Genomic DNA, 57,671 nt, shown 5'->3' with positions numbered 1-57,671 from the left:
CGACGGACGGGGAAACGGGCCTGCTGGGCCCGGCCCGGCGCATCGACTGACTTTGCGCGGGGGCCCTGGCCGGGGCGGGGCGGGCCGGGCCGGAGCCCGGAGGCGGCCGGGCGCGCGGGTTTCCGGGTAGCGGGGCCCGGGGTGCGCGGTGGCGGGGCCCGGAGTTGCGGGGGTGCACGGTGGCGGGGTTCGGGGGTGTGGTGGGTGCAACCCCATGGAACTCCGGGGATGCGCGGTGCCTGCTGGCCCCGGCCCGGAGGTGCCGGGTGCACGGTGGCGGGGCCCGGGGGTGTGGTGAGGGACCAGCCTCACGGAACCCCGAGGACACGCGACACCTGCCGGCCCGGCCCGGCCCGGAGGTGCCAGGTGCCCCTCGGCGGGGCCCGGGGGTGTGGTGGGTTCAGCCTCACGGACCCCGAGGACACGCGGTATCTGCCGGCCCGGAGGTGCCGGGTGCCCGCCGGCGGGGCCCGGGAGTGTGGTGGGTTCAGCCCCATGGACCCCGAAGACGCGCGGTACCTACCGGCCCGGCCCGGAGGTGCCGGGTGCCCGCCGGCCCAGCCCAGGGTGTGGTGAGGTTCAGCCTCACGGAACCCCGAGGACGCACGGCACCTGCCGGCCCGGCCCGGAGTTGCCGGGTACCTGTCCGTGGAACCCTGGACGCGGGGAGATTCAGCCTCACGGGGGACTCCGGGGCCCCGGGTGGACACTCAGGGGTACCTGTTCGGGGGATCTCGGCTCGGGGTTGCTGGTGGGACAGGGCTGCATGTGCGTCGCGGGGCGGACCGGGTGGCCGGGGACACCGGTGGCCCGTTGAGCAACCCGACATCGGGCAGAGCGTGCTTGACCGTGGAACCGGCCTACCGACGGGACGGCAACGGCCGTGCCGCTGAACGGCAGTTCGGGCGATCGGTTGGCTGGTATCCCATGGGACCGGACGAACGCGCGGGCCGGTCAAGGCAGATCGGGAACGTACGAGCCCCGGGCGGCGGCACTGCGGAAACCGCCCGGCGGAGCGGTGCGCCGGATATTGGCAGACGGGCTCAGTACTTCCGTCAAAGGGCGTGGCCCTGGAATCAGCGGAGCACGCGGGGCGCGGCGTTGACCAATAGCCCAGCCCCCGACCTGGCAGGGCCGGACAGGCCTGGACAAGAGCTGGCGAGTTCCAGTGCCGGCAGGACTGGCTGCGACGGCATCAGGAGGGGCGGACCAGGACCCAGTGGCCCGATGGCCCGATGGCCCGAACGGGACAACTCCCCGGCCCGCCAACACGTCCGGCCCTTGACGACCCGGTCCGGGCGGAACCGACCAGGCCCGGCCCGCCGGGACCACGGACATGCAAGTCCTGACCCCAGTAGAACCGGAACGACGGCGCCGGGAGGGTCAGCCTCAGGCCCGGCACCCCGGGAACCGTCAGCCCGTCCAGCACATGAGAACCCGGTCCAGGGCCGAACCGACCATGCTCGGCCCGACGCGCCAAGAGCACGCAAGTCCTGATCCCAGCAGAACCGGACCGACGCCTCGGGAGAGGCAAGCGAGGCCCCCGTACCCCGAGCCGCACAACTCCGGTACCCGCGCATGAGGAGCCGGTCCGAAGGACAACCAACGGGCCCGGCGGGGTCACGAACCTGCAAGTCCTGATCCCAGCAGACCGGAACGACGCGCCGGGAGAGGGCCAGGCTCAGGCCCGGCAGCCCGAACCGGACACCCCAGGGGCCCGCCCGCCCGTCCGGCACGTGAGGACCGGGTCCGGGCGCGACCGCCCGACGCTCCTGGAGCATGCACATCCTGACCCCAGCAGGACAGGAGCAGACAGCGTGGGGAAGGCACGCTTGGACCCGGCAGCCCAAAGCGGACCCAGGCACCGCCGGCCCATTCGGCGCTTGAGGACAGGGTCCGGGCGGAGCCCGGGGAACGGTGGAAGGGTGGGTAGGGGATTTCGCCCCGCAGGGCCCACCACCCGCACCACACGAGCGGCACACGCAGGCGACCCGTCACCCCGCCCACCGCACGCCGAGCCGAACAGACCCCGGGAACGGCGGACCACGAACGACGAAGCCCCGAACCGGAGGCGGGCCACGACCGGTACCGGAAGAGGCAGAACAACAAGGGGCAGCGCCGGAGCAGGCAGCGCCACAACGCCGGGCACCAGAAGGGCCACGCCGCCACGACCAGCGCCCACAAGCCCGCACCGGGCGCACCGGGTTGGGGCCCCGCAGGGCGGGAACGGGGGGATGGAGATCGGCATCGCACGCGCCGTCGACGGCCAGCCCGCGCCCCGGGCGGGGCCGGGAGGCGCGGTGGTTCGGGGCGGCGGGATTGGCCGGGGCCCGACGGTATGGGCAGGATGTAGGCGGCCCCGGCCCGTGGTCGACCCCGGGTACGGGCGGACGGGGGCGGATACCGGCTGCGGGGCACGATTAGGCTGGGCGCCGGCGTGGCCCGGTGGGACGCCGGACCAGTGTTCGACAGATCAGGAGGACCAGTGAGCGGCGATCGGAACGAGAGGCGCGGCGGGACGTGGGACGTCCCGACGGACGATCAGTCCGACGCGGAGCCCGAGCTGACGGGCGAGTTCACCATCGACTACACCCCGCCGGCCTGGTACACGCAGGGCGCGGCTCCGGCGGCCGCCGCGGTCCCGGGCCTGCCCGAGGGCAGCGGCTTCGAACCCCACCGGCCTCCGTCGGACCTGGAGACCCCGCCGACGATGCGCATCGCGCCGCCCGCCCCGCGCGCGGCGTCGAACCCGACACCGGCACCGGCCCCGCCGTACGCGGGCACCCCCGACACCCCCACGGCGCTCCCCGCGGACTCTGCGGCCGCGCCCTACGCGCCAGCCACTCCGTACGCCCCGGCCCCGGCCCCGGCCGCTCCGCCCGCGCCGTACCCGTCGGCCCCCGACGCCGCCGTCCCGCCCCACACTCCGGACCAGGGGACCGGACTCCCGCCGAACCCGGCGGCCCCGCCGGTCACGGACAACCCCAACCCGGGCCGGGACGCCGCCATGCCGCCGTATGCAGCCAGCCCGGTCCCGGCGTACGCGCCCACACCCGACGCCGCCGTCCCGCCCCAGGGGGCCGGACTCCCGCCCAACCCGGCGGCCCCACCGGTCACGGACAGCCCCGCCCCGACCCCCACCCCGAGCCCGGACGCCGCCCTGCCGCCGTATGCGGCCAACCCGGTCCCGGCGTACGCGCCCACACCCGACGCCGCCGCCGCGCCCCACACCCCGGCCCCGGATGCCGCCCTGCCGCCGTACCCGCCGGTCTCGCACAGCGCTGCCTCACCCCACACGCCGCCCTCGGGCACCGGACTGCCGTCGGCCCCCGCGGCGGCGGACAGCCCCGCGCCGGCCCACGCGCCGGCCCCGGAGCCGTACCCGGGTGCTCCGGTCCCGTCGTACGCGTCCACGCCGGACGCCGCCGTCCCGCCCCACGCCCCGGCCCCGGCCCCGGACTCCGCCGACCCCGCGCCCGGCCGCGCCGACGGCGTCGCGCCGCAGTCCGGCGAACCCGCCGCCCCGGACGCAGCCCTGCCGCCCTACCCGGGCGCGCCGGCCACGTCGTATCCGTCCGCCCCGGACGACCCCGCGTCGGGGCCGCAGGTCCCGGATCGTCCGGGTCCGGGTTCCGCGGGTGCCGCCGCCCCGGGCGAGGCCCACCCGCCGGCGCCGAGCGCCGGGCCGTCCGCCGGTCAGGGGGCCTTGAGCGACCCGTACGCCGCCGCGCCCGCCGCGCCCGCCGCCATGCGTACGCCCACTCCCCCCGCGGGGACGGTCATCCCGGCGCCGCGCGAGGCGAACCCGTTCGAGGGATCCGCCGGCGCCGACTCCGCGTCCGGCGCCGAACCTCCGCGCTGGCAGGCGGAGTTGACCGCACCGGCTGCTCCCCAGGCCGGGTACGACATCCAGCCGCCCGCCCAGCCCCGCCCCCAGGCGCCCGACGCCGGGTACGGCTTCCCGCCCGCGCAACCGGCACCGCAGGCACCGCAGGCACCGCAGGCACCGCAGCCGTACGCCGATCCTCGCGGCGGCCAGTGGCAGCAAGGTCCGCCCGGGCCCCAGGGGCCCCAGGGGCCCCAGGGGCCCGACCCCCGTTATGGCGCCCCGCAGCCCTCCGGCGGTGCCCCCCTCGGCTACACCGCCGCCGTCGAGCTGTCCTCGGACCGCCTGCTCCGCGGCCGGCAGAAGGCGCGGAGCGGCAACAACACCCCCTCCGGCGGCGGCCTGTTCCGCTTCGGCGGGAAGGCGGCCGAAGCGGAGCGGCGGCGCAAGCTGGAGCTGATCCGCACGCCGGTCATGTCCTGCTACCGGATCGCCGTCATCAGCCTCAAGGGCGGCGTCGGCAAGACGACGACCACCACCGCGCTCGGCGCCACCCTCGCCACCGAGCGCCAGGACAAGATCCTGGCCATCGACGCGAACCCCGACGCCGGAACCCTCGGCCGCCGTGTCCGCCGCGAGACCGGGGCCACGATCCGGGACCTGGTCCAGGCGATCCCGTACCTGAACTCCTACATGGACATCCGGCGGTTCACCTCCCAGGCCCCCTCCGGGCTGGAGATCATCGCCAACGACGTGGACCCGGCCGTCTCGACCGCCTTCAACGACGAGGACTACCGGCGGGTGATCGAGACGCTCGGGCGCCAGTACCCGATCATCCTCACCGACTCCGGTACCGGCCTCCTCTACTCGGCGATGCGCGGGGTCCTGGACCTGGCCGATCAGCTGATCATCATCTCGACCCCGTCCGTGGACGGCGCGAGCAGCGCCAGCACCACCCTCGACTGGCTCTCCGCGCACGGGTACGCCGACCTCGTCTCGCGCTCCCTCACCGTGATCTCCGGGGTCCGCGAGACCGCCAAGATGATCAAGGTCGAGGACATCGTGCGGCACTTCGAGACGCGCTGCCGCGGTGTCGTCGTGGTCCCGTTCGACGACCACCTCGCGGCCGGTGCCGAGGTGGACCTCGACATGCTCCGGCCCAAGACCCGCGAGGCCTACTTCAACCTCTCCGCCCTGGTCGCCGAGGACTTCATCCGCGTCCAGCAGCAGGCGCCCCAGAACCACTGGGGCCAGCCACAGCCGCAGCCTCAACCGCATCAGCAGGCGTACCAGCATCCTCAGCCGCACCAGCCCCACCAGCCCCACCCACAGCCGCAGCAACAGCCGCAGCCGCAGTCCCCGTACGGCCAGCAGCCCTACCCCACCCCCGGCCAGCCCTGGCCCCAGCAGCCGGGGCAGCCCCAGCCGCACCAGCCGCCCCACCCCACCGGGCCCCCGCGCGACCCGCGCCTGGGCTGACCCGGCGGGGCCACATCCCGCACGCACGAGGGCCCGTACCACTCCCGGAACCCCGGGGGCGGTACGGGCCCTCGCCCGTCCGTGCTGCGACCGACCGTCAGCGCTCCGCGTCGTACGCGTCCGTCAGGACCCGCGCACGCTTCACGTCGTCCGCGATGGCCTCCAGCAGCCCGTCCAGCGACTCGAACTTCGCCATCCCGCGGACGTAGGCGAGGAAGTCGACGGCCACGTGCATGCCGTACAGGTCCAGCCCGACCCGGTCGATCGCGTACGCCTCCACGGTCCGCTCGGTCGCGTCGAACTGCACGTTCGTGCCGACCGAGATCGCCGCCGGCATCCGCTCGCCGTCCGCCGTCAGCCAGCCCGCGTACACCCCGTCGGCCGGGATCGCGGTGTGCGGCTGCGTCTCCACGTTCGCCGTCGGGTAGCCGAGTTCGCGCCCGCGCTGCGCACCGCGCACCACGACGCCCTCGAGCCGGTGCGGGCGCCCGAGGATCTCGGCCGCGCCGTCCATGTCGCCCTGGGCGACCAGCCTGCGCGCGAGCGTGGAGGAGAACGGCACGCCGCCGCCCGCCTCGCCGCGCTCCACCAGGTCCACGACCTCGACCTCGTAGTCGTAGGTGGCGCCGAGCTGCCGCAGGAACTCGACGTTCCCGGCGGCCTTGTGGCCGAAACGGAAGTTCGGGCCCTCGATGACCGCCAGCGCGTGCAGCTTGTCGACGAGCACCTTCACGATGAAGTCGGCCGGGGACAGCTGCGAGAACTCCGCGGTGAAGGGCAGGATCAGCAGCGCGTCCACGCCCAGCCCGGCCATCAGCTCGGCGCGCCGGTCGTAGGGGGCCAGGATCGGCGGGTGGCTGCCGGGGCGGACGACCTCGCTCGGGTGCGGGCTGAAGGTGACGACCACGGAGGGGACGCCGAGCTCGCGGGCCTTGGCCACGGCGCGTCCGATGATCAGCTGATGACCGCGGTGGACACCGTCGTAGGAGCCGATGGTGACGACGCCGCGTCCCCAGTCCTGGGGGATGTCCTCCAAGCCACGCCAGCGCTGCACTGTGACCGCTCCTCGCCCGAACCCTGTGGGCCCACGTCCTGATTGCCGATTGCAGGTCTAAGACTGCCATGCCGCTGCCCGCTGCCCATCATCGGCGTCGTCCGGCACGGACGCGCTGTGGGCGAGGGTCTCGACGGTCCGGCGCGCGCTCGGCCCCAGCAGCGCCGCCGCCTCCTGCGGCGCCTGCCGCAGCCAGCGGGCCACGAGCGCGCCGAAGGCCGGTTCGGCCCGCGCCAGCTCGACCGTGCGCCGCTCGAAGACCGCGGGCCCGCCCGGTGCCCGCAGCAGTTGCCGGCCGGTGCGCCGCAGCAGGTCCCGGGTGCGGTCCGGCGGCGCCCCGGCGGCGGCGCCCGCCGCCAGCGCGCCGAGGAAGGCGTCGAGCACCGACGGGTCCAGCTCCTCGCGGAGCAGCGCCTCGGCGAGCTCGCCGCGCAGGGTGTACGAGGACTCCGTGCCCGGGGCGGCCAGTACGCCGGCCAGCGCGGCCCGTACCGGGGGCGGGCCGGCGCCCAGCAGGTCCCGTACGAGCGGGCGGAGCACGGGGGCGGCGGCCAGCCCCTGTTCGAGCCGCCGGTCCACGAACTCGGCGGCGTGCGCGGCGTCCTGCGGGTGGCGCGCGAGGTGGTCCCGTACGAGGCCGGCCGCGCGGCGCGCCAGGCCCGGCGTGGTCAGCGCGGCCAGCGCGCGCACGACCTCCCCGTCGGCCCGCTCCCGCAGGGCGGCGAACACCGCGTCCGGGTCGGGCAGCACGGGGAGCGCGGCGACCAGCGCGGCGGCGGGCATCCGGTGGCCGGGAGTGGGATCGCGGAAGCAGGCAAGGGCCTCGGGGAGGTAGCGGGCCCGTACCTGGGGGTCGCGGAGCAGGATCCCGAGGGCGCTGCCGTGCAGGGGGGCGTCCGCGGGGCGGGCGAGGAGGGCCTGCGCGGCGTGGCGCAGCAGTTCGCGGTCGGCGGGGGTGCGCACGTGCGGGGCGGTGAGCGGCCCGTACGCGGCGGCCGCGACCCGGCGGCCGGGCCGCTCGTCGTGGGCCCAGCGGTCCACGGCCCGGCTGAGGGCGGAGGGCTCGTCCTCGGCGAGTACGGCGAGCAGCTCGTCGGCGCGGGGGTGCGCGGCGGTGACGAGCGCCTCGGCGAGGCCGTCGACGGCCAGGCCGCGGTGGGTGTGCAGCAACGCCTGTGCGGCGGTGGCGACGGTGGCCCCGGGCCGCCCGAGCAGCCGCCGCTCGTCGCGGAGCCATCCGCAGAGCAGCGGCTGTACGAGGTCCGGCGCCCGGACCAGCCGCCGGGCGGCGGCCTCGAGGAGGCGGTGGTCACGGGTCACCAGCCGCCGCAGCAGCTCGAACCGGTCCTCCTCGGAGACCCGCACCCGGGTCCAGAACGCCACCCCGAACTCCCCCTCGTCCACGTCCTGCCGCCATCCCCGGCGGGGCTCGGACCCCCTGCCGCTCCGCCCACCCGGGGCGTCCCCACCGCACCGGGCGGCCCCACCGGGTCCGACGCCCCCGTCGGGCGCGGTGCCTGGGCCGGGGCCGGTGCTCTGCTGAGGTCCAGTGCTCCCGCCGGGGCCGGTGGCCCGCTCAGGGCCGGTGGCCCGCTCAGGCCCGGTGGACTGCTCAGCTCCAGTGCCTCCACCGCCACCAGTGCTCCCGCCGGGTCCGGTACTCCGGCCGGGTCCGGCGGCCCGGTCAGGCCCCGTGCTCCGGTCAGGCCCGGTGCCCTGCTCAGGCCCAGTGTCCCCACCGCCACCGGTCCGGCCGCACGGTGCGGCCCCACCGGGTCCGGTGGCCCGGTCAGGCCCGGTGCTCCGCTCGGGCCGGATGGCCCGGTCAGGCCCGGTCCTCTGCTCAGGTCCGGCGTTCCCACCGCCACCGGTGCTCCGGCCAGGTCCGGCGGCCCGGTCAGGTCCGGTACTCGGCTCAGGCCCGGCGGCCCGGTCAGGTCCGGTACTCGGCTCAGGCCCGGCGGCCCGGTCAGGCCGGGTGGTTTCAGCACCACCCGTGCCCCCGCCAGGTGCCGAGGCACCGGCGCGGCCCGCGTTCCCGGCGGCCGCGCCGGGGCGCAGGGGCCGGCCCTGCCCGCCGGGCCCGCCCCTCCCCGTGGCTCCGCCCTGGGCCGGGACCCGCCGGTGTGCGCCGGAACCGGGTCCCGCCCACCCACTGGTGTCCGCCGGGAACGGGTCCCCCAGGGCGCCCGCGTACCCCGCAGCACCGGCCGGAGCCTGCGCCGAGGCCGAGGCCGGAGCCGAGGGCGGAGCCGGAGCCGAGGCCAGAGCCGGGGCCGAGCCCCAGGCCGGGGCCGAAGCCGAGGTCGGGACCGAGGTCGGGGCCGAGCCCGAGGCCGAAGCTGAGCCCGGAGCCGAGGCCGAAGCCGAAGCCGAGCCCCAGGTCGGAGCCGAACCCGAAGCCGAGGTCGGGGCCGGGGCCGAAGCCCAGCCCGGGGCCAAGGCCGAAGCCGGAGCCGAGGCCGATTCCGGGGCCGAGCCCCAGGTCGGAGCGGAACCCGAAGCCGAGGTCGGGGCCGAGGCCGAGCCCGAGGCCGAAGCTGAGCCCGGAGCCGAGGCCGAGGCCGAGCCCCAGGCCGAAGCTGAGCCCGGAGCCGAGGCCGAGGCCGAGCCCCAGGCCGAAGCTGAGCCCGGGGCCGAGCCCGAGGCCGAAGCTGAGCCCGGAGCCGGGGCCGAGGCCGAGCCCCAGGCCGGGGGCGATGCCGAAACCGGGGCCGAACCCGGGGCCGAGCCCGGAGCTGGGGCCGAGCCCGGAGCCGAAGCCGACGCCCAGCCCGAGGCCGAAACCGGGGCCGAGGCAGACGCCCAGCCCGAGGCCGAAGCTGGGGGTGGGGCCGAAACCGGGGCCGGAGCCAAAGCCGAAGCCGGGCCCGGAGCCGAGGCCGGCTCCGGGCCCGGAGCCGGGGCCGGGCCCGGAGCCCGGTGCGTTCCCGGTGGTTCTTGTGGGGGCGGGGTGTGCTGGGGTGGGTGAGTGGCCAGGGTGTGCAGGAGTGGGAGGTGTGGTGTCGCGTCGGGGGACTTGAGCAGGGTCTCGGCGATGAGGCGGGACGCCCACCAGCGCGCCTCGGAGCCGCCCGAGCCGTCGAGCAGGGCCACGAGCCGCTCCAGCGCGGCTGCCCGTTCGGCGGGTGCGAGCAGGCCCAGGGCCTCCAGTACGGGACCGATGCGGTGGCGGGGGACGTCCCGGCCCAGGGTGTCCAGGGCGGCCGGGAGGTCCAGATGCGCGGCCTGCAGCCAGTCGGCGAGCTCCTCGTGGGCGAAGCGGTAGCCCTCTCCGGCAGGGACCAGCAGTCCCTCGGTGAGCACCGCGGAGGCCCAGCCCGGCCGCCAGGGGAACAGTTCCTCGAAGGAGGCCCGGTCCAGCTGCCCCCGGCCCGGGCCCAGACACCGCCGGGCGGCTTCGTGCACCCGCCCGGCCACCCGCGCGGCGAGCCGGCCCGCCCCGGGCCCGTACACCCCGGACCCGTACGGCGCCGCCGGCGCCGCCGGCTCCGCCGCTCCCCCTGGTCTGCGGGGCTGCGCGGGCGGGTGCGCGGCGGACACCCGGACGGCCACGCGCAGGCACAGCAGGTCCAGGTGCGCGGCGAACACCTCGTCACGGGACGGACGGCCCGCGGTGACCCCGGCCGCGCGGATCTCCGCGAGCAGCCGCAGGGTGAGCGGATGCCGGGCATCGGCGGCCGCGAGGGCGTCGGCCGGGATCCCCAGCCGGGCCCGGGCCTGCTCCGCCTGGCCCGGGGTGAGATCGCCGACCGGGACGGCGGGCGGCAGCCGCCGGGCCTGCCGGGCCGGGATCCGGAGCATCCGCGGCGGGTGGAGCGGCCCGGCCCACTCCCAGTGCTCGGGCCGGGCCGCCACGGCCAGCCGGGTCCCGGTCGCCTCCAGCCAGGCGGCGGTGGCGCCGGTCCACGGCCCGGCCCGCCCCGCGAGCCGCGGCGGCATCTCCTCGGGCCCGTCCAGGACGACGAGCAGGGCCCGCCCGGCCGAGGCCACGAGCGAGGCCAGCGCGGAGCCGGCCGCCGGGTCGGTCCCGGAGCCCGGCCCCGGGGCGGCGGCCGGCACCTCCAGGATCCGGGCCGCCTCCGCCAGGGCCCGGTCCACCGCGTCGGCCAGCGAGGCGTCCCCGGCCCGCAGGTCGGCGCCGCGCAGCCAGAGCGTCGGGGCCGGGCGTGGGCCGCGGGCGCGGCGGGCCGCCAGGGCGGCCAGCGCGGTGGTGCGGCCGGTGCCGGGGCGGCCGACCAGGGCGAGGACGGGGCGGTCGCCGGTGGTGAAGGCGTCCAGCTCGGCGGCGATCTCCGGGCGGTCCACCGGCTCCGGGCCCCCGGCGGCGAGGGCCGCGCCCAGGGTGGTGCCGGTGAGCTGGAGGGCTCCGGCGAGGTTCAGGTCGGGGCCGTGGCCCGGCACGGTGGCGGCGTTGCGTTCCAGGAGCGCGGCGAGGGGTCCGCCCGGGTCGGCGGCGGCCGCGGCCGCGAGGGGCACGGCGAAGCCCCCGGAGCGGTGCTCCGCCCGCAGAGCGGTGCACAGGACCGCGAGCACCGCTCCGGTCGTGGCGTCCAGCAGCGGTCCCCCGCAGGCTTCGCCGCCGAGCCGCAGGGCGTCGCGGCCGTCGGTGCCGATGGCCAGTTCCAGCGCGGCCGGGACAGGGGGGAGGCGGTCGGCCGCCGGGTAGGCGGCCTCGGCCGGGCCGAGCACCCGTGCCTGGCGCCAGCTCCGCGCGCAGAGCCTCACGTACGTCCCGGGGGTGATCACCCGCCGCGGTGCGACCGGCAGCGGCCGGACCCCGAGCCCGTCGCTGCGTACGAGCGCCAGCCCCAGCCCCGGCAGGGCCGTCACGTCCGAGGCCCCGGCCGTCCAGGTCCGCTCCCCCGGCGCCGGCCCGTGCAGGACCACCCGGGCCAGTCCGGCCACCGCCTCGTGGCTGGTGAGCACCGTCCCGCGGTCGTCCGCGACGAACCCGCTCCCCCGCGGCCGCCCGGCGAGATCGCAGATCCTGATCAGTTCCGCCGTCACCGCACCACTCCCCGCCGCGCGTGCCCCGTAGGCACGACCGTAGGCAGGTGAAGATCAGCGGGAACAGCACGCGTGGCGAAAGCGCCCCCTTACGCTCCCTCCATTCACTCCGAGCGCCTGCTCGGACGGGTGAATAAGGGGGTCCGGGTGGATAGAGAGCTACCCGAGGGGGGTCGTGGAGCGGTGAGCAGCAGTCCGTGTGCGCTCACCGCTCCACGTCAAAACGAGAACCGGCCGGCCCGAAGGCCGGCCGGTCCACGGCGTCAAGCGCCGAGCGTCGAGCGTCGAGCACCCGGGGAACGGATCAGGCGAAGACTGCGAGCGACTTGGCCTTGCCGTTCTTGCTCTCCACGAGCCCGAGCAGCTGCCCGTCCGGCCCGTAGACCGCGACCGCCTTGCCGGGCTCGTACTCGTCCGGCATGTCGATCCGCACGCCGTTCGCCAGCAGCGACGCCCGCCGGGCGTCGAGCTCCCAGCGCGGGAACGCGGCAGCGGCCGCCTCGCCGATCGGCATGACGGTCAGCTCCTCCTGGAGCTGGTCGAGGGTGCGCGCCCGGTCGATCTTGTACGGGCCCACCCGCGTGCGCCGCAGCGCCGTGAGGTGCCCGCCGACGCCGAGGTCGGCGCCCAGGTCCCGCGCGAGCGCGCGGATGTACGTACCGCTGGAGCAGACCACGGAGACCACGAGGTCGACGACCTTGGTGCCGTCCTCGGCCTCCGCCTCCCGCATGTCGTACACCTGGAACGAGGAGACGGTCACCGGGCGGGCCGGGATCTCGAACTCCTCGCCGTCGCGTGCGCGCTTGTAGGAGCGCACGCCCTTGATCTTGATCGCGCTGACCTTGGACGGGACTTGCATGATCGCGCCGGACAGCTTGGCGATGCCCGCGTCCACGCCCTCCCGGGTGACCCCGGTGGCGTCCGTGGAGGAGGTGATCTCACCCTCGGCGTCGTCCGTCAGGGTGTTCTGGCCCAGCCGGATGGTGCCGAGGTACTCCTTCTCCGTGAGCGCGAGGTGGCCGAGGAGCTTGGTGGCCTTCTCGACGCCCAGGACCAGCACGCCCGTCGCCATCGGGTCGAGCGTGCCGGCGTGGCCCACGCGACGGGTCTTGGCGATCCCGCGCATCTTGGCGACCACGTCGTGCGAAGTGAAACCGGACGGCTTGTCGACGATGACCAGGCCGTCCGGCGTCTTCCCTGCGTTGGTGCTCATTACGCGGATGCGTCCCCGTCTTCGTCGGCGACGTCATCGGCGTCGTCCTCGTCGGGCTTCTTGTACGGGTCGGCGTCGCCGGCGTACTTGGCGCCCGAGGAGACCTCGCGCACCTGGGCGTCGGAGGTCCGCGCCTTCTCCAGGAGGTCCTCGATGCTCTTGGCGGTCTCCGGAAGGGCGTCCGCCACGAACGTCAGGGTCGGCGTGAACTTGGTCTGCGCCGCCCGGCCGACCGCGGAGCGCAGAACGCCCTTGGCGCTCTCCAGACCCGCGGCCGCGCTGACCCGCGCCTCCTCGTCACCGTAGACCGTGTAGAAGACCGTGGCCTCCCGCAGGTCGCCGGTGACCCTGGTGTCCGTGATGGTCACGTGCGTACCGAGGCGGGGGTCCTTGACGCCGCGCTGCAGCTTCTCGGCCACCACCTCCCGGATGAGGTCCGCCAGCTTCTTCGCCCGCGCATTGTCGGCCACTGGTCCGTCTCCTTCTTCGTCTTGCGGTCAGTCTTCATCACCGTGGAGCCGCCGCCGTACCGACAGCAGCTCCACTTCCGGACGTGCCGCGACCAGCCGCTCGCAGCGGTCCAGTACATCCGAGAGGAACCCCGTGTCCCCACTCACCAGAGCGACCCCTAGACGGGCCCTGCGGTGCAGGTCCTGGTCGCCCACTTCGGCCGCGCTCACAGAGAACTTGCGCTGGAGCTCGGCCACGATGGGCCGGACGACGGAGCGTTTCTCCTTCAGCGAGTGAACGTCGCCGAGGAGCAGATCGAAGGACAGAGTCCCCACGTACATGCAGTTCCGGATGTCCCGCCGGTGCGGGTTCGGTGGCCTGCCGGCCGTCGCGCGGCAGGGTCATCAGAACCGTACACGCAACGGCCGGGGCCGATCGACGGATATTCCGCCGACCGGCCCCGGTGTGACAGCACCTACGACACGGTGCGAACCGCCTCGCGCTTACGCGCGGGGCTTCTCGCGCATCTCGTACGTCGCGATGACGTCGTCGATCTTGATGTCGTTGTAGGAACCGAGGTTGATACCACCCTCGAAGCCCTCGCGGATCTCGGTGACGTCGTCCTTGAAGCGGCGCAGACCGGAGATGGTGAGGCTCTCGGCGATGACCTTGCCATCGCGCAGGAGCCGCGCCTTGGTGTTGCGCTTGACCTCGCCGGATCGGATGAGAACACCCGCGATGTTGCCCAGCTTGGACGAGCGGAAGACCTCGCGGACCTCCGCCGTACCGAGCTCGACCTCTTCGTACTCCGGCTTGAGCAGACCCTTGAGGGCCGCCTCGATCTCCTCGATGGCCTGGTAGATCACCGAGTAGTAGCGGACGTCGACACCCTCGCGGTCCGCCATCTGCGCGGCACGGCCGGCCGCACGGACGTTGTAACCGATGACGATGGCGTCGGAGCCCATCGCCAGCGAGATGTCCGACTCGGTGACCGCACCCACACCGCGGTGCAGGACGCGGATGTCGACCTCTTCGCCGACGTCGAGCTGGAGCAGCGAGGACTCGAGGGCCTCCACCGCACCGGACGCGTCGCCCTTGATGATGAGGTTGAGTTCCTGGACCAGACCGGCCTTGAGGACCGAGTCGAGGTCTTCCAGGGACACCCGGCGGACGCGCTTGGCGAAGTTGGCGTTGCGCTCACGCGCAGCACGCTTCTCGGCGATCTGACGGGCGGTGCGGTCCTCGTCGACGACGAGGAAGTTGTCGCCGGCGCCGGGGACGTTGGTGAGACCCAGGACCAGGACGGGGGTCGACGGACCCGCTTCCTCGACGTTGTTGCCCTTGTCGTCGAGCATGGCGCGCACGCGGCCGTAGGCGTCGCCCACGACCATCGTGTCGCCGACGCGGAGGGTACCGCGCTGGACGAGGACGGTGGCAACGGCACCGCGGCCGCGGTCGAGGTGGGACTCGATCGCAATACCCTGAGCGTCCTGCTCCGGGTTGGCGCGCAGGTCGAGCGAGGCGTCGGCGGTGAGGACGACGGCCTCGAGCAGGGAGTCGATGTGCAGACCCTGCTTGGCGGAGATGTCGACGAACATCGTGTCGCCGCCGTACTCCTCGGCGACCAGACCGAACTCGGTGAGCTGACCGCGCACCTTGACCGGGTCGGCACCCTCGACGTCGATCTTGTTGACCGCGACGACGATCGGGACGCCGGCGGCCTTGGCGTGGTTGAGCGCCTCGATCGTCTGCGGCATGACGCCGTCGTTGGCCGCGACCACGAGGATCGCGATGTCGGTCGACTTGGCACCACGGGCACGCATGGCGGTGAACGCCTCGTGACCGGGGGTGTCGATGAAGGTGATCTTGCGCTCTTCGTCGTTGACCGTGGCGCTGACCTGGTACGCACCGATGTGCTGCGTGATGCCGCCGGCCTCGCCCGCAACGACGTTCGTCTTGCGGATGGCGTCGAGCAGTCGGGTCTTACCGTGGTCGACGTGACCCATGACGGTCACGACCGGCGGACGTGGCATGAGGTATTCCTCGCCGCCCTCGTCCTCGCCGAACTCGATGTCGAAGCCCTCGAGGAGCTCGCGGTCCTCTTCCTCCGGGCTGACGATCTGAACGACGTAGTTCATCTCGCCGGCCAGCATTTCGAGGGTCTCGTCGGAGACGGACTGCGTGGCAGTGACCATCTCGCCGAGGTTCATCATCACGGCGACGAGCGACGCCGGGTTGGCGTTGATCTTCTCCGCGAAGTCGGTGAGGGACGCACCGCGGGACAGGCGAACGGTCTCGCCGTGACCGCGCGGCAGCATGACGCCGCCGACCGACGGGGCCTGCATGGCCTCGTACTCCTGGCGACGCTGGCGCTTGGACTTGCGACCACGACGCGCCGGACCACCGGGACGGCCGAAGGCACCCTGCGTGCCACCACGGGCACCGGGACCACCGGGACGCCCGCCGAAGCCGGGACGACCGCCGCCACCGGCACCGGCCGGACCGCCGCCGAAGCCGCCGCCACCGGGACGGGGACCGCCGAAGCCGCCGCCGCCACCCGGACGCGAGCCCGGACCGGCCGGACGGCCGGCGAAGCCGCCGCCCGCGGGACGGCCCGCGCCACCGGCGCCGCCGGGACGGGGACCACCGGCACCGGGACCACGGCCACCGGGGCCGCCACCGGGACGGGGACCGGGACCACCGGCAGCGGGACGCTGCGGCATCATGCCCGGGTTGGGACGGTTACCGCCGGGGGCACCACCGGGACGCGGGGCGCCGCCCTGCGGACGGGGCATGCCGCCGGGGGTGGGGCGACCTGCGCCCTGGCCCTGCGGACGCGGGGCGCCGCCGGGGCCGCCCTGCGGACGGGGAGCACCCTGGCCGCCACCGGCGCCGGGGGCACCGGGACGGGGAGCGCCGGCCGGACGGGGCGCCTGCGGGCGCGCCATGCCGGTGGAGCCACCAGAGGTGAACGGGTTGTTGCCCGGACGGGGACCGGCCGGACGGGCGCCCTGGGGACGCGGTGCCGAAGCACCGGGACCGGCGGGACGCTCGGTGCGCGCCGGAGCGGCACCGGCCGGACGCGGGGCGCCGGGACGGGCGCCGGACTGGCCCTGGGCCGCCGGACGCTCGGGGCGCTGCTGCGCCGGACGCGGACCGGGGGTCGCGCCGGGGCCGGCGGGACGGTCGGTGCGCGCCGGGGCCGCGGCGGCCGGAGCCGCCGGGGGCGCGGAGAACTCGGTCGCCACGGGAGCCGCCGGAGCGGGCTTCGGGGCGGCCGGAGCCTTCGGACCGGGACGCGGGCCGCCGGTGGCGGCCGGGGTCACCGGGGCGGGCGCTGCGGGGGCCGGAGCCTCTGCGACGACCGGCTTGGGGGCCGGTGCGCCGGGCTTCGGCGCAGCGGATCGTGCGGGACCCGGGGTCGGGACCCCGGGCTTGGCGGGCGCCGCGCTGCGGGGCGCGCCAGGCTTCGCGGGGGCCTTGCCGGCGTTGCCGCCGGGGCCCTGCAAAGCATCGGTCAACTTGCGTACGACCGGCGCCTCGATCGTCGAGGACGCCGAACGGACGAACTCACCGAGTTCCTGGAGCTTGGCCATGACGACCTTGCTCTCAACTCCGAACTCCTTGGCGAGTTCGTATACCCGGACCTTAGCCACTTCGCTCCTTTTAGGTCCGGGTTACGCCGGACCGTCTCTACTTCATGCTCGTACTCATCGCGTACTCATCGAGGGGTGCTCATCGCAATCTCGACCTACTTCCAACTCGCGAGGTACCTGACCGCACGGTGATCCGTGCCGTACTACGTGCTTACGGTGTCGCCTCGGCCTCATCGGCCACGGCATTGTGCAGTTCCGCCGTGTCGAACGGTCCTGCGGACTTGAAGGCCCGGGAGAACGCCCTGCGGCGGACAGCCTGGTCGAGGCAGACCACGGCGGGGTGCACGTAGGCACCCCGGCCGGGCAGCGTACCGCGAGGATCGGAGACACATTTGTCACCGACCGCCACGATGCGCAGCAGATCGCTCTTGGCCGCTCGCTCCCGACACCCCACACAGGTGCGTTCGGGGCATGCGCGGGCTTGCGTCCGGCCAGACACGCTTAAGTCTACCTCCCCGCACCGACCTCACCCCTTCGGGCGAAAAATCGAACGGATGTTGTCGTGATCACTAGTGCCGGATCACGCCGCCGAAACCTCGGTGGCGGACAGCCGTGCACGTGGAGCAGGGCTCGCGTGGCCCCTGCCGTTCCTGTGTACCGCCCGGACAGCTCCGGGCGGTAGCGGTTTTATTCCCCGCGGCGGTCGTCGCGCCGGTCGTCGCGCCGGTCGTCCCGGCGGTCGTCGCCCCGGCCGTCGCGGTCGTCACGGCGCTCGCCCCGGTCGTCGCGGCGCTCGGCCCGGTCGCCGCGCTCGCCCCGGTCGCGGTCCTCGCCGTCCGAGGGCTGCTCGGTGTCGGGACGGATGTCGATGCGCCAGCCGGTCAGGCGGGCGGCGAGGCGGGCGTTCTGGCCCTCCTTGCCGATGGCCAGCGAGAGCTGGTAGTCGGGCACGGTCACCCGCGCGGACCGGGTGTCCCAGTCCACGACCTCGACCTTGCTCACCCGGGCGGGTGACAGGGCGTTGGCGACCATCTCCGCCGGGTCGTCCGACCAGTCGACGATGTCGATCTTCTCGCCGTGCAGTTCGGCCATCACGTTGCGCACGCGGCTGCCCATCGGGCCGATGCAGGCGCCCTTCGGGTTGAGGCCGGAGCGGTTGGCGCGGACGGCGATCTTGGTGCGGTGGCCGGCCTCGCGGGCGATCGCGCAGATCTCGACGCTGCCGTCGGCGATCTCCGGGACCTCCAGGGAGAACAGCTTCTTCACCAGGTTCGGGTGGGTGCGCGAGAGGGTCACGGACGGACCGCGGACACCCTTCGCCACCCGCACGACGTACGATTTCAGCCGCAGTCCGTGCGTGTACTCCTCGCCGGGGACCTGCTCCTGCACCGGCAGCATGGCCTCCATCTTGCCGATGTCGACCAGGACGTTCTTCGGGTCCTTGCCCTGCTGCACGACGCCGGTGATGACATCACCCTCGCGGCCCAGGAACTCGCCGAAGGTCAGGTCGTCCTCGGCGTCGCGCAGACGCTGGAGGATCACCTGCTTGGCGGTCGTCGCGGCGATGCGGCCGAAGTCCGACGGGGTGTCGTCGAACTCCTTGGCCTCCTGGCCCTCTTCCAGGTCCCTCGGGTCCTCGGTCGCCCACACGATCACGTGACCGTTGGTGCGGTCGAGCACGACGCGTGCGCGCCGGAAGCTTCCCTCGGTGCGGTGGTACGCGATGAGGAGGGCCGACTCGATCGCTTCGACGAGCAGGTCGAAGGAAATCTCCTTCTCCCGGACCAGACCCCGCAGGGCACTCATGTCGATGTCCACGACTACGCCTCCTCTTCCTTCTTGTCCTTGCGGTTGAACTCGATCTCGACACGCGCCTTGGCGATGTCGGTGAACACGATGCGGCGGGCGGTCGCCTTGCGGCCCTTCACGCCCGGGACCTCCAGGTCCATGCCCTCGTCGTCGACGTCGAGGATGCGGGCGATCACTTCCCCGCCGTCCGACGTCTGGAACTTCACGAGGCGGCCGATCGCCCGGATGTAGTGACGGTGCTCGGTGAGCGGGCGGTCCGCGCCCGGCGAGCTGACTTCGAGGACGTATTCGTCCTCACCCATCGCGTCGGTCTCGTCCAGCAGATCGGAGACCTCGCGGCTCAGCTCGGCGCACGCGTCCAGCTCCACGCCCTCGTCGGAGTCCACGATGATGCGCAGCATCCGGCGCTTGCCCGCCTTGGACGTCTCGATCTCCTCGAGGTCCAGGCCCTTGGCGGCGGCGAGCGGCTCCAGCAATGCGCGCAGCCTGTCGCTCTGGGTGGTGCTCATCCGGGTGACTCCTCGGCCGCGTGTGCTGTTGTGATGTCCGTCGTGCGTCAGGTCAAAGGGTATCCGGTCGCGGGGGGTGTTGCCGTCCGCCCTGTGGACGGGGCCCCGGGTACCTTGATCACACCCTGCCCGCCAGCACCCTGCCAGCACCCGGAGGACGTCCCCGTGCCCTCGACCCTGCCGTCGCGAAGAGGCCTGCTCGCCGGTGCCGCGGGCATCGCCGGAGCCGCCCTGCTCAGCGGTTGCTCCGACGACGGGCCGCCCGTCGCGGATCCCGAGGTTCCACTCGAACGGCGGATGCGCGAGACGGCCGTTCGTGAGAGCGAGCGACTGCTGGAACGTTACGACGCCACCGCCGCGGCCCATCCCGCCCTCGCCCCCCGCCTCGCGCCGCTGCGCGCCTCGGTCGCGGCGCACACGACGGCCCTGACCGACGAGGGCTCCCCGGCGGCCTCGGCCTCCCGTTCCGCCTCCGCTCCTTCCACCGCCCCGTCCGACGCCGCCGCCGCTCCCCCCGCGCCCGGGTCGTCGCCGGTGCCCGCCGCGCCCGCCGACGCGCTGACCGCCCTCGCGGACGCCGAGCGGAGCCTGGCCGAGGCCCGGACGATCGCCCTGGCCGGCGCCCCCGGGGAGCTCGCCCGGATGCTCGCCTCGGTCGCGGCGTGCGGCCACGTGCACGCGTACCTGCTGACCTCGACCCCGGGAGCCTCCTCGTGACCTCCACGCCCTCCCCCGCCGGCCAGGCCCTGGAGGCGGCCCAGGCCGCGCTCGCCGCCGAGCACGCGGCCGCGTACGGCTACGGCGTGATCGGGGCCCGGGCCGCGGCCGCCCGTTCCGCCGAGGCCCGCGAGGCGTACGGCGGCCACCTCGCGCGCCGCGACGCGCTCGCCCGCACCGTGCGCGAGCTGGGCGGCTCCCCGCGCCCGGCGGAGGCCGCGTACACCCTGCCGTTCACCGTGCGCACGCCCGCCGACGCCGAGCGGCTGGCCGCCGGGATCGAGGACCGGGTGGCGGGCGCGTACTCCGATCTGGTGCGCGCCGCCGAGGGCCGGCTGCGCCGCGAGGCGGCCGACGCGCTGCGCGCCGCGGCCCTGCGCGCGGCACGGTGGCGTGGTGGCGGCGTAGCCTTCCCTGGGCTCACGGAACGCGCGGACACACCGCGGACCTAACGCGCAACCATGCGCGACGAGCCCGGGCACAGCTGAAAGGGACCACGCACGCATGGCTTTCGAACCGCCGCAGCGGCTCGTACGGGCGCTCGGCGAGCTGCCGGAATCGGCGCACGTCTCGGACTGGCTGGGGCAGCTCCCCGGGCTGGCGCAGGGTGCGCTGGCCCGGCGCGGAGTACAGGCCCAGCGGGTGCAGGCCCCCGGCGGCCGCAGCAGCCTGGTCGTCCTCGTCCGGTACGCCGACGGGACCCCGGCCGCGCTGAAGCTGGCCCCGGCCGCGCTCCGGCCCGACCGGGAGCTGGCCGCGCTGGCGCACTGGGGCGGATTCGGGGCGGTACGGGTCCTCGACACGCGCCATCACGAGGAGGACGGGGCGCTGCTGCTGGAGCGGCTGCACCCCGAGGTCTCGCTGCGGTCGCTGCCGGAGGCGAAGGCGCTGCTGGAGGCCTGCGGCACGCTGCGCAGACTGTGGGTGGCCCCGGCTCCGGGGCACGGCTGGGAGACGGTCGCCGAGCGGACCTCCGAGCAGGCCGAGGTGCTGCGCAAGGCTCCCCCGGAGACGGCGGAGCTGGCCTCGGCGGCGCTGGCGGCCCGCGAGGAACTGACGGCGGCGCCGGCCGAGGAACTGCTGCTGCACGGGAACTTCCGGCAGGGCAAGGTCCTCTCCGGCGAGCGCGCTCCGTGGCTGGCGGTGGGTCCGGACCCGATGGTCGGCGAGCGGGCGTACGACCTGGCCCGGCTGGTCCGGGACCGGATCGAGGACCAGATGGCCTCCTCCGCGGGAGCCGCGGGCGCCCGGCGCCGGGTGAACAAACTGGCAGACGCGCTGGAGGTGGACCGGGACCGGCTGCGGGGCTGGACGCTGTTCCGCGCCGTGGAATCGGGCAACCGGGCGCTGGCCGCCGGGCGGCGGCGCGACGCGGAGCTGCTGCTGGAGTTCGCGGGCTGGTTGTAGGGCATAACCCCTGTGGGGAGAGTGCCGCCCGGCAGGAGCAGCAGGAGCAGGAGGCCGTCATGGTCGAGGAACTGCTGGCAGCCGGCGCCGTCGCGGGCGTCGGGATCGTGGCCTACCTGGGGGCCGCCGCCCGCGTGGTGAAGCAGTACGAGCGGGGCGTGGTCTTCCGCCTCGGCCGGCTGCGGGGCGGCGTCCGGGGGCCCGGCTTCACCTTCGTGATCCCGGCCGTGGACCGGCTGCGCAAGGTCAACATGCAGATCGTGACGATGCCGGTGCCCGCCCAGGAGGGGATCACGCGGGACAACGTCACGGTGCGGGTGGACGCGGTCGTGTACTTCAAGGTGGTGGACGCGGCCAGCGCGATCATCGAGGTCGAGGACTACCGCTTCGCCGTCTCCCAGATGGCGCAGACCTCGCTGCGGTCGATCATCGGCAAGTCCGATCTGGACGACCTGCTGTCCAACCGGGAGCAGCTCAACCAGGGCCTGGAGCTGATGATCGACAGTCCGGCGGTGGGCTGGGGCGTCCAGATCGACCGGGTGGAGATCAAGGACGTGTCGCTCCCGGAGACGATGAAGCGGTCGATGGCGCGGCAGGCGGAGGCCGACCGGGAGCGGCGGGCGCGGATCATCAACGCGGATGCGGAGCTCCAGGCGTCGAGGAAGCTGGCCGAGGCGGCGGAGGTCATGTCGGAGCAGCCGGCGGCGCTGCAGCTGCGGCTGCTCCAGACGGTCGTGGCCGTGGCGGCGGAGAAGAACTCCACCCTGGTCCTCCCGTTCCCGGTGGAACTCCTCCGCTTCCTGGAACGCGCGGCCCCTGCTCAAGCCGCCCCTGCCCCTGCCCCGGCGACGCCGTCTCCGGCCATCGGGGCCGCGGCCCCGGCGGAGCCGACCCCGGGCCCGCCGGCCCCCGCCCCGGCAGCACCGACCCCGGCCATCGCGGCCACCGCCCCCGCCGGCGAAGCTGCGGGCCTCGGCCCCGGGGCGGTGGTCGAGCCCTGCCTCGACGGGTCCCCGGCGGAGCCGGACGCACCGCACGGCTAGGCGCTGCGCGGAGCCGTCCCCTACCCGCCCTTCCACCGTTCCCCGGGGCTCCGCCCCGGACCCCCGCTCCTCAAGCGCCGGAGGGGCTGATCATGGGTGTGGTCCTTCAGCCGTCCGGCGTTTGAGGACCGGGGTCTGGGCGGAGCCCCAGGGGGTCCGGGCTGAGCCCGGGGAACGGTGGAAGGGCGGGTAGGGGACTTCGCCCCGCAGGGCTACGCGCCGCCGGTCAGGCGGGAGAGGGCCTCCTCCAGGGGGAGTTCCTCGCGGGTGCCGGTGCGGCGGTCCTGGAGCTCGACCACCGACTCCGCCGAGCGGCGGCCCGCAACGAGGATCCACGGAACTCCGATCAGCTCCGCGTCCGTCAGCTTCACCCCGGGCGACAGGCCGGGCCGGTCGTCGAGGAGGACCCGGAGACCGGCACCCGCCAGGGACTGCGCCGCCGACTCCGCGAGAGCGAGCGGCACCGCCTTGCCCGCCGCCACGACGTGCACGTCGGCCGGGGCCACCGCCGCCGGCCAGCACAGGCCCCGCTCGTCGGCCGTCTGCTCGGCCAGCGCGGCCACCGCGCGGGAGACGCCGATCCCGTAGGAGCCCATGGTGACGCGGACCGGCTTGCCCTGCGCCCCGAGGACGTCCAGGCCGAACGCGTCCGCGTACTTGCGGCCGAGCTGGAAGATGTGCCCGATCTCGATCGCCCGGTCCAGGCGGAGCCCGGCGCCGCAGGAGGGGCAGGGGTCGCCCTCCTCGACGACGACCACGTCGAGGTACTGGTCCACCTCGAAGTCGCGGCCGCAGACCACGTCGCGGGCGTGCGTGTCGGGCTTGTTGGCCCCCGTCACCCAGGACGTGCCCGGCGCGACGCGGGGGTCGGCGAGGTAGCGGACCTTCTCCAGGCCCTGCGGGCCCACGTAGCCCCGTACGAGGTCGGGCCGGCCCGTGAAGTCCTCGGCCGTCACCAGTTCCACGACCGCCGGGGCCAGGTGTTCGGCGAGCTTGCCCAGGTCGACCTCGCGGTCTCCCGGTACGCCGACGGCGGTGATCTCGCCGTCCACCTTCACGAGGAGGTTCTTCAGCGTCGCCGAGGCGGGGACGCCCAGGTGCGCGGCCAGGGTCTCGATGGTGGGGGTGTCGGGCGTCGGGATCTCCTCCAGCGGGCCGTGCTCCCCCGTGGCCGGGGTCAGGGCGAAGGTGACCGCCTCCGTGTTGGCCGCGTAGCCGCAGGAGGGGCAGTCCGCGAAGGTGTCCTCGCCGGCCGGGGCCGGGGCCAGGAACTCCTCCGAGGCCGAGCCGCCCATCGCGCCCGACACCGCCGACACCACCCGGTGGTCGAGGCCGAGCCGCTCGAAGATGCGTACGTAGGCCTCGCGGTGGAGCCGGTAGGACTCCGCCAGACCCTCGTCGGACACGTCGAAGGAGTACGAGTCCTTCATCTGGAACTCGCGGCCGCGCAGGACGCCCGAGCGGGGCCGCGCCTCGTCCCGGTACTTGGTCTGGATCTGGTACAGCATGACCGGCAGGTCCTTGTAGGACGTGCACTGGTCCTTGACCACCAGGGTGAAGATCTCCTCGTGGGTGGGGCCCAGCAGATAGTCGGCTCCCTTGCGGTCCTTGAGCCGGAAGAGCAGGTCCCCGTACTCCGACCAGCGCCCGCTGACCTCGTACGGCTCCTTGGGCAGCAGCGCCGGGAGCAGTACTTCCTGCGCCCCGATCCCGTCCATCTCCTCGCGGACGATCCGCGAGACGTTGTCCAGGACCCGCTTGCCGAGCGGCAGCCAGCTCCACACCCCGGCGGAGCTGCGCCGGACGTAGCCGGCCCGGACCAGCAGGCGGTGGCTGAGGGTCTCGGCGTCGGCGGGGTCCTCGCGGAGGGTCTTGGCCATGAGGCGGGACATGCGCTGCACGTGTTGCGTTGACATGCCGGGAGGCTACCGGGGGCTCCCGGGCGCGCGGAAACCGTTTGGGCCCGTGCTCCGGGTCCGGGGGCCCGGGTCAGGGCCTGCGCAGCGGCAGCGGGGCGCCCATGACGGCGTACGGGAGGCTCGCGCTCGGGAAGAGGACCTGGCGGGCCAGATCCTCGTAGCCGAGGGAGCGGTAGAGGCCCCGGGCGGGGCTGTCGGTGTCGATCGCGGAGAGGATCGAGCGCTCCTCGGCGGCGGTGTCGGTGATGAGGGTGATGAGGGCGCGGCCGACGCCCTTGCCCTGGAATCCGGGGTGGACGTGGAGCTCGGTGATCACGAAGGAGCCGTCGAGCCAGCCTTCGAGGCCGCCGGTCCGCAGATAGGGCTCGACGACCCCGGACCACCAGTGCGCGCGGTCGTTGGGCATGCCGTAGACGAACCCGGCGAGGCCCCCGTCCTCGGTGAACGCGCCGAGCGCGCGGGCGCCGCGGCAGGTCATGTGGCGCTGGACGATGTAGCGCCGGATGCCGACCTCCTCCTCGCTGAGGCCGAAGGCCATCGCCTGCACGCGCAGGGCCTCGTCGACCCGGGCCGCGAGATCGAGGGGCCCGATGCGCAGTCCGGCGGGCCGGCCGGGGTCGTCTCCCGCGGGGGTTGGCATCATGCGGCGACCTTACTGGCCGGGCGTGCGCTCGAACAGGAAGATCGGGTGGCCGATCCTCAGAACAGCACGCTCATGAACGCGCCGACCTCGCGGAAGCCGACCCGGTGGTAGGAGGCGCGTGCCGCGGTGTTGAAGTCGTTGACGTACAGGCTGACCACGGGGGCCACGTCCCGCAGGGCGTACGCGACGACGGCGGCCATGCCGGTCTCGGAGTGCCCGCGGCCGCGGAACTCGGGGGCCACCCAGACGCCCTGGATCTGGCAGGCGCGGGAGGTCGCGGCGCCGATCTCGGCCTTGAAGACGACCTTGCCGTCCTCGACGCGGGCGAAGGAGCGCCCACTGGCCACCAGCTCGGCCACCCGGGCCTGGTAGAGCAGGCCGCCGTCGCCGGTCATCGGGGAGATGCCGACCTCCTCGGTGAACATGGCCACGCACGCGGGCATGATCAGGTCCATCTCGTCCTTGCGGATCCGCCGCACCCGCGGGTCGGCGCTCACCGTGGTGGACGGCTGCTCCATGACCATGAGCGGCTGCCGGGAGCGGACGTCGCGGGCCGGGCCCCAACTGGGTTCCAGGAGCTGCCAGAGCAGGCCCGTGGCCTCGGCGGGGCCGACGATGGAGGAGCAGCGGCGGCCGGTGCGCCGGGCGCGGTCCGCGAAGGCCCGTACGGCATCGGGACCGGCGCAGACGGGCACCAGATTGGCGCCGGCGTAGCAGAGGGAGCGGAGCTCGCCGTCGGCGTACCAGCCCCACATCTCGCCGCCCAGGCGCCACGGGTCGAGCCCGGCGATCTGGACCCGGGAGGTGACGAAGGCGTTCTCGACCGGCTCGCGGCCGAGGATGTCGAGCGCGGCGTCGAGATCACTGGGCTCAAGGACCCGGGTGGTGGTCTGCGTCAACACTGGGGCCTCACCATGCAAGTCTGCTGATCTCCGCACTGTACCCGGAGCGGCTCCGGGATGCCTTCGAGGCCCCTCGGGGCGGCTCCTCGGAGCGCTCCCGGGGCGGGCCCGCCCGCACGCCCGCATGCCGACGGGCCCGGAGCCGCACCTGCGGCTCCGGGCCCGTCGTCGTTCCTGCCGCGCGGGCGGCTAGACGCCGATCGCGACCGTCGGCTCGCCCGACATCACGCCGTCCTTCTCCATCTGCTCGGCGATCTTCATCGCCTCTTCGATGAGGGTCTCGACGATCTTCGACTCGGGGACGGTCTTGATGACCTCGCCCTTGACGAAGATCTGGCCCTTGCCGTTGCCGGAGGCGACGCCCAGGTCGGCCTCACGGGCCTCGCCGGGGCCGTTGACGACGCAGCCCATGACCGCGACGCGCAGCGGGACCTCCATGCCCTCCAGGCCCGCCGTGACCTCCTCGGCCAGCTTGTAGACGTCCACCTGGGCGCGCCCGCAGGACGGGCAGGAGACGATCTCCAGGCGGCGCGGCTTGAGGTTCAGCGATTCCAGGATCTGGATGCCGACCTTGATCTCCTCCACCGGCGGGGCCGACAGGGAGACGCGGATCGTGTCGCCGATGCCCTCGGAGAGCAGTGCGCCGAAGGCGACGGCGGACTTGATCGTGCCCTGGAACGCCGGGCCGGCCTCGGTGACGCCGAGGTGCAGCGGGTAGGTGCACTGGGCGGCGAGCTGCCGGTAGGCGTTGACCATGACGACCGGGTCGTTGTGCTTGACCGAGATCTTGATGTCGCTGAAGCCGTGCTCCTCGAAGAGGGAGGCCTCCCACAGCGCGGATTCGACCAGCGCCTCGGGGGTGGCCTTGCCGTACTTCTTCAGCAGCCGCGCGTCGAGCGAACCGGCGTTGACGCCGATCCGGATCGGGGTACCGGCGTCCTTCGCGGCCCGCGCGATCTCCTTGACCTTGTCGTCGAACTGCTTGATGTTGCCCGGGTTCACGCGGACGGCGGCGCAGCCGGCGTCGATCGCGGCGAACACGTACTTCGGCTGGAAGTGGATGTCGGCGATGACCGGGATGTTCGACTTCTTCGCGATCACGGCGAGCGCGTCGGCGTCGTCCTGCGTCGGGCAGGCCACGCGGACGATGTCACAGCCGGACGCGGTCAGCTCCGCGATCTGCTGGAGCGTGGCCCCGATGTCGGAGGTCCTGGTGGTGGTCATCGACTGCACGGAGATCTGTGCGTCTCCGCCGACGGCGACCGAGCCGACCTGGATCTTGCGACTGAACCTGCGGTCGGCAAGCTTCGTCGGCACGGCCGGCATTCCGAGAGAGATGGCAGTCATCTGCGGTGCAACCCCAAGGTCTGGATCTAGGTGCCGGGATCGGCGGGCTCCAACGTCCGAGATTACGCCAACCGCCACGGCTCCCGTGCATCGCCGGTCGGGGGCCACTCGAACGTAGGGAGCCGGGCACGATGCGTGCCCGGCTCCGGTGCGCGTGCGGTAGGGACGTTTCCGCGGGATCACCCGCGGAACGCCCCGCCGATCTTTCGATCAGGTGATTTTAATGGGATTGACCACGTCCGCGGCCAGTACCAGCAGGGTGAAGCACAGGAAAACACCGGCCACCACGTACGCGGCGGGCATCAGCTTCGCCACGTCGAACGGGCCCGGGTCGGCGCGCCGGAACACCCGGGCGAAGGCCCGCCGCACCGACTCCCACAGGGCGCCCGCGATGTGCCCGCCGTCCAGGGGCAGCAGGGGCAGCATGTTGAACAGGAAGAGGGAGAGGTTGAACATGCCCAGGACGTTCAGCATGATCGACATCCGCTGCTCGCTCGGGATGTCCAGGGCCGCGATCTCCCCGTTGATCCGGGCCGCGCCGACGATGCCCATCGGGGAGTCGGGCTGGCGCTCGGCACCGTTGAAGACCGAGTTCCACAGGGCCGGGATCTTGCCCGGGAGCTGGGCCAGGCCCTGCACGCTGCTCTGGACGACCTCGCCGACCCGGTCCGCGGACTGGGTGAAGGTGAGCGGGGCGATCACGGACTTCGGGCCGACGCCGAGGTAGCCGGCCGAGACGTACTCGCCCTTGACGTAGCCGCCGTGGCCGTCGCTCTTGCCCACGCGGTTCTCGACGAGGCTCGCGTTCAGGGTGACCTTCTGCCCGTCGCGCAGGACGGTGAGGGTGGCGGGTCCGATGGTGTTGCGGATGTCCTTCTGGAGGGTGTCCCAGTCCTCGACCGGCTTGCCCTGGAAGGCGACGATCTTGTCGCCGGCCCGCACGCCCGCGGCCTTGGCCGGGGCCGCCGGGTCGCCGGCCTTGCAGGTGTCGCGGTTCTCGCTCTGCTTGATCACGCAGTCGGTGACGGTCTGGACCTGGGTGGTCGTCTGCTGCACCCCGAAGGTCATCCACACGCCGAAGAAGATCGCCATCGCGAGGACCAGGTTCATGAACGGTCCCGCGAACATCACGATCACGCGCTTCCACGGCTTGCGCGTGTAGAAGAGCTTCGATTCGTCGCCCGGCTGCAGTTCCTCGTACGCCGCCGAGCGCGCGTCCTCGATCATCGAGCGGAACGGCGAGGTGGAGCGGGCGGTGATCTTGCCGTCCTCCCCCGGCGGGAACATCCCGATCATGCGGATGTATCCGCCCATCGGGATGGCCTTGAGCCCGTACTCGGTGTCGCCCTTCTTGCGCGACCAGACGGTCCGGCCGAAGCCGACCATGTACTGGGGCACGCGGATGCCGAAGAGCTTGGCCGTGGAGAGGTGGCCGAGCTCGTGCCAGGCGATCGAGAAGAGCAGCCCGACGACGAAGACGAGCACGCCGATCAGGGTCAGCAGTACGGTCATGCGCGCGCCTCCACGGCGGCCCGTGCCGCCATCTCCTGTGCCCGGGCCCGGGCCCAGGTCTCCGCTTCAAGGACGTCCGCGACCGTGAGAGAAGTTCCCCCGGCGGGGGTTCCGTGCTCATCGACCACGGCAGAGACCGTATCCATGATTGCTGTGAACGGGAGCCGACCGGCCAGGAACGCCTCCACGCACTCCTCGTTCGCCGCATTGAACACGGCGGGCGCGGTGCCGCCCAGGGTGCCGACGTGCCGGGCCAGGCCCACCGACGGGAAGGCCTCGGTGTCCAGCGGGAAGAACTCCCAGGTGGAGGCCTTGGTCCAGTCGAAGGCGGTGGAGGCGTCCGGGACCCGCTGGGGCCAGCCCAGGCCGATCGCGATCGGGCCGCGCATGTCGGGCGGGGTGGCCTGGGCCAGCGTGGAGCCGTCCGTGAACTCCACCATGGAGTGCACGTAGGACTGCGGGTGGACCACGACCTCGATCCGCTCGAAGGGGATGTCGTAGAGCAGGTGCGCCTCGATGACCTCCAGCCCCTTGTTGACCAGGGTCGCCGAGTTGACGGTGATCACCGGGCCCATCGCCCAGGTCGGGTGGGCCAGCGCGTCCTGCACCGTGACCGAGGCCAGTTCGGCGCGGGTGCGGCCGCGGAAGGGCCCGCCGGAGGCGGTGACCACGAGCTTGCGGACCTCGGCGCGGGTGCCCGCGGCCAGGGCCTGGAAGAGCGCCGCGTGCTCGGAGTCGACCGGGATGATCTGGCCCGGCTTCGCCAGGGCCTTCACCAGCGGGCCGCCGACGATCAGCGACTCCTTGTTCGCGAGGGCCAGGGTCCGCCCGGCGCGCAGCGCGGCGAGGGTGGGCGCGAGGCCGATGGAACCGGTGATGCCGTTGAGCACGGTGTGGCACTGGGAGGCGGCGAGTTCGGTCGCCGCGTCCGGTCCGGCGAGGATCTCGGGCAGCGGCTCACCGGCGCCGTACTCCGCGTCCAGCGCCTCCTTGAGGGCCGGTACGACGTCTTCGCGCGCGACGGCCACGGTGTTCACCCGCAGCAGCCTGGCCTGCTCGGCCAGCAGCGCGACCCGGCCGCCGGCGGCGGACAGGGCCGTGACCCGGAACCGGTCCGGGTTGCGCAGGGCCAGGTCGATGGCCTGGGTCCCGATGGACCCGGTGGAGCCGAGGATGACGATGTCCCGACGGCCGGCCGCGGGGTCGAAGAGGAGGTGCGGATCGGCGAGGGGGGATGGGCGGTCGCTCATGGACCCATTGTTGCCGCAACTCAGGGGCGCCCGGACACTGAGCCCCCATCCGTGACACGAAGGAGAAGGTGCGGGAGCGTCCCGGCGAAGTCCGGGAGGGTACGGGCCACCGCCCACCAGGCGTCCGGGTCGGAGCCCAGGGCCAGCGCGAACAGCCGGTCGGCCTCGGCCCGCGCGGCGAGCACCGGGGCGGCCGGTGCGTGCCGGTCGGGGTGGTCCACCTCACCCAGCCAGTGGTCCTCGTCCAGGGCCCAGCAGGCGGGCGCCTTGTGCCGGATCACGTCCTCGCCGGTCAGCAGCCCCCGGGCGAGGCAGCCGCGCACCCACCGGATGTCCTCCTGGCCGGACTCCATGGGCACCGCGAGGCTCGCCAGGGCCAGTTCGCGGTCCACTCCCCCGTCGGGCTCGGCGCCGCCGGGCGCCACGGAGCGCACCGCTTCGGCGAGCCCGGGGACCGGCGGCCCCGCGACGGGCTCGGCCAGGGTGCCGCGCACGATCCGGGCCACGAGGACCGGCAGGGTGCCGGGGAAGGCGGGGGCGTGGCGCAGCAGCTCCGCCCAGAGCCGCGGGTCGTCGCGCAGGGGGCGCAGCGCCCGGGCGACGGCGGTGCGCATGCCGGTCCGCTCGGGCAGGGTCCAGCGCAGGCCTTTGGGCCGGTTCAGGGCGGCGAGGAGCAGGGTGCGGTGCGCGGGGGCCACGTGCGCGACGAGCTCCTCGTGCGTGACCCGGCCCATCCGCACGGCGCGGACGGCGGGCCGGTACCAGCGGGGCTCGTCCGGCGCCGCGGTGGCGAGCAGCCCGTGGACGGTCTCCCGGGGCAGGTCGCCGACGAGCAGCAGGGCTTCGACGGAGCCGGCCGGCAGGGGCAGCCGGAGGTGTTCGGCGAGCAGCGCCTGCGGGTCCGGGCGGTGGTGGTCGAGCGCCAGGACGTCCAGCGGGACCCGCGGCCCGCGGCGGCCGTGCCGCCGGAGCAGGCCGATGAGCTCGGCCGCGGTGAGCGGCTCCTCGCCGGGGTCCCGGCCGAGCTCGGCGCGGAGCACGGGCAGGAGCTCCGGCGGGGTGCGGCGGCGGGCGTACCGGGCGGGCCCGGGCAGGCCGGGCAGCGGGCGGCCCACGACGCGGGGGTTGCGGGCCACGTAGGTGCGGGCGGCCTCGTCTCCGTGGCGGAGCAGCAGGGTGACGGTGGAGGCCGCCAGCCATTCGTCCCGGCACAGGTATTTGAAGGCGGGCTCGTCGAGCCGGCCGATCATGTCGGTGACGACATGGTCCGGTGCGTGGCGCAGCACGTGCGCCACGCACCAGGCCAGCCGTCGGCTGGCGCGGTCTTCCTCGGCCGTCGGCATCGTTCTCGTCCGCCTCGCGCTGTGCTCGTACGCGTACCAGTACCCGTACTCGTACCCGTACTCATCCTCGTACATCTGTCTGATGTCCGGCGATGATTTCAGCTCAGCGCAGCGGGCGGTGGACGTTTTCCCGGGTGGAGGGGCCCGGGGTGGCGTCGGCGATCCACGGGCCGTCGCCGGAGGGGTCGAGGATTCCCTCCTCCAGCCAGGTGTAGGTGCCGGACAGGACCCCGGCCACGACCTTGCGGTCCAGGTCGTCGGTGTTGTCCCAGAGCCGCCCGAACAGCTCCTCCACCCGGAGCCGGGACTGCCGGCAGAAGGCGTCGGCCAGTTGGTAGGCCTCCCGGCCGTGCTCGCCGGAGGCCCGCAGGTGCTCGGCGCGCACGCAGGCCGCGCTCATCGCGAAGAGCTCGGCGCCGATGTCGACGATCCGGCCGAGGAACCCCTGCTTGGTCTCCATCCGGCCCTGCCAGCGGGCCATGGCCGTGAACGTCATGCGGGCGAGTTTGCGCGACCCGCGTTCGACGTAGCGCAGATGGGTGGCGAGGTCGGGGTGGCCGGCCGGGTGGAAGGCCCGGTAGGTGCCGGGGACCTGGCCCGCGCCGGTGGCGAGCTGCGGCAGCCAGCGGGCGTAGAACCCGGCGGCGCGGGCGCCCGCCTTCGCCTTGTCGCCCAGCGCCTTGTCCGGGTCGATGAGGTCGCCGGCCACCGACAGGTGGGCGTCCACGGCCTCGCGGGCGATCAGCAGGTGCATGATCTCGGTGGATCCCTCGAAGATCCGGTTGATGCGCAGGTCGCGGAGCATCTGCTCGGCGGGCACGGCCCGCTCGCCGCGGGCGGCGAGGGACTCGGCGGTCTCGAAACCGCGCCCGCCGCGGATCTGGACCAGCTCGTCGGCCATCAGGCAGGCCATCTCGGAGCCGTAGAGCTTGGCGAGGGCGGCCTCGATGCGGATGTCGTTGCGGTCCTCGTCGGCCATCTGGGAGGCCAGGTCGACCACGGCCTCCAGGGCGAAGGTGGTGGCCGCGATGAAGGAGATCTTGGAGCCGACGGCCTCGTGCAGGGCGACCGGCCGTCCCCACTGCTCGCGTACGCCGGACCACTCGCGGGCGATCTTCAGGCACCACTTGCCCGCGCCGACGCACATGGCGGGGAGGGACAGCCGGCCGGTGTTGAGGGTGGTCAGCGCGATCTTGAGGCCGGCGCCCTCGGCGCCGATGCGCTGGGCGGCCGGGACCCGCACCCGGTGGAAGCGGGTGACGCCGTTCTCCAGGCCGCGCAGGCCCATGAAGGCGTTGCGGTGCTCGACCGTGATGCCCGGGGAGTCGGCCTCGACGACGAAGGCGGTGATCCCGCCCCGGTGGTCCTCGCTCCTGGGCACCCGGGCCATCACCACGAGCAGGTCGGCGACGACCCCGTTGGTGGTCCAGAGCTTCACGCCGTCCAGGACGTACGCGTCCTCCCCGTCGGGGACCGCCGTGGTGGCCAGCCGCGCCGGGTCGGAGCCGACGTCCGGCTCGGTGAGGAGGAAGGCGCTGATGGCGGTGGTCGCGCAGCGCGGCAGGTAGGCGTCCTTCTGCTCCTGCGTGCCGAACATCTTCAGCGGCTGGGGCACGCCGATCGACTGATGGGCGGAGAGCAGGGCGCCGATGGCCGGGCTGACGGAGCCGACGAGGGCGAGCGCCTTGTTGTAGTACACCTGGGTGAGGCCGAGGCCCCCGTACTTCGGGTCGATCTTCATGCCGAGCGCGCCGAGCTCTTTCAGCCCGCGCACGGTCTCGTCGGGGATCTTCGCCTCGCGCTCGATGCGCGCTCCGTCGATCGAGGTCTCGCAGAACTCCCGCAGCCGGGCCAGGAAGGCCTCCCCGCGCCGGACGTCCTCCTCGGCGGGGAGCGGGTGGGGGTGGATCAGGTCCAGCCGGAACCGTCCGAGGAACAGCTCCTTGGCGAAGCTCGGCCGCTGCCAGTTCTGTTCCCGGGCCGCTTCCGCGACCTGCCGTGCCTCGCGCTCGGTCACCTTGGGCTGTGCGGACTGCGCAGGCTGTGCGGGTTGTGTTGCGGACATGAGGGGGCTCACCTCGCCGCCGAGAGTGGGGGTGCTTACCGGTGGGTGCTACCAGTGAGTCGTACCCGTTTCGGGCGGCGGGGAAGCGACGGTAAAAGAGGGACGGTGAAACGGCGGAAGAGGGGTGGTGGAAGAGGAACGCCGCAGCGGGGAGTCCCGGGGCCCGCTCAGGCGCCGGCGCGCTCCACGGCCAGCCGTGCGGCCCGCTCCGCGTGCGGCACGAGGTAGAAGTGGTCGCCCTCGAAGACGTGCGAGGTGAAGGCGCCGGTGGTGACCGTCGACCATGCCTGCGCGGCCGGCTGGGTGACGCGGGGATCGCGGTCGCCCGTGAGGGTCATGACGTCCGCGCGCAGCAGCGGTGCGTCCGCGCGGCGGCGGTAGGTGTCGATCAGGCGGAAGTCGTTGCGCAGGACCGGCAGGAACAGCTCGCGCAGGTCAGGGTTGCTCCAGACCGCCACGTGGGGGCCGCCCAGCGAGGTGACGGCCGCGATCAGCTCCTCGTCGGTGCGCGCGGGGGGCACGGCGGCGGGCGCGTGCAGTCCGCGGCCAGAGACGCACAGGCGCGTGACGTGGTCCGCTCCCGCGGCTTCGAGGCGCAGGAGGCTCTCGTACGCCACGGCCGCGCCCATGCTGTGCCCGAGGAGCACCGTGGGTACGGGAGTCTCGGCCAGGAGTTCCGCGGCGATCTGTGGCGACAGCGCGTCCATCGCCGGGATCAGCGGTTCGCCGATGCGGGTTTCGCGGCCCGGGTAGCGCACGGCCACCACCTCGACCGAAGGGTCCAGGTACCGGGGCCAGTCGCGGAAGAACCCGGCGCCGCCTCCCGCGTGCGGGAAGCACACCAGGCGCAGGGCGGGGTCCGCGACGGGGCGGTGTCGGACCAGGTAGGGCATCGCGACTCGATTCGTCGGCCGGGGTTCGTTCGTCTCGCCCGGCGCGGTGGAACGGCGCACCCGGGCCCCACGACCCTGCCACACGGGTGGAAAAAGGAGACGGCCGGAGCCCCCGCACAGTAGGCTCCGGCCGTCGGCTTGGTGGCCGTACGAGTTCGGTCAGATGTCGAGGCCGCTGAGGACCAGGACCCGCTCGTAGGTGTAGTCGTCCATCGCGTAGCGCACGCCCTCGCGGCCCACACCGGACTGCTTGACGCCGCCGTACGGCATCTGGTCGGCGCGGTAGGACGGGACGTCGCCGACGATCACGCCGCCGACCTCCAGCTCGCGGTGGGCGCGGAACGCGGTCTGGATGTTCCGCGTGAAGACGCCGGCCTGCAGACCGAACTTCGAGTCGTTGACGGCGGCGAAGGCCTCGTCGGTGTTCTCGACCCGGCGCAGGGTGAGGACCGGTCCGAAGACCTCCTCGGTGGCGAGGGTGACGCCCTCGGGCACCTCCGAGACGACGGTGGGCTCGTACGAGGCGCCCTCGCGCTTGCCGCCCGTGAGCAGCTTGGCTCCGGCGGCGACGGCCTCGTCGACCCAGGACTCGACCCGCTTGGCGGCGTCCTCGGAGACGAGGGGGCCGACGTCGGTGGCGGAGTCGTTCGGGTCGCCGGTGACCTGCTCGCGGACCTTGGCGACGACCTTCTCGACGAGGCGGTCGTAGACCGTCGCGTCGGCGATCACGCGCTGCACGCCGATGCAGGACTGGCCGGCCTGGTAGTTCGAGAAGGTCGCGATGCGGGTCGCGGCCCAGTCGAGGTCGGCCTCGGAGGACCAGTCCTCCAGGACCACGGCCGCGGCGTTGCCGCCGAGCTCCAGGGTGCAGTGCTTGTGGGGCACGGCCTGCTGGATGGCGTAGCCGACCTTGTCCGAACCGGTGAAGGAGATGACGGGCAGGCGCTCGTCCTTGACCAGCTCCGGCATCTTGTCGTTGGCGACGGGGAGCACGGACCAGGAACCGGCCGGCAGGTCGGTCTCGGCGAGCAGCTCGCCGAGGATCAGACCGGAGAGCGGGGTGGCCGGGGCCGGCTTCAGGATGATCGGCGCGCCGACGGCGATGGCGGGGGCCACCTTGTGGGCGCACAGGTTCAGCGGGAAGTTGAAGGGCGCGATGCCCAGGACCGGGCCCTTGACGAAGCGGCGGGTCAGGGCCAGACGGCCGACGCCACCGGCGTCGGTGTCCAGGCGCTGGGCCTCTCCGCCGTTGAAGCGGCGGGCCTCTTCGGCGGCGAAGCGGAACACGGACACCGCACGGCCGACCTCACCGCGGGCCCACTTGATCGGCTTGCCGTTCTCGGCGGAGATCAGCAGCGCGATCTCCTCGGTGCGCTCGGCGAGCCGGCGGGCGACGTGGGCCAGGGCCTCGGCGCGCACGTGGGCCGGGGTGGCGGAGAACTCCGCGGTCACGGCGTACGCGGCGGCCACGGCCTCTTCGACCTGCGCGTCGGTCGGCACGCTCACGGTACCGACGAGGCGGCCGTCCCACGGGGAGTGGACGTCGAAGCTGTCGTCGCCCGTGGCCTGGCGGCCGGCGAGCCAGAAGGCGTGGGTGGAAGTCATGCTGATCCCGGCCCTTCGGAGTGTGTGCGGTGGGTCCTTGTCCCCTCCACCGTAGGACTCCGCCGCGGTTTCGGCGTTTGTCCGGCGTGGAGTACGTGCGTGGCGCGGCGCGCCGCTTTGTCAGTGTCGGGGCGGCGCCGGCCCATGCGGGGCCCCGCCGGGGGCTGCAGGGGGCTCCGGCCGACCCGGCCCTACGGGGCTCCGGCTGGCCCGGCTGTGCGGGGCTCCGGCCGGGCCCGGCTGTGCGGGGCTCTGGCCAGCCCGGCCCTACGGGGCCGAGAGGGCCCGGCTGCGTCGTGTGCGGGCGGCTGCGCGGGGCGGGAGTTCCCCTGCCCGCCCTTCGCCCGTTCCCCGGGCTGTGCCCGGACCCCTCCTGGGGCTCCGCCCCAGACCCCGCGCCTCAAACGCCGGCGGGGCTGGAATTGCCCTGCGGGCAATCCAGCCCGGCCGGGCACCATCCAGCCCCTCCGGCGTTTGAGGAGCGGGGGTCCGGGGGCTGGCCCCCGGCAACGGCGCCGCACGCGGCAACGGGTCCTGGGCGTAGCCCCGGGGGACCCTCACCAGCCCCGCCGGCGTTGGGGGCGCGGGTCAGGGCGGAGCCCTGGGAACGGTGGAAGGGCGGGTAGGGGACCCCAGCCCCGCAGGGCCCACCCACCCGCACCCGCCCACCGACCCCAGGCCGGGACGGCCCTGGCACCGGCACCGCCCCACCACCGCCGGACGGAGTCCGGCGCAGCGACACGAAGCCCGCGCAGCGGTGCGAGGGGCGCGTCAAGAAGGGGGCCGGCGCAGCGACACGAAGCCCGCGCAGCGGTGCGAGGGGCGCGTCACGAAGGGGGCCGGCGCAGCGGCACGAAGCCCGCGCAGCGGTGCGAGGGGCGCGTCACGAAGGGGAGCGGCGCGTTAAGAAGGGGCAGTGGCCTTCAGGGCGAGCCACAGTTCCATGCGGACGTCCGGGTCGTCGAGGGAGCGGCCGAGGATCTCCTCCACGCGGCGCATGCGGTAGCGCAGCGTGTGGCGGTGGACGCCCAGATCGGCGGCGGCCGCGTCCCACTGCCCGTGGCGGGAGAGCCAGGCCTGGAGGGAGGCCACCAGATCGCCCCGGCCCTTCTCGTCGTGCTCGCGCAGCGCCCGCAGCGTGCCGTCCGCGAAGGCCCGTACCGCGTCGTCGGCGAGCAGGGGGAGGACCGAGCCCGCCGCCAGGTCCTCGTGTTCGACCATCGGGCGGCCCCGCCGCCGGGCCACGGCCAGCGCCTGGTCGGCCTGTTTGAAGGCCGCGGCCACGCCGGAGGCCGCCGCGGGGGCCGACAGGCCGAGGACCAGCTCGTCCGGCTCGGGCTCGCCCGTCTCCCGGCCGCGGCGCGCTTCCAGCACCTCCGCGTGTTCCACGCAGGCCTGGACCGCCGAGCCCCCATCGGCCGCCAGGACCACGAGCCGGCCCGGCTCCGGCACCACCAGCAGGGTCTCCCCCGTGCGCGCCGCCGCCGATTCCACGGCGTCGGCCAGCATCGCCAGCCCCTCCGGCTGGGCCGTGCCCGCCAGCGCGGGTTCCGCCACCAGGATCCGGAACGGCGCGTCGAGCAGGGCCCCGTACAGGTCCCCGGCCACGGCCTGGGCGTGGTCCGCCTGTCCGGCGAGCAGCATGCGCAGCACGGCGGCGCCGAGCCGGGACTCCGCTTCGTGCAGGGACCGGGAGCGTTCGGTGGTGAGGGTCAGCAGGGCCACCGCGGAGTGGACGGCGTACCGCTCCGCCGTGCCGAGCGGGGCTCCGGTGCCGACCGCGAGGGCTCCGCGCGCCCGGCGCCCGGTGCCCAGGGACTGGAGTTCCACCCGGTCCTCGGAGCCGCCGACCACGGCGCTGGCCGGCGCCGGCCGCTCCCGCAGCCGTTCCACGTCGGGGGTGAGGCGGGCGGCCCGGCGCGCGGCCCAGTCGGGCGCGGCCGCGACGACGGCGCCCGAGGTGTCGTACAGGGCGGCCCAGCCGTGCACGTGGGCGGCCAGCTTCGTCAGCAGTTCGGCGGGCCCGTCGGGGGACAGCGCGGCCCGGGTCAGCTCGCGCTGCGCCTCGAAGCCGGCGGTCACGGCCCGGTACTGATCGGCGGCCAGCGCGGCGGAGACGGCCTTGCTGATGGCGAGGAAGGGGGTGCGCCGAGGCACCTCCAGCAGCGGCAGGTCCTCGGCGGTGGCGGCTGCGACGAGCGCCTCGGGCACGGCGTCGTAGTTCACCCCGATGGCGAACCCGATGCCGACGACCCCGGCGGCCGCGAGCCTGCGCACGTAGCGCCGCATCTCCTCGGGGTCCTCCGCGTCCAGCTTCATGGCGGTGATGAGGAGGAGCTCCCCGCCCTCCATGTACGGGACGGGGTCGGCGAGCTCACTGACGTGGGCCCAGCGCACGGGGGTGTCGAGGCGGCCCTCCCCGGCCCGGACGCTGAGTTTGAGCGCCGAGTGCTGGACGAGCGAGGCGAGGGTGAGCGGCATGGGTACCGGGGCGCCTTAGGGAGAGGGGAGGAGGGGTGCGGCGGCGAGGTGCCGACGGAGGATTCTCGCCGTGGACCACCCCCGCGTATTTCGCCGTGTCGTACGAACGGCACCCTCTGATTCTGCCACCCCGTACGGGTTCGCTCCCTCGGACCGGCCTTCCGGCCTCCGGCCTCCGCCCGTCGCCTCGGCTCAGCCCTGCCCGCCGAGCCGTACCAGCAGCGGGGCTGCCCGCTCGCCGCGGACGGAGGTCAGGGAGAGCACGGCGTGGCCGGGGGGCACCACGTGCGCCAGGTCGGAGGCCGACCAGCGTTCCCGCTCGACCTGGCGCACGGTCACGGCGTCGGTGGTCACCGCCTTGCCGGAGACCAGTTTCCGGAAGGCGTGGATGGCCCGGGTGAGCGGCTGGTCGGCGAAGACCGTCCGGTGGGTGACGTCGCGGGTCTCCACCCATTCGGTGCCCCAGGTCTCGGCGAACCGCTTGCCGTCCCAGGTGGTGACCCCGGAGAAGGCCATCCGGCAGCCCACGGCCCCAAGCAGCGGGGTGCGCAGGGCTTCCGGTACGTCGTCCAGGGTGCGCAGGGTGAGCAGGACTCCCGCGTTGGCCGAACGGAGCCGCTGGATGCCGCGCACCGCTTCCGGGGTGAGCGTGTGGGAGGCGTCGTCGAAGGCGAGGAGCGCGAAGAGGGTGCGGTCGGTGCGGGCCGCGGCGGAGGCGTTGAACTGGGCGAGCAGCAGCCGGGCCAGCATCCGGGAGGCGTCGGCGTGCCCGCGCTCGGGGAGGTCGATGCGGACGCGCAGGGGGTGTTCCAGGGCCCGCAGGGAGAAGGGCCGTCCGGCGCCGGTGGTGTCGAAGAACCCGGCGAAGGCGGGCCGGTCCAGCAGTGCGATCCGGTCGGCGAGGGCCGGGCCCGGGTCGGCGGGGGCTCCCTGCTGGCGTTCGCGCGCGTCGAGCTCGCGGAGCATCCGGTGCTCTCCGGCGGCCTCCAGGGCCTGGCGCAGGGAGGCGAGGCCGACGGGCACGTGGTCGAGGAGCTCCCGCAGCTCCGGTACGGCGGGGAAGCGGCCGTACGCGGCCCGGAAGGGTCCGAGGAGCTGGGCGAGGGCGGTGGCGGCGCGGCGCACGTCGACCCCCGGCAGGTCCCCGACGAAACCCTCCGCGAGGAGCGTGGCGGCCTCGTCGGGGTCGGTGGTGCCGCCATAGAGGTCCAGGTCGTAGACGGAGTCGGGATCGCCGACGCGGACGACCACGTCGTAGCCCTCGTCGGGTCCGAGGGCGGCGCCGACGGAGGCGACCACGACGACGGCGGCCTGGCCGGCCAGGGCCTGGAGCGCCAGCGATTCCACGACGGGGCGGACCAGGCGGGAGGTCTTGCCCGCGCCGGAGGGGCCGATGGCGAGGAGCGAGGTGCCGAGGACCGCGGGGTCGAGGGCGACGCCGCTGCCGCGGCGGGCGTACGGGTTGCGCTCGCCGTCCTGGACGGTGCCGAGCAGCACCTGCCGGGCGAGCAGATCGTGCCGGGCGGCGCGGGCGGGCAGCTCCCGCGCCCCCGACGGGTGGACGCAGGCGCCGGCGCCCTTGTCCCGCACGGCGTCGGCGAAGGCGCGGGCCCGCGAGGGGTCGGCCCGTACGGTCTCCCAGGCGCGCCGGATCCGCACGAAGTCCACGTCGTTCATCCGCCCGGCCACCGCCTCGGCCCCGAGCCGCTCGGCCACCTCCACCATCCCGGCGTCCCGCACCTCGGCCCAGACCGCGGGATCGTCGGGGCCGCCGGGCTCCACCGGCCGCGGCGCCGGGGCCACGGCCCGTACCGCCCGGCCCCCGAGGATCCGGCGGCCCAGCTCGGGCCACCGGCCGAGGCGTCCGAAGCCGATGGTGAGGGTCACCGCGACGATGGCGTACCAGACGTAGGAGGCGACGACGGAGGGGAGCGTCCCGGCCCAGGAGTCGGGGGTGAACATGTAGAGCGGCCAGAGCCAGAAGCCGCCGAGGTAGCCGTTCCAGAGGAGGGACCACAGCAGCAGCCCGGCCAGCAGGGAGATGAGCGCCCCGCTGACCAGCTGGCGGGTCGGGGTGACCTCCGGCTCCTGCGCCGCCCGCGGCACGTGCCCGTACGACCAGACGCCGGGGCCGACGGGCGGGCGCGGGACGCGGAGCCAGTCGGTGAGGGTGGGGCCCGTGGCCGGGCCGGGGAACGGTCCGGCGGCCGGTGCCTGCGCGGGCTTCGGCGGGAGGCCCTGGATGCCCGGGGGCCCGGCCGGGCGCGGGACGTGCCCGGTGCCGATCGGCGTCCGCCGCTCGCCGCCGTGCGTGCCGTCGGTGTCCATGAAACCCCTGCCCCCTGCCCGTGACCGCGCTGCCCTGCATCCGTGCGTCCCTGCACTGCACTGCGCGCTCAATCTAGTGGCCGCCACCGCCCCGCGGCCCGTACCCGGTCATGATCCACAGGACATCCGCGGATTCCTCCCTATGGCCGTCACGGACAAGGACACGCGGGGACCACTCCCGATCGGCGCATGCAGGACCCCGCCTCCCGGGCCTAGCCTGCGGACAAAGACACAAGTGCGTCCGAAAACACCCCCCAGGAGCCCCCTATGACCGCTGTTCCGCAGGAGCGCCGCATCGTCACCGCGATCCCCGGCCCCAAGTCGCAGGAGCTGCAGGCCCGCCGTCTGTCGACGGTGGCCGGCGGCGTGGGCTCCGTGCTTCCCGTGTTCACGGCCCGCGCGGGCGGCGGCATCATCGAGGACGTCGACGGCAACCGCATGATCGACTTCGGCTCCGGCATCGCCGTGACCTCGGTCGGCGCCTCCGCCGAGGCCGTCGTGCGCCGCGCCGCCGCGCAGCTCGCCGACTTCACCCACACCTGTTTCATGGTCACCCCCTACGAGGGCTACGTGGAGGTCTGCGAGGCCCTCGCCGAGCTCACCCCGGGTGACCACGAGAAGAAGTCGGCGCTGTTCAACTCCGGCGCCGAGGCCGTCGAGAACGCCGTCAAGATCGCCCGTTCGTACACCAAGCGCCAGGCCGTCGTCGTCTTCGACCACGGTTACCACGGCCGTACGAACCTCACGATGGCCCTGACCTCGAAGAACATGCCGTACAAGCAGGGCTTCGGCCCGTTCGCCCCCGAGGTCTACCGCGTCCCGGTCGCCTACGGCTACCGCTGGCCCACCGGCGCCGAGAACTGCGGCCCCGAGGCCGCCGCCCAGGCGATCGACAACATCGTCAAGCAGATCGGCGCCGAGAACGTCGCCGCGATCATCATCGAGCCGGTCCTCGGCGAGGGCGGCTTCATCGAGCCGGCCAAGGGCTTCCTCCCGGCGATCGTGAAGTTCGCCAACGACAACGGCATCGTCTTCGTCGCCGACGAGATCCAGTCCGGCTTCTGCCGCACCGGCCAGTGGTTCGCGTGCGAGGACGAGGGCATCGTCCCCGACCTGATCACGACCGCCAAGGGCATCGCAGGCGGCCTGCCGCTCGCCGCCGTGACCGGCCGCGCCGAGATGATGGACTCCGTACACGGCGGCGGCCTGGGCGGCACCTACGGCGGCAACCCGGTGGCCTGCGCCGGCGCTCTCGGTTCCATCGAGACCATGAAGGAGCTCGACCTCAACGCCGCGGCGAAGAAGATCGAGTCCATCATGAAGGCCCGCCTGACGGCCATCCAGGAGAAGTTCGACATCGTCGGCGACATCCGCGGCCGCGGCGCCATGATCGCGATCGAGCTGGTCAAGGACCCCGCGTCCAAGACCCCGAACCCGGAGGCGGCCGCCGCGCTCGCCAAGGCCTGCCACGCCGAGGGCGTCCTCGTCCTCACCTGCGGCACCTACGGCAACGTGCTCCGCTTCCTGCCGCCGCTGGTCATCGGCGAGGACCTGCTGAACGAGGGCCTGGACGTCATCGAGGCCGCGTTCGCGACCCTCTGACCGACCCTCTGACCGGTCCTTCGACCGACCCTCTGGTCGGTCCCCTGACCGGCCCTCAGGACGGCGCGCTGAGCGAGGCGTTGAGCGGCACGCCGAGTGGCACGATGGTCGAACGTCTGACGCGGGCGGTAGAACGCCGGGACCCGATCCTCGATCACCCCGCGATCACTACCGCGGGTAACGGGCGGGCGCTGTGAAGAAGGTGTGGGGGGCCGATGGCGGGAGCGTTTTCCTGCTGTCGGTCCCCCTTCCGCTGCCGTACGGTTTCTGCAGATGAGTGAGACACCCCGCTCCCGGGAAACCGGAAGCGACACCAGTACCGGGCTTCCCCAGCGCCGCACTGGGCATGCGTTCGCGCACACTCTTCACCGATCGGACGGCCGCACGCCCCAAACCCCCCGGGGCGCCCGGCAACCCGATCCGGGCGGCCGCCCCGGAACCACCCCCCCTGTTCCGGGGCGGCCGGCCACTCTCCGCCGCCCGGGGATCCGGGCGCTCTGCGTGCTCTGCGCCGCGCTCTTCGCCCTGACCACCTGGCAGGTCCTCGTCTCCGGGCCCCTGCTGGTCCCGGACGCCGCCCTCAGCCGGGCCCTGGTGCGCACGGTCCCCGACGCGGTCACCCAGCGCCTCTCCGACCTCGGCAACGTCCCGGTCGCGGTCCCCGTCCTGCTCCTCGCGGTCCTCTACGCCGCCCGGCGCGGCAACCGCCGGGGCGCGGCGGCCGCGGCCCTGGCCATGGCCCTGGTGCCGGCCCTGATCATCCCGCTGAAGGAGTGGACCGGCCGGCCGGGCCCCCTGGAGCCCTGGGCCTCCGGCTACTACCCCTCGGGCCACACTGCCACCTCCTACGTGGCGTACGCGGGCGCGGCCGTGCTCGTGCGCCCGTACACCCGGGGCCGCTGGCCCCTCCCCCTCGCGGCCGCCCTCACCGCCCTGACGGCGGCGGGCCTGATCCTGCGCGGCTACCACTGGCCCCTGGACGTGCTGGCCAGCTTCCTGATGTGCACGCCGCTGCTGCTCGGGGTGCGCGCGGCGGTCCGGGGACGCACGGCGGGGCCGGGGCGTGCGCGCCCCGGCCCCGCCGCCTCCGAGTCGGCCGGTCAGCCGCCGAAGTAGGCGTCGAAGTTCTTCGAGAACTCCCAGGCGCCGAAGCGGTCCCAGTTGATCGACCAGGTCATCAGCCCGCGCAGGGCGGGCCAGGTGCCGTGGGTCTGGTAGGAGCCGCAGTTCACCTTCTTCGTCAGGCAGTCCAGTGCCTTGGTGACCTCCGCCGGGGAGGTGTGGCCGTTGCCCGCGTTGGTCGTGGCCGGCAGGCCGATGGCGACCTGGTCGGCACGCAGCGGCGGGAAGACGCGGGCGGTGTTGCCGGCGACGGGGAAGCCGGTGAGCAGCATGTCCGTCATGGCGATGTGGAAGTCGGCTCCGCCCATGGAGTGGTACTGGTTGTCGAGGCCCATGATCGAGCCCGAGTTGTAGTCCTGGACGTGGAGCAGGGTGAGGTCGTCGCGCAGGGCGTGGATGACCGGCAGGTAGGCGCCGGCGCGCGGGTCCTGGCCGCCCCAGGGGCCGGATCCGTAGTACTGGTAGCCGAGCTGGACGAAGAAGGTCTCGGGGGCCATGGTCAGGACGAAGTCCGGGCCGTACTTGGCCTTCAGGGTCTTCACGGCGGAGATCAGATTGACGATCACCGGGGTGGTGGGGGCGCGGAAGTCGGTGTCGCCCGTGGCCAGGGAGAGGGAGTGGCCCTCGAAGTCGATGTCGAGGCCGTTGAGCCCGTACTCGTCGATGATCTTGCTGACGGAGGAGACGAAGGTGTCGCGGGCCGCCGTGGTGCCGAGCTGGACCTGGCCGTTCTGGCCGCCGATCGAGATCAGGACCTTCTTGCCCGCGGCCTGCTTGGCCTTGATGGCCGCCTTGAACTCCGCGGCCGATTCGACGTTCGGGCACTCGCTGACCGGGCAGAGCTGGAAGCGGATGTCGCCGGAGGTCACCGAAGTGGGTTCGCCGAAGGCCAGGTTGATGACGTCCCACGAGGCCGGTACGTCGGCCATCCGGACGTAGCCGGAGCCGTTGGCGAAGCTGGCGTGCAGGTAGCCGACCAGGGCGTGTGCGGGCAGGCCGGGGTTGCCCGGGTTGCCGGGGCCGCTCGGCGTGGTCACCGCGGCGGCGGCGCTCTTCGGGGATTCGCCGGCCGCGTTCACCGCGCTGACCTGGAAGGAGTAGGTCGTCGCGGCGGTGAGGCCGGTGACCGTCGCCGAAGTGGCGCTGACGGTCGTCGGGTTCGCTCCGTCCCGGTAGACCTTGTACGAGGTGGCCCCGGTCGCGGCCGCCCAGGAGAGGCCGACCGTGGTGGCGGAGGAGGCCGACGCGGTGAGCCCCGTGGGAGCGGCCGGGACCTGGGGTCCGGGTCCGGAGCCGCCGGGGTCCGGGCCGACGAGGGTCACGTCGTCGGTGAAGTGGGGCGGCTGGCCGTACCAGCCCTGCGTGTACACGGTCACCGAGGTGGTGCTCGCGCCGGTACGGAAGCTCGTGCTCAGCTGCTTCCAGGCACCCGGGGTCTGGGTCCAGGTCTGCGGGTCCGTGGTCCCGGTGCCGGTCGCGCCGAGGTAGACGTACGCGCCCTGCACCCAGGCGCTCAGCGTGTACGCGGAGTCGGGCTTGACGGTGACGGTCTGGGAGCAGCGGGCGTTGTCCTGCCCGGCCGGGGTGCCCCTGAGGGCGGAAGTGCCGCCGTGCGCCGGGGAGCTGACGGCGGCTCCGCTGCCGGCCGAGCAGCTCCAGCCGTCGAGGCCGGCTTCGAAGCCGCCGTTGCGGACGAGGTCGGCGTCGGCCGCGGTGGCCGGCCCGCCGACGGCCAGGAGGCCGGCCGCCGCGAGGGCGGCGGCGGTAAGGAGGGACAGCGCGGAGCGCATGACGGTGGGTCTGGCGGGGAGGGTGGGGCCAGCAGGACGAGTGGGGCGCACAACTGCCTCCGGTGCATGGGGGGATGGAGCCGGGCCGCGCGCGGGCGAGCCGTGGGGGAAGGCGCAGCGGCGCCCAAGATGGTCCAGACCAATGTTCTTGTCAAGACTTCCCGCCCGTCCGTCCCACGACGCGCGCCGCCGCCTCGTGCATCGCGAGCTCCAGCACCGCCGGATCGGTGAGCGTGCCCCGCCCGTCCGGAACGACGAGCCAGCGCACCCCGCCCGTGGCCCGGCCGGGGTACGGGACCACGATCCAGGTCCCGCGCCCGGCTCCCCGTACGCCCGTCCCGATCCAGCGCGACGCCGTGCCCGGGGGCACGAAGAAGCCCAGCCGGGTGTCGCCGAAATCGGCGAGCACCGGGCCGGGCCGGTCGAGCAGCGCGTCCAGTACTTCGAGGGTGATGCGCCCCAGCTCCCCCGGCAGGATCAGCACGTCCCACCGGCGGCCGGCGGGCAGCAGGGCGACCCCGAGCGGGTTGCGCTCCCACTCCCACCGGGTGGCGTCCGGGTCGGGCGCCACCGAAACCAGCCACTCCACTGCCGTCTTGTTCCCCGGGATCGTCATCGCCCGGCCTCCGCTCTCTGGTGGGTGAGGTGAAGCGTTCTCACAGGAGAGAGCGGGGCCGGGCGCAGGTATGACGCGGGTTTCGTTACCCCGTGGTAGTGAAGCGGGTCACACCCCCGGGGGCGTGGTGCGCCCGGGGCGCGCGCAGGTCGTTTACCCGATCAGCTACCCGATCGGTTGCCTGATCGGTTGCCTGATCAGCTGTCGAAGCCGAGACCGAAGCGGTCCAGCGTCTTCAGCCACAGGTTGCGGTGTCCGCCCGTCCGGTCCGCGCGGGCCAGCGACCACTTCGTGAGCGTGATGCCGGTCCAGGCGAAGGGCTCCGGCGGGAAGGGCATCGGCTTGGTGCGGACCATCTCCAGCTCGGTGCGCTCCGTCTTCTCCCCCGCCAGGAGGTCCAGCATCACGTCGGCGCCGAAGCGGGTGGCCCCGACGCCCAGCCCCGTGTAGCCGGCCGCGTAGGCCACCTTGCCGGCGTGTGCGGTGCCGAAGAAGGCGGAGAAGCGCGAGCAGGTGTCGATCGCCCCGCCCCAGGCGTGGCTGAATTTCACCCCTTCCAGCTGTGGGAAGCAGGTGAAGAAGTGCTCGGCCAGCTTGAGGTACGTCTCGGGCCGGTGGTCGTGCTCGGCGTCGAGCTTGCCGCCGTAGGGGTAGATCGCGTCGTAGCCGCCCCACAGGATCCGCCGGTCGGGGGTGATCCGGAAGTAGTGGAACTGGTTGGCGCTGTCGCCGAGGCCCTGCCGGTTCTTCCAGCCGACCGAGGCGAGCTGCTCCTCGGTGAGCGGCTCCGTCATGAGCGCGTAGTCGTAGACCGGGACGGTCAGCGGGCGCACCCGCTTGACCAGCGACGGGAAGATGTTGGTGCCCAGCGCGACCCGGCGGGCGAAGACCCGGCCGTACGGGGTCCGCACGGCCATCCCGGCTCCCGAGCCGGCCAGGTCCAGCCCGCGGGTGTTCTCGTAGATCCGTACGCCCAGATCCAGGCAGGCCCGCTTCAGCCCCCAGGCGAGCTTCGCCGGGTTGAGCATGGCGACGCCGTCTCGGTCCCAGATCCCGCCGAGGAAGGTCGGGGAGTCGACCTCGGCCCGCAGGGCGTCCGCGTCCAGCCATTCGGAGCGGCCGGCGAGGCCGAGCCGCACGGCCTCGGCGTGGAACTCGCGGAGCTCCGCGACCTGGTGCGGCTCGGTGGCCACGTCGATCTCGCCGCTGCGCTCGAAGTCGCAGTCGATGCCGTAGCGGGCGACGGCCTCCTCGATGGCGTCGAGGTTGCGTGCGCCGAGGTCCTCCAGCGTGGCCAGTTCGTCGGGCCAGCGGGCCATCCCGTTGGCCAGGCCGTGGGTGAGGGAGGCGGCGCAGAAGCCGCCGTTGCGGCCCGAGGCGGCCCAGCCCGCCTCGTGGCCCTCGATGAGGACGACGTCCCGGGCGGGGTCGCGCTCCTTGGCGATCAGCGCGGTCCACAGGCCGCTGTAACCGCCGCCGATGACGAGCAGGTCGCAGTGCTCGTCCCCGGTGAGGGCGGGCTCGGCGGCGGGCTTGCCGGGGTCGTCCAGCCAGTACGAGACCGGCTTCGCTTCGGAAAGAGATCGTGCAGCGGTGCGCATGGCGTCTGGGGCCATGTCTTCCAACTCCCTACGGGTGCTACTTGGGCTGTGCTTTCTTGCGGCGGTTGGCGACCATCTGGCCGCCCAGCACCACCAGGACCGCGATGACGAACATCGCCGTTCCGATGACGTTGATCTGTACAGGCGTACCGCGCTGGGCCGATCCCCACACGAACATGGGGAAGGTGACGGTGTTGCCCGAGTTGAAGTTGGTGATGATGAAGTCGTCGAAGGAGAGCGCGAAGGAGAGCAGCGCGCCCGCCGCGATGCCGGGGGCCGCGATCGGCAGGGTGACGCGCAGGAAGGTCTGCACGGGTCCCGCGTAGAGGTCGCGGGCCGCTTCCTCCAGCCGGGGGTCCATGGAGAGCACCCGGGCCTTGACGGCGGCGACGACGAAGCTGAGGCAGAACATGACGTGGGCGATCAGGATCGTCCAGAAGCCGAGCTGGATGCCCATGTTGAGGAAGAGGGCGAGCAGCGAGGCCGCCATCACGATCTCGGGCATGGCCATCGGCAGGAAGATCAGCGAGTTGACCGCGCCGCGCCCCCGGAACCGGTAGCGGACCATCGCGAAGGCGATCGCGGTGCCCAGCACCGTCGCTCCGATGGTGGCCCACAGGGCGATCTGGAGCGAGAGGGACAGGGACTGGCACATGTCGGCGACCCCGCAGGGGTCCTTCCACGCGTCGAGGGAGAACTCCTGCCAGGCGTAGTTGAAGCGCCCGGTGGGGTTGTTGAAGGAGAAGACCGTGACGACGACGTTCGGCAGGATCAGGTACGCGAGCGTGCCGAGCCCCGCGATCACGACGAGATTGCGGCGCAGCCAGGTGGTGGCGCTCTTCATCAGACCAGGTCCTCCGTCCCCGCTCGGCGGATGTAGATGGTGACCATGACGAGGACGATGGCCATGAGGATGAAGGACAGCGCGGCCGCCGTCGGATAGTCGAGGATGCGCAGGTACTGCGACTGGATGACGTTTCCGATCATGCGGGTGTCCGTGGAGCCGAGCAGTTCGGCGTTGACGTAGTCGCCGCTCGCCGGGATGAAGGTGAGCAGGGTTCCGGAGACCACGCCCGGCATGGACAGCGGGAAGGTCACCTTGCGGAAGACCGTGGCGGGACGGGCGTACAGGTCCCCGGCCGCCTCGTGGAGGCGGGTGTCGATGCGCTCCAGCGAGGTGTAGAGCGGAAGGATCATGAAGGGGAGGAAGTTGTACGTCAGACCGCAGACGACCGCGAGCGGCGTGGCGAGCACGCGGTCGCCCTCGGTCATGCCGAGCCAGCTGGTGACGTCCAGGAAGCCGAGCGTGTTGAGGACGCCGACCACCGGGCCGCCGTCGGCCAGGATCGTCTTCCAGGCGAGCGTGCGGATCAGGAAGCTGGTGAAGAACGGCGCGATGACCAGGATCAGGAGCAGGTTGCGCCAGCGGCCCGCCTTGAAGGCGATCAGGTAGGCCAGCGGGTAGCCGAGCAGCAGGCACAGCGCGGTCGCGGTGCCGGCGTAGAGCAGGGAGCGCAGGAACTGCGGGTAGTACTCGGTGAAGGCGTCCCAGTACGTCTGGAAGTGCCAGGTGACCTTGAAGCCCTCTTCGAGGGAGCCGGTCTGCACCGAGGTCGAGGCCTGGTAGACCATCGGCAGCACGAAGAAGACGAGCAGCCACAGGATGCCCGGGAGCAGCAGCCAGTACGGGACCAGTCGCTTCTTCAGGGACGGCTTGTGCACCGGGGGCTCGGCGGCGGCGACGGCCTCGGGCAGGGCCGCGGGGGCACTCACGCGCTCTCCTCGACGGTCTCGATGCCCGCGTCGATGTCCTGGTCGCCGTCCAGCGCGAAGGTGTGGTCCGGGTTCCAGTGGAGTATCACGTCGGCGCCGGGGACGAGGCGGGCGTCGCGCTCGATGTTCTGCACGTACACCTCCAGCTCCGGGCAGACCGGGCTGTCGATGACGAACTGGGTGGAGACGCCGATGAAGGAGGAGGCCGCGATCTTGCCGGCGACCTTGTTGCGGCCGGCGCCGACGGTGTCCTCGGCGTCCGCGTGCACCAGGGAGATCTTCTCCGGGCGCACCCCGACCAGCAGCTTGCCGCCGGCGCGGGGTGTGGTCGAACATCGCGCCACCGGGACGCGCAGCTTCGTACCGGCCGAGGAGACGACGACGTCGGACGCGCCGGCTTCCAGGACCTCGGCCTCGATGAGGTTGGAGGTGCCGAGGAAGTTCGCCACGAAGGTCGTCCTCGGGTTCTCGTAGAGCTCGGCGGGGGCGCCGAGCTGCTCGACGCGGCCGCCGTTCATCACGGCGACCGTGTCGGCCATGGTCATGGCCTCCTCCTGGTCGTGCGTGACGTGCACGAAGGTGATGCCGACCTCGGTCTGGATGCGCTTGAGCTCCAGCTGCATCTGGCGGCGCAGCTTGAGGTCGAGGGCGCCGAGCGGCTCGTCGAGCAGCAGGACCTGCGGGTGGTTGATGAGCGCGCGGGCGACGGCGACGCGCTGCTGCTGGCCGCCGGAGAGCTGGTGCGGCTTGCGCCCGGCGAACTGGCCGAGCTGGACCAGCTCCAGCATGTCGTCGACCTGCTTCTTGACCGACTTGATGCCGCGGCGGCGCAGCCCGAAGGCGATGTTCTCCGAGACGTCGAGGTGCGGGAAGAGGGCGTAGCTCTGGAAGACGGTGTTGACCGGGCGCTTGTACGGCGGCAGGTGCGTGACCTCGCGGTCGCCGAGGCTGACGGTGCCGGTGGAGGGCTCCTCCAGGCCGGCGATCATGCGCAGGGTGGTGGTCTTCCCGCAGCCCGAGGCGCCGAGCAGGGCGAAGAAGGAGCCCTGGGGGATGGTGAGATCCAGCGGGTGCACGGCGGTGAAGGATCCGTAGTGCTTGCTGATCCCGGCGAGGCGGACGTCGCCGCCTTCGGTCTTGTCAGTCATGGGCCTGGGCCTTCGGTGGTGTGTCGTGGAAGGGGCAGGTGCCGGTACGGGTGCCCGGTGCCGCGGGGACGGCGGCGGGACCCGTCAGGCTCCGATGAGCTTGGCGAACTTCTCCTCGTACGCCGTCTCTTCCTCGCTGGTGAGGGAGCGGAAGGCGTGCGACTTGGCGGCCATCGCCTTGTCGGGAACGATCAGGACGTTGTCCGCGAGCTCCGGGTCGATCTTGGCCAGCTCGTCCTTGACGCCCTCGACGGGGCAGACGTAGCTGATGTAGGCGGCCAGCTGGGCGGCCACCGCGGGCTCGTAGTAGTAGTCGATGAGCCGCTCCGCGTTGGCCTTGTGCCGGGCCTTCACGGGGACCAGCAGGTTGTCGCTGGAGGTGATGTAGCCGGGCGCCGGGATCGCGTACTGGATGTCCGGGTTGCCGGCCTGGAGCTGGATGACGTCGCCGGCCCAGGCCAGGCAGGCTGCGAGGTCGCCCTTGTCGAGGTCCGCGGTGTAGTCGTTGCCGGTGAAGCGGCGGATCTGCTTCTTGTCCACGCCCTTCTGGAGCCGGCCGATCGCCGCGTCGAAGTCGGCGTCGGTGAACTTCGCCGGGTCCTTGCCCTGGTCGAGCAGGGTCATGCCGACGCTGTCGCGCATCTCGGTGAGGAAGCCGACGCGGCCCTTGAGGGAGGGGTCGTCGAGGAGCTGGGTGACGGAGTCGACCTTCTTCCCGCCGGTCGCCTTGGTGTTGTAGGCGATGACGGTGTCGATGCCGGTCCAGGGGTAGCTGTACGCGCGGCCCGGGTCCCAGTCGGGGCTGCGGAACTGCGGGATCAGGTTGGCGTAGGCGTGCGGCAGGTGCGAGGGGTCCAGCTTCTGGGCCCAGCCGAGGCGGATGATGCGCGAGGCCAGCCAGTCGGTGACGACGATCAGGTCGCGGCCGGTGTCCTGGCCGGCCGCGAGCTGGGGCTTGATCTTGCCGAAGAACTCGACGTTGTCGTTGATGTCCTCGGTGTACTTGACCTTGATCCCGGTCCGCTTGGTGAACTCCTCCAGCGTGGGACGGGACTTCTCGTCCTCGCTGGTGTCCATGTACTCGGTCCAGTTGGAGAAGTTGATCTCCTTCTCCTGCTCCGAGTGGTCGTCGGAGGCCGCGGCGGTGCCCTCCGCGCGCTTGGCCGGCGGGATGCCGCAGCCGGCCAGCGCGGACAGGCCGCCGAGGGTGAGCGCTCCGACTCCGGAGGCGCGCAGCACGGAGCGGCGGGTGAGGGCGCCGCGCCCGCTGGTGAGGCTGCGCCGCATGGCGGCGAGTTGCGCCGCCGAGAGGCGGTCGGGCTCGAACTGCTCCATGGGAGGTGCCCTTTCGGGATGGGTGCGAACCGCTGGTCGGGCGGCTCTACGTGGTTATCTGTCCCCGAAGATCGTGCGGTGCCAGTCCTTCGCGGCGACCGCGGTGTTGTCGTACATCACGTGCTTGACCTGCGTGTACTCCTCGAAGGAGTAGCTGCTCATGTCCTTTCCGAAGCCACTGGCCTTGTAGCCGCCGTGGGGCATCTCGCTGATGATCGGGATGTGGTCGTTGACCCAGACGCAGCCCGCCTGGATCTCCCGGGTGGCACGGTTCGCCCGGTACACGTCACGGCTCCAGGCGGAGGCGGCGAGACCGTACGGGGTGTCGTTGGCCAGCGCGATGCCCTCGTCGTCGGTGTCGAAGGGCAGGACCACGAGGACCGGCCCGAAGATCTCGGACTGGACCACCTCGCTGTCCTGGGCCGCCCCGGAGATCAGCGTCGGCCGGTAGTACGCGCCGTCCGCCAGCTCTCCGCCGGGGATCTCGCCGCCGATGACGACCGTGGCGTAGGCGCGGGCGCGCTCGACGAACCCGGCGACCCGGTCGCGCTGGGCGTGCGAGACCAGCGGGCCGAGGTCGGTGGCGGGGTCGAAGGGATCTCCGACGCGGACGCCTGCCATCAGCTCGGCGACCCGGGCGACGAAGGCGTCGTGGAGGGGCCGCTGGACGTAGGCGCGGGTGGCGGCCGTGCAGTCCTGGCCGGTGTTGATCAGGGAGGCGGCGACGGCCCCGTTGGCGGCGGCCTCCAGGTCGGCGTCGTCGAAGACGAGGAAGGGGGCCTTGCCGCCGAGCTCCAGGTGGAGCCGCTTGACGGTGGCGGTGGCGATCTCGGCGACCCGCTTGCCGATGGCGGTGGACCCGGTGAAGGAGGTCATGACCACGTCCGGGTGGCCGACCAGGTGCTCGCCCGCGTCCCGGCCGGCGCCGGTGACGATGTTGACCACGCCGTCGGGCAGGCCTGCGTCCTTGGCCGCCTGGGCGAACATCAGGGAGGTCAGCGGGGTGAGCTCGGCGGGCTTGAGGACGATGGTGTTGCCCGCGGCGATCGCCGGGAGGATCTTCCAGGCGGCCATCTGCAGCGGATAGTTCCACGGCGCGATGGAGCCCACGACCCCGATCGCCTCACGGCGCACGTACGAGGTGTGGTCCCCGGAGTACTCGCCGGCGGCCTGCCCCTGGAGGTGGCGCGCGGCGCCCGCGAAGAAGGCGGTGTTGTCGATGGTCCCCGGGACGTCGAACTCCGTCGACAGCTTGACCGGCTTGCCGCACTGCAGGGACTCCGCGTACGCGAACTCCTCGGCCCGCTCGGCCAGCACCCCGGCCAGCCGGTGCAGCGCGTCGGAGCGCTCCCCGGGGGTGGCTCCCGACCAGCCCGGGAAGGCCCGCTTGGCGGCGGCGACGGCGGCGTCCACGTCCGCGGTGGAGGCCAGCTCGTAGGTGAGCACCTCCTCGCCGGTGGCAGGGTCGACCACGGTGTGTGACCGGCCCGAGGTGCCGGGCCGCAGCTGCCCGTCGATGTACTGCGCGCCTGCGCCGAATCGGTCCTTGACCTGGACCTTGACCTGGAAGCGGTTGCCCATCACGCTCTCACGCTCTCCGTAGCTACAGTTCGAGCTACAGCTCGAATTGAGTGCCGATCCTGGCAGAGGTAAACCCCTCGGCCAAGTGATTCCGTTGTTGCCTTTTGATTACGCGACGGAATCGGTCGACCATGTGTCGAGGCGCGCCCGAAATCCCGTACGAAGTGTCCGGTGCTCCTGCGAGACTCGCATGCATGGAGAAGATCGAGGAACTGATCGGGCAGGTCAGCCGGGGTGAGCGGCTGAAGTACCTGCCGTTCTGGGGACACCGTCCGCGGCCCGACGGAACGCTCGGACCGAGCTGCCTCAGCCAGTGGTGGCCGTCCGAGTTCACCGTGGGTGACGTGCGGTACGCCACCGCGGAGCACTGGATGATGGCCGGAAAGGCGCGCCTGTTCGAGGACGCCGAGGCGGAGCGCGCGGCCCTGGAGGCAAGGATTCCGGCCGAGGCCAAGAAGGCCGGCCGGCTCGTGCGCGGCTTCGACAACGCGGTCTGGGAGCGGGAGCGGTTCGCGCTGGTGGTGGAGGGCAGCGTGCACAAGTTCGGCTCCGATCCGGCGCTGACCTCGTACCTGCTCTCGACCGGGAACCGGGTCCTGGTGGAGGCGAGCCCCATGGACCGGATCTGGGGCATAGGGCTGGCCGCCGACGACGAGCGCGCGCTGGACCCGGCCCGCTGGCGCGGCCTGAACCTGCTCGGCTTCGCGCTCATGGAGGCGCGCGAGCGGCTGCGGGCGGAGCTTTAGCCGCCTTTAATCGCTCGCGGCCGATGCGGGTGCGCGTCTAGCGTGATCCTCGTCCAGGTGCGCAGGTGAGACCTACTTCCACTGTTAATGGGGCGGCCGCGGGTTCGAGTCCCGTCACCGGCTTCGGCCGGTGTAGCTCAGTTGGTAGAGCACCACGTGGTTTCACCGACCTCGATCTCTGGACACCTACTCGTACGCACCTCCCGGTGCGCGGGCAGCGGCTCCTTCTTTCGCAAAGACACCCAGGCCGCAGCCACCTTGATCTCGGGAGGCGCACGTGCGGAGTGCCCGGTGCGCAGGCAACGGCTCCTTCCGGATCAACGGGTCGCGGGTTCGAGTCCCGCCCGGCTCCGGCCGGTAGCTCAGCTGGCAGAGCAGTCGACACAGTCCGTCGCCGACTTCGATCTCGGGCATTCCGCACGTCACGCCTCCCCCGGTTTCCACTGAATTCGGGGGGATTCACATGGCCCGCTTCAACCTGCTCCGCTCCAAGGCGGCGCCCACCTCACCCACTACGCCCACCGCACCCACTTCGGGGGTTCGCTCCACCGGCCGCCGCGCCGCCAACGCGCACGGCAGCCCCGGCTTCGTCCGCGATCCGCGCTCCGAGCTGTTCCTGCTCGCCGTCGCCAATTTCGTGACGCAGCGGACCGCCTACGAGTCCGGCGAGGCCCGCGACGACCGCTACGGCGCGCTCGTGCGCACCCTCGCCGTGGAGGATCCCGAGTGGACCGCCGGCCTGCTCGGCTGGCTGCGCCGCGACGGCAGCATGCGGACGGCCTCGCTCGTCGGAGCCGCCGAGTACGTCAAGGCGCGGCTCGACGCCGGAGCGACCGGCGGGCCCTCCAACCGGCAGGTCGTGGACTCCGTCCTGCTGCGCGCGGACGAGCCCGGTGAGCTGCTCGCCTACTGGACGGCCACGTACGGGCGCAGCGTGCCCAAGCCCGTCAAGCGCGGGATCGCCGACGCCGTGCGCCGCCTCTACTCCGGCAGCTCCCTGCTGAAGTACGACACCGCTTCCCGGGGATACCGCTTCGGCGACGTCCTCAACCTGGTGCACGCCTCCCCCGACCCGGCCAAGCCCTGGCAGGGCGAGCTGTTCCGGTACGCCCTCGACCGCCGGCACAACCCGGAGACCGCCGAGGCGCCGCCGGGCAACCGCACGCTGCGCGCGCACCGGGCCCTGATGGAGCTGCCCGTGGCGGAGCGCCGGGCCGTCGTCGTCTCGGCGGACGGCGCCGAGCGGCTCGCCGCGGCGGGGATGACCTGGGAGGCGCTGGCGGGCTGGCTGCAGGGGCCGATGGACGCGGCCGCCTGGGAGGCGGTCATCCCGTCCATGGGCGTGATGGCGCTGCTGCGCAACCTGCGCAACTTCGACGAGGCCGGGGTCTCGGACGCGGTCGCCGAGCGGGTCGCGGCGAGGATCTGCGACCCGGAGGCCGTCGCGCGGGCCCGGCAGTTCCCCTTCCGCTACCTGGCCGCCCACCGGCACGCGCCCTCGCTGCGCTGGGCGTACCCGCTGGAGCGGGCACTGGGCCACTCCCTGGCCCACGTACCGTCCCTGCCCGGGCGGACGCTGGTCCTGGTGGACCGGTCCGGGTCGATGTGGTCGCCGCTGTCGGACCGCTCGCAGCTCAACCGGGCCGACGCGGCGGCCGTGTTCGGGACGGCGCTGGCGCTGCGCGCCGAGGACGCGGACCTGGTGCAGTTCGGCTCCACCAGCAAGGCGGTCGGTTTCCGCCGCGGTGAGTCGGTGCTGAAGGTGCTGGAGCGGTTCGAGGACCTCGGCGGCACGCTCACGGCCGAGGCGGTGCGCGCGCACTACGCGGGGCACGACCGGGTCCTGATCGTCACCGACGAGCAGGCCACGTACGCCTACGGCGGGGATCCCACGGCGCTGGTGCCGGACACGGTCCCGGTGTACACGTGGAACCTCGCCGGCCACCGGGTGGGCCACGCGCCCTCCGGGTCCGCGCACCGCCACACCTTCGGCGGGCTCACCGACGCGGCCTTCCGCCTGGTGTCCCTGATCGAGGACGGCCGGGACGCCGGGTGGCCGTGGGAGACCGGGCGGGCGGAGGCGGCCGCCTGACGGCACGGCGGGAGCGCCCGTCAAGCGCTCTCGCCGGGCGGCTCACCCCCGGTGGAGGACCTGCGTGTTCTCGTACACGGGCGAGTAGTCCGAGTCGACATCCGTGTCGAAGTCCTCGCCCCCGAGCACGACGACGACGATGAAGAAGGCGATCCACACCAGGCTGATCACGATGCCGACCGCGCCCGTGATGATGCCGGCCAGGGCCATGCCCCCGTTGTCGGCCTCGCCGCGCTTGGCCTTGCCGCGGGCCAGGACACCGAAGATGACGGCCGGGACGCCGAACAGCAGGCCCAGGTAGCAGCTGACCACGGCGATGATCCCGAGCACGAGCGCGGTGATGCCGAAGCCGTTGCTCCGGGGCGGGTACACCGGGTATCCGGGGTACCCCTGGTACCCGGGATGGACCGGCTGGCCGCCGTACGCCGGCTGCGGGGCGGGATGTCCGGCGCCGTACGGGTCCTGCGGCGCGCCCGGCTGGGACGGATAGCCGTACCCGGCGGGATCCGGCTGCGCCGGGTAGCCGTAGGCCGGCGCCTGCCCGGGCTGGGGTGCGGGTGCCTGTGCGGCCTGGGGTATGCCCCCTCCGGCGCCGGGCATCCCCGCGACGGTCTGCTGGTCGTGCACCCCCGGCGCCACCTGTCCGCCCTGTCCGTCCTGCTGTTTGCCCAGATCGACCGCGGGCCGCTCCGGCGGCGCCCAGGGGTCTCGCGACTCGGGGCTGTGATCGGTCATACGGCGCCCCCCTCTCGTACGGCCATGCTAAGCGCTCCCTCCGACAGGCCCCTTCGGCGGTGCGGATCCTGCCTACGATGAACCCCGTTCCATCCGCACCGCGTCCTTCGGAGGCACCCTCATGCCCGACCTGCACCCCTTCATCGCGGGGCTGCCCAAGGCCGAACTCCACGTCCACCACGTCGGCTCGGCCTCCCCCCGCATCGTGGCCGAACTCGCCTCCCGGCACCCCGACTCCAAGGTCCCCACGGACCCCGAGGCCATCGCCGACTACTTCACCTTCACCGACTTCGCGCACTTCATCGAGGTCTACCTCTCCGTCGTCGACCTGGTCCGCACCCCCGACGACGTGCGCACGCTCACCTTCGAGATCGCCCGCGACATGGCCCGGCAGAACATCCGGTACGCCGAGCTCACCATCACCCCGTACTCCTCCACCCGCCGCGGGATCGACGAGAAGGCCTTCATGGAGGCCATCGAGGACGCCCGCAAGGCCGCCGAGACCGAGCTCGGCGTGATCCTGCGCTGGTGCTTCGACATCCCCGGCGAGGCCGGCGAGGAAGCCGCCGCCGAGACGCTGCGCCTCGCCGTCGACCTGCGCCCCGAGGGCCTGGTCTCCTTCGGCCTCGGCGGCCCCGAGATCGGCGTCCCGCGCCCGCAGTTCAAGCCGTACTTCGACGCGGCCCGCGCCGCCGGACTGCACAGCGTGCCGCACTCCGGCGAGACCACCGGCCCGCAGAGCATCTGGGACGCCATCCGCGACCTGGGCGCCGAGCGCATCGGCCACGGCACCAGCGCCACCCAGGACCCCGAGCTCCTGGCCTACCTGGCCGAGCACCGCATCGCGCTGGAGGTCTGCCCCACCTCCAACATCGCCACCCGCGCCGTCGCCACCCTGGACGAGCACCCCGTCAAGGAGATGGTCGCGGCCGGCGTGCTCGTCACCATCAACAGCGACGACCCGCCGATGTTCGGCTCCGACCTCAACAACGAGTACGCGGTGGCCGCCCGCCTGCTGGAGCTGGACGAGCGCGGCCTCGCCCAGCTCGCGAAGAACGCCGTCGAGGCCTCCTTCCTCGACCCGGCCGGCAAGGCGAAGCTCACCGCGGAGATCGACACGTACACCTCC

40 protein-coding genes, 1 tRNA gene and 1 pseudogene (2 of these 42 only partly in view) are annotated in these 57,671 nt (G+C 73.3%); 12 read left to right on the top strand and 30 right to left on the bottom strand.

Features of this window, described 5'->3' with window-relative positions:
• Together ACWCP2_RS13170 and ACWCP2_RS13165 are read left to right on the top strand one after the other, a co-directional pair.
• On the top strand, positions 1–50 hold the final stretch of the coding sequence (locus ACWCP2_RS13170; RefSeq protein WP_450908654.1) for a hypothetical protein. The gene continues 763 nt to the left of window position 1, outside the view; only the last 50 of its 813 coding nucleotides appear in the window; its start codon lies beyond the left edge, outside the window; the stop codon is at positions 48–50.
• A gap of 2,435 nt (positions 51–2,485) precedes the next feature.
• A complete protein-coding gene (locus ACWCP2_RS13165) occupies positions 2,486–5,305 on the top strand; it encodes an SCO5717 family growth-regulating ATPase (protein ID WP_450908653.1) in 2,820 nt (939 codons plus the stop codon).
• 97 nt (positions 5,306–5,402) lie between these two features.
• Here the strand turns inward: ACWCP2_RS13165 and ACWCP2_RS13160 are convergent, their stop codons facing one another.
• From ACWCP2_RS13160 to rimP, 9 genes and pseudogenes are all read right to left on the bottom strand, one after another.
• Complete coding sequence (locus ACWCP2_RS13160) at positions 5,403–6,359, bottom strand: bifunctional riboflavin kinase/FAD synthetase (RefSeq protein ID WP_450908652.1); 957 nt, start codon at positions 6,357–6,359, stop codon at positions 5,403–5,405.
• A 2,973-nt stretch (positions 6,360–9,332) separates the two neighbouring features.
• Positions 9,333–11,354: pseudogene (locus ACWCP2_RS13155) on the bottom strand (serine protease); the annotation flags it as partial.
• 319 nt (positions 11,355–11,673) lie between these two features.
• Positions 11,674–12,582, bottom strand: a complete 909-nt coding sequence (gene truB, locus ACWCP2_RS13150) for a tRNA pseudouridine(55) synthase TruB (RefSeq protein WP_450908651.1) — start codon at positions 12,580–12,582, stop codon at positions 11,674–11,676.
• The gene (rbfA, locus tag ACWCP2_RS13145; RefSeq protein WP_450908650.1) at positions 12,582–13,052 is read right to left on the bottom strand and encodes a 30S ribosome-binding factor RbfA; all 471 of its coding nucleotides are present in this window, start codon (positions 13,050–13,052) and stop codon (positions 12,582–12,584) included. Before rbfA ends, truB begins: the two co-directional genes overlap by 1 nt.
• Positions 13,053–13,079: 27 nt before the next feature.
• Positions 13,080–13,373 carry a DUF503 domain-containing protein gene (locus tag ACWCP2_RS13140; protein ID WP_079406299.1) on the bottom strand — a complete coding sequence of 98 codons (294 nt, stop codon included), beginning with the start codon at positions 13,371–13,373 and terminating at the stop codon, positions 13,080–13,082.
• Between the two features lie 162 nt (positions 13,374–13,535).
• Positions 13,536–16,688, bottom strand: coding sequence for a translation initiation factor IF-2 (infB, locus tag ACWCP2_RS13135; protein ID WP_450908649.1), 3,153 nt, complete (start codon positions 16,686–16,688; stop codon positions 13,536–13,538).
• A 151-nt stretch (positions 16,689–16,839) separates the two neighbouring features.
• Positions 16,840–17,127 carry a YlxR family protein gene (locus ACWCP2_RS13130; RefSeq protein ID WP_266881406.1) on the bottom strand — a complete coding sequence of 96 codons (288 nt, stop codon included), beginning with the start codon at positions 17,125–17,127 and terminating at the stop codon, positions 16,840–16,842.
• A gap of 188 nt (positions 17,128–17,315) precedes the next feature.
• Entirely contained in the window at positions 17,316–18,446 is a 1,131-nt protein-coding gene (gene nusA, locus ACWCP2_RS13125; protein ID WP_450908648.1) for a transcription termination factor NusA, read from the bottom strand.
• Between the two features lie 2 nt (positions 18,447–18,448).
• Complete coding sequence (gene rimP / locus ACWCP2_RS13120; RefSeq protein ID WP_450908647.1) at positions 18,449–18,946, bottom strand: ribosome maturation factor RimP; 498 nt, start codon at positions 18,944–18,946, stop codon at positions 18,449–18,451.
• A gap of 165 nt (positions 18,947–19,111) precedes the next feature.
• On the opposite strand from rimP, the gene ACWCP2_RS13115 reads away from it, so the two are divergent.
• From ACWCP2_RS13115 to ACWCP2_RS13100, 4 genes are read left to right on the top strand one after another with little or no spacing between them, the layout of a single operon-like run.
• A complete protein-coding gene (locus tag ACWCP2_RS13115) occupies positions 19,112–19,663 on the top strand; it encodes a hypothetical protein (protein WP_450908646.1) in 552 nt (183 codons plus the stop codon).
• The gene (locus ACWCP2_RS13110; protein WP_450908645.1) at positions 19,660–20,115 is read left to right on the top strand and encodes a ferritin-like domain-containing protein; all 456 of its coding nucleotides are present in this window, start codon (positions 19,660–19,662) and stop codon (positions 20,113–20,115) included. The genes ACWCP2_RS13115 and ACWCP2_RS13110 overlap by 4 nt, the downstream gene beginning before the upstream one ends.
• Before the next feature lie 52 nt (positions 20,116–20,167).
• The gene (locus ACWCP2_RS13105) at positions 20,168–21,070 is read left to right on the top strand and encodes an aminoglycoside phosphotransferase family protein (RefSeq protein WP_450908644.1); all 903 of its coding nucleotides are present in this window, start codon (positions 20,168–20,170) and stop codon (positions 21,068–21,070) included.
• A 59-nt stretch (positions 21,071–21,129) separates the two neighbouring features.
• A complete protein-coding gene (locus ACWCP2_RS13100) occupies positions 21,130–22,113 on the top strand; it encodes a slipin family protein (protein WP_450908643.1) in 984 nt (327 codons plus the stop codon).
• Between the two features lie 212 nt (positions 22,114–22,325).
• Here the strand turns inward: ACWCP2_RS13100 and ACWCP2_RS13095 are convergent, their stop codons facing one another.
• From ACWCP2_RS13095 to ACWCP2_RS13040, 12 genes are all read right to left on the bottom strand, one after another.
• Positions 22,326–24,029, bottom strand: coding sequence for a proline--tRNA ligase (locus ACWCP2_RS13095; RefSeq protein WP_450908642.1), 1,704 nt, complete (start codon positions 24,027–24,029; stop codon positions 22,326–22,328).
• Between the two features lie 73 nt (positions 24,030–24,102).
• Complete coding sequence (locus ACWCP2_RS13090; protein ID WP_450908675.1) at positions 24,103–24,672, bottom strand: GNAT family N-acetyltransferase; 570 nt, start codon at positions 24,670–24,672, stop codon at positions 24,103–24,105.
• 59 nt (positions 24,673–24,731) lie between these two features.
• Positions 24,732–25,577 carry a GNAT family N-acetyltransferase gene (locus ACWCP2_RS13085; RefSeq protein ID WP_450908641.1) on the bottom strand — a complete coding sequence of 282 codons (846 nt, stop codon included), beginning with the start codon at positions 25,575–25,577 and terminating at the stop codon, positions 24,732–24,734.
• A 189-nt stretch (positions 25,578–25,766) separates the two neighbouring features.
• The gene (ispG, locus tag ACWCP2_RS13080) at positions 25,767–26,924 is read right to left on the bottom strand and encodes a flavodoxin-dependent (E)-4-hydroxy-3-methylbut-2-enyl-diphosphate synthase (RefSeq protein WP_266881397.1); all 1,158 of its coding nucleotides are present in this window, start codon (positions 26,922–26,924) and stop codon (positions 25,767–25,769) included.
• 210 nt (positions 26,925–27,134) lie between these two features.
• Positions 27,135–28,436 (bottom strand): M50 family metallopeptidase, encoded by a 1,302-nt coding sequence (locus tag ACWCP2_RS13075; protein WP_450908640.1) that lies wholly within the window; start codon positions 28,434–28,436, stop codon positions 27,135–27,137.
• The gene (dxr, locus tag ACWCP2_RS13070) at positions 28,433–29,686 is read right to left on the bottom strand and encodes a 1-deoxy-D-xylulose-5-phosphate reductoisomerase (RefSeq protein WP_450908639.1); all 1,254 of its coding nucleotides are present in this window, start codon (positions 29,684–29,686) and stop codon (positions 28,433–28,435) included. The genes ACWCP2_RS13075 and dxr overlap by 4 nt, the downstream gene beginning before the upstream one ends.
• 20 nt (positions 29,687–29,706) lie before the next feature.
• Entirely contained in the window at positions 29,707–31,104 is a 1,398-nt protein-coding gene (locus tag ACWCP2_RS13065) for a hypothetical protein (RefSeq protein WP_450908638.1), read from the bottom strand.
• Between the two features lie 28 nt (positions 31,105–31,132).
• Entirely contained in the window at positions 31,133–33,094 is a 1,962-nt protein-coding gene (locus ACWCP2_RS13060) for an acyl-CoA dehydrogenase family protein (RefSeq protein ID WP_450908637.1), read from the bottom strand.
• 167 nt (positions 33,095–33,261) lie between these two features.
• Positions 33,262–33,987, bottom strand: coding sequence for a thioesterase II family protein (locus ACWCP2_RS13055; RefSeq protein WP_450908636.1), 726 nt, complete (start codon positions 33,985–33,987; stop codon positions 33,262–33,264).
• A 159-nt stretch (positions 33,988–34,146) separates the two neighbouring features.
• Positions 34,147–35,592, bottom strand: a complete 1,446-nt coding sequence (locus tag ACWCP2_RS13050; RefSeq protein ID WP_450908635.1) for an aldehyde dehydrogenase family protein — start codon at positions 35,590–35,592, stop codon at positions 34,147–34,149.
• A gap of 903 nt (positions 35,593–36,495) precedes the next feature.
• The gene (locus ACWCP2_RS13045) at positions 36,496–38,073 is read right to left on the bottom strand and encodes a PucR family transcriptional regulator (protein WP_450908634.1); all 1,578 of its coding nucleotides are present in this window, start codon (positions 38,071–38,073) and stop codon (positions 36,496–36,498) included.
• A gap of 192 nt (positions 38,074–38,265) precedes the next feature.
• Positions 38,266–40,401, bottom strand: coding sequence for an ATP-binding protein (locus tag ACWCP2_RS13040; protein ID WP_450908633.1), 2,136 nt, complete (start codon positions 40,399–40,401; stop codon positions 38,266–38,268).
• Positions 40,402–40,668: 267 nt separating this feature from the next.
• Between ACWCP2_RS13040 and gabT the strand changes: the two genes are divergently transcribed.
• Entirely contained in the window at positions 40,669–42,003 is a 1,335-nt protein-coding gene (gabT, locus tag ACWCP2_RS13035) for a 4-aminobutyrate--2-oxoglutarate transaminase (protein ID WP_382980915.1), read from the top strand.
• Between the two features lie 501 nt (positions 42,004–42,504).
• Complete coding sequence (locus ACWCP2_RS13030) at positions 42,505–43,119, top strand: phosphatase PAP2 family protein (protein WP_450908632.1); 615 nt, start codon at positions 42,505–42,507, stop codon at positions 43,117–43,119.
• On the opposite strand, the gene ACWCP2_RS13025 is transcribed toward ACWCP2_RS13030, so the two are convergent.
• From ACWCP2_RS13025 to ACWCP2_RS12990, 8 genes are all read right to left on the bottom strand, one after another.
• Positions 43,104–44,915 (bottom strand): chitinase, encoded by a 1,812-nt coding sequence (locus ACWCP2_RS13025; protein WP_450908631.1) that lies wholly within the window; start codon positions 44,913–44,915, stop codon positions 43,104–43,106. The genes ACWCP2_RS13030 and ACWCP2_RS13025 overlap by 16 nt on opposite strands.
• A gap of 151 nt (positions 44,916–45,066) precedes the next feature.
• The gene (locus tag ACWCP2_RS13020) at positions 45,067–45,531 is read right to left on the bottom strand and encodes a hypothetical protein (protein WP_450908630.1); all 465 of its coding nucleotides are present in this window, start codon (positions 45,529–45,531) and stop codon (positions 45,067–45,069) included.
• Positions 45,532–45,728: 197 nt separating this feature from the next.
• Positions 45,729–47,147: an NAD(P)/FAD-dependent oxidoreductase gene (locus ACWCP2_RS13015; RefSeq protein ID WP_450908629.1), complete on the bottom strand. Its 1,419-nt coding sequence runs from the start codon at positions 47,145–47,147 to the stop codon at positions 45,729–45,731.
• A 22-nt stretch (positions 47,148–47,169) separates the two neighbouring features.
• The gene (locus tag ACWCP2_RS13010) at positions 47,170–47,976 is read right to left on the bottom strand and encodes an ABC transporter permease (RefSeq protein WP_383942788.1); all 807 of its coding nucleotides are present in this window, start codon (positions 47,974–47,976) and stop codon (positions 47,170–47,172) included.
• Entirely contained in the window at positions 47,976–48,905 is a 930-nt protein-coding gene (locus ACWCP2_RS13005; protein ID WP_450908628.1) for an ABC transporter permease, read from the bottom strand. Before ACWCP2_RS13005 ends, ACWCP2_RS13010 begins: the two co-directional genes overlap by 1 nt.
• Complete coding sequence (locus tag ACWCP2_RS13000) at positions 48,902–50,053, bottom strand: ABC transporter ATP-binding protein (RefSeq protein WP_450908627.1); 1,152 nt, start codon at positions 50,051–50,053, stop codon at positions 48,902–48,904. The genes ACWCP2_RS13005 and ACWCP2_RS13000 overlap by 4 nt, the downstream gene beginning before the upstream one ends.
• Positions 50,054–50,137: 84 nt before the next feature.
• Positions 50,138–51,388 carry a polyamine ABC transporter substrate-binding protein gene (locus ACWCP2_RS12995; protein ID WP_450908626.1) on the bottom strand — a complete coding sequence of 417 codons (1,251 nt, stop codon included), beginning with the start codon at positions 51,386–51,388 and terminating at the stop codon, positions 50,138–50,140.
• A gap of 54 nt (positions 51,389–51,442) precedes the next feature.
• Positions 51,443–52,969, bottom strand: coding sequence for a gamma-aminobutyraldehyde dehydrogenase (locus ACWCP2_RS12990; protein ID WP_450908674.1), 1,527 nt, complete (start codon positions 52,967–52,969; stop codon positions 51,443–51,445).
• Positions 52,970–53,163: 194 nt separating this feature from the next.
• Here ACWCP2_RS12990 and ACWCP2_RS12985 point away from each other — a divergent pair, with 194 nt between their 5' ends.
• The 3 genes from ACWCP2_RS12985 to ACWCP2_RS12975 all read left to right on the top strand — a co-directional run bounded on the left by ACWCP2_RS12985 (position 53,164) and on the right by ACWCP2_RS12975 (position 55,807).
• The gene (locus tag ACWCP2_RS12985; RefSeq protein ID WP_450908625.1) at positions 53,164–53,715 is read left to right on the top strand and encodes an NADAR family protein; all 552 of its coding nucleotides are present in this window, start codon (positions 53,164–53,166) and stop codon (positions 53,713–53,715) included.
• Positions 53,716–53,776: 61 nt separating this feature from the next.
• A tRNA-Ser gene (locus tag ACWCP2_RS12980) sits at positions 53,777–53,838 on the top strand.
• A gap of 340 nt (positions 53,839–54,178) precedes the next feature.
• Complete coding sequence (locus ACWCP2_RS12975) at positions 54,179–55,807, top strand: TROVE domain-containing protein (RefSeq protein ID WP_450908624.1); 1,629 nt, start codon at positions 54,179–54,181, stop codon at positions 55,805–55,807.
• Positions 55,808–55,849: 42 nt separating this feature from the next.
• Here ACWCP2_RS12975 and ACWCP2_RS12970 read toward each other — a convergent pair whose 3' ends face one another.
• A complete protein-coding gene (locus ACWCP2_RS12970; protein WP_450908623.1) occupies positions 55,850–56,542 on the bottom strand; it encodes a DUF4190 domain-containing protein in 693 nt (230 codons plus the stop codon).
• Positions 56,543–56,663: 121 nt separating this feature from the next.
• Between ACWCP2_RS12970 and ACWCP2_RS12965 the strand changes: the two genes are divergently transcribed.
• A protein-coding gene (locus ACWCP2_RS12965) for an adenosine deaminase (RefSeq protein ID WP_450908622.1) crosses the window boundary here: on the top strand, positions 56,664–57,671 show its 5' portion. 18 nt of this gene lie beyond the right edge of the window; the window shows 1,008 of its 1,026 coding nt (coding positions 1–1,008); it begins with the start codon at positions 56,664–56,666; its stop codon lies beyond the right edge, outside the window.

It is taken from the genome of Streptomyces sp. NPDC002104, assembly GCF_053593795.1.
The sequence above is the reverse complement of the archived record's forward strand: the minus strand, read 5'-3'. Positions and strand labels throughout refer to the sequence as shown.

What these genes read in the sequence shown, in the direction of transcription:
- ACWCP2_RS13040 (WP_450908633.1), bottom strand. Translation starts at nt 40,401, where the DNA reads ATGGACACCGACGGCACGCACGGCGGCGAGCGGCGGACGCCGATCGGC.
- ACWCP2_RS13065 (WP_450908638.1), bottom strand. Translation starts at nt 31,104, where the DNA reads ATGTACGAGGATGAGTACGGGTACGAGTACGGGTACTGGTACGCGTAC.
- ACWCP2_RS13105 (WP_450908644.1), top strand. Translation starts at nt 20,168, where the DNA reads ATGGCTTTCGAACCGCCGCAGCGGCTCGTACGGGCGCTCGGCGAGCTG.
- ACWCP2_RS13100 (WP_450908643.1), top strand. Translation starts at nt 21,130, where the DNA reads ATGGTCGAGGAACTGCTGGCAGCCGGCGCCGTCGCGGGCGTCGGGATC.
- ACWCP2_RS13015 (WP_450908629.1), bottom strand. Translation starts at nt 47,147, where the DNA reads ATGGCCCCAGACGCCATGCGCACCGCTGCACGATCTCTTTCCGAAGCG.
- ACWCP2_RS12995 (WP_450908626.1), bottom strand. Translation starts at nt 51,388, where the DNA reads ATGGAGCAGTTCGAGCCCGACCGCCTCTCGGCGGCGCAACTCGCCGCC.
- ACWCP2_RS12970 (WP_450908623.1), bottom strand. Translation starts at nt 56,542, where the DNA reads ATGACCGATCACAGCCCCGAGTCGCGAGACCCCTGGGCGCCGCCGGAG.
- ACWCP2_RS13090 (WP_450908675.1), bottom strand. Translation starts at nt 24,672, where the DNA reads ATGCCAACCCCCGCGGGAGACGACCCCGGCCGGCCCGCCGGACTGCGC.
- ACWCP2_RS13010 (WP_383942788.1), bottom strand. Translation starts at nt 47,976, where the DNA reads ATGAAGAGCGCCACCACCTGGCTGCGCCGCAATCTCGTCGTGATCGCG.
- gabT (WP_382980915.1), top strand. Translation starts at nt 40,669, where the DNA reads ATGACCGCTGTTCCGCAGGAGCGCCGCATCGTCACCGCGATCCCCGGC.
- ACWCP2_RS13075 (WP_450908640.1), bottom strand. Translation starts at nt 28,436, where the DNA reads ATGACCGTACTGCTGACCCTGATCGGCGTGCTCGTCTTCGTCGTCGGG.
- ACWCP2_RS13050 (WP_450908635.1), bottom strand. Translation starts at nt 35,592, where the DNA reads ATGACTTCCACCCACGCCTTCTGGCTCGCCGGCCGCCAGGCCACGGGC.
- rimP (WP_450908647.1), bottom strand. Translation starts at nt 18,946, where the DNA reads ATGAGCACCACCCAGAGCGACAGGCTGCGCGCATTGCTGGAGCCGCTC.
- ACWCP2_RS12975 (WP_450908624.1), top strand. Translation starts at nt 54,179, where the DNA reads ATGGCCCGCTTCAACCTGCTCCGCTCCAAGGCGGCGCCCACCTCACCC.
- ACWCP2_RS13095 (WP_450908642.1), bottom strand. Translation starts at nt 24,029, where the DNA reads ATGTCAACGCAACACGTGCAGCGCATGTCCCGCCTCATGGCCAAGACC.
- ACWCP2_RS13140 (WP_079406299.1), bottom strand. Translation starts at nt 13,373, where the DNA reads ATGTACGTGGGGACTCTGTCCTTCGATCTGCTCCTCGGCGACGTTCAC.
- dxr (WP_450908639.1), bottom strand. Translation starts at nt 29,686, where the DNA reads ATGAGCGACCGCCCATCCCCCCTCGCCGATCCGCACCTCCTCTTCGAC.
- ACWCP2_RS13020 (WP_450908630.1), bottom strand. Translation starts at nt 45,531, where the DNA reads ATGACGATCCCGGGGAACAAGACGGCAGTGGAGTGGCTGGTTTCGGTG.
- truB (WP_450908651.1), bottom strand. Translation starts at nt 12,582, where the DNA reads ATGAGCACCAACGCAGGGAAGACGCCGGACGGCCTGGTCATCGTCGAC.
- ACWCP2_RS13045 (WP_450908634.1), bottom strand. Translation starts at nt 38,073, where the DNA reads ATGCCGCTCACCCTCGCCTCGCTCGTCCAGCACTCGGCGCTCAAACTC.
- ACWCP2_RS12990 (WP_450908674.1), bottom strand. Translation starts at nt 52,969, where the DNA reads ATGGGCAACCGCTTCCAGGTCAAGGTCCAGGTCAAGGACCGATTCGGC.
- ispG (WP_266881397.1), bottom strand. Translation starts at nt 26,924, where the DNA reads ATGACTGCCATCTCTCTCGGAATGCCGGCCGTGCCGACGAAGCTTGCC.
- ACWCP2_RS13025 (WP_450908631.1), bottom strand. Translation starts at nt 44,915, where the DNA reads ATGCGCTCCGCGCTGTCCCTCCTTACCGCCGCCGCCCTCGCGGCGGCC.
- ACWCP2_RS12985 (WP_450908625.1), top strand. Translation starts at nt 53,164, where the DNA reads ATGGAGAAGATCGAGGAACTGATCGGGCAGGTCAGCCGGGGTGAGCGG.
- ACWCP2_RS13000 (WP_450908627.1), bottom strand. Translation starts at nt 50,053, where the DNA reads ATGACTGACAAGACCGAAGGCGGCGACGTCCGCCTCGCCGGGATCAGC.
- ACWCP2_RS13055 (WP_450908636.1), bottom strand. Translation starts at nt 33,987, where the DNA reads ATGCCCTACCTGGTCCGACACCGCCCCGTCGCGGACCCCGCCCTGCGC.
- ACWCP2_RS13060 (WP_450908637.1), bottom strand. Translation starts at nt 33,094, where the DNA reads ATGTCCGCAACACAACCCGCACAGCCTGCGCAGTCCGCACAGCCCAAG.